A 56,201-nucleotide genomic window follows, 5' to 3' on the forward strand; every position below is an offset into this window, starting at 1 on the left:
CAAGGTCCCACCAGACTGACAGCGGCATGGCTGCCCACGCCGAGCGGTTGTACTCCGCCGGATCCTCGCTCTCCCGCAGCCGGATGAACTCCTCCACGGAGGTGATCTCAGGGAAACGGTCCGTCATGGCAGCCAGTAAGCCACGATGTCTAGGTCAGACGTCAAGCATCACCTGACGCCGAATCGTCAAGCATCACCTGAGACCCGACAGGGACTCGACACTGTGCGGTGGGGCTTAAAGCTGTGTGCGCATGCTGGGAGTTCGGCGTCTTGCCGGTGTGCGAGGGGCAGGAAGAGCACTGGTCGGATCGTCCAGGTGATGCGGACGTCGGCATGGGTGATGGTTACCGTGCAGGGCTCGGAGCGCATCAGGGCTCTGCGGGTTTCGGCGTGCTCTTCGTACAGCCACGTCCACGCTTCGTCCGACGCGTCGGAGTCGAGCGCCGGTGAGATGGTGTGGAGAGCGATGGCTACCCAGCGGTCTGCCTGGGGTGCCGAGTATGCGTCGAACGATGCAAGGCGCGCCAGCCCTCCTGTGCTGGTAACTTCCTCGGTCCAACATTCGCACCAGTAGCCGCGGGTGGGCCCGTTCATGGGGTCGCTCCCGCCGGGTAGGCCAGCAGCACGTAGCGGGTGCTCTCGTCGTAGAGAGTGAGTTGGTCACCCGTGCCGCTGGTCAGGTAGGCGAGGGCCCGTTCGTGTTCGGCGTCGTCCGTCAGCCAGTGCAGGACCGGCTGTGCGTATGCGGCGTCGAGCTGGTCGGTGATGTGCTGCGTGCGCTCGCGTAGCCAGCGCAGTGCCAGGCATGGGCTCATGGCGTCGTGTGATCCCAAGGGGATGGAACGGACCTCGCTCAACGGGTAGGCGGTGGCTCGGCATCGGACCGTCATCGTTCGCCGGGCTCAGGCCGAGTTGCAGGACGGCCGGCTCTTCGACAAGACGCCGAAATCCGCGGCCGGGGTGCGCTCCGTCTCCTTCCCCGCCGAACTGCTCGACGCGGTCACGCACCACCTGGAGCACTTCGCCGCTCCCGGCCGTGAGGGGCACGTCTTCGTCGGGCCGCAGGGCGGGCAGCTGCGGCGGAGCAACTTCCGGGACGACTGGGTCAAGGCCCGGAAAGCTGCGGGCGTCACGGCCGAGCTGCACTTCCACGATCTTCGGCACACGGGCAACACGCTGGCTTCGACGGCCGGCCAGTACGCGGGAGCTGATGACGCGGATGGGGCACAGCAGCTCCCGAGCCGCGCTGATCTATCAGCACATGACCAGCGACCGGGACCGGGCCATCGTCGACCGGCTCGGGGCCATGATCCGCGACGGCGGGGGAGGGGCCTCGGGGTAGAGGATGTGGCATCCACGTGGCATTAGTGACCCGCGTGTGGCACGGCCCCGGACACGACGAAGGGCCAGCCTGGGAGGAAACCCCTCCTGAGCTGACCCTTCTTGCTGTGCCCCCGGCAGGATTCGAACCTGCGACACCCGCTTTAGGAGAGCGGTGCTCTATCCCCTGAGCTACGAAGGCGGGGCGTGCCGCTGTGGGCGGCGGTGCCAACAGGTTAGCGGATCGGAGGCGGGGGTGGAGGGGGAGGCCGGGGTGTGGGTCACGTCGGGGGGACGTGGACGAAGCGGCCCGCCACGCGGAGGTCTGCCTCGATGGCGGCCGCCGTTCGGGACAGTTCCGGGAGGAGCTCCGTTTCGCAGGCCGTCGGTGTGCGGCGGGCCGCGTGTGTGGCGACGTTGATCGCCGCCGCCACCCTTCCCGTGCGGTCGTGCACCGGGACCGCGACGGCGCGCAGGCCGGCTTCCAGTTCCTCGTCGACCAGGGCGTAGCCCCGGGCCCGGACCTCGGGGTGGGCCAGCAGGACGCGGCCCAGGGCCGTCGCGTGGGCCGGGAGGCGGGTGCCGAGTGTGACTCGGGCGCTCAGGACGTGGGGCGCGGAGGCCTGGGCCGTGTACTGGATTTCCTCGCCCGAGTCGGACAGGACGGCCAGCGAGGCCGATTCGTGGACGCGGTCGGCCAAGGCCGTGAGGTGGGGCTGGGCGATCTCGGGGAGGGAAGTGCGGGAGAGGGGTGGGAAGCCCAGGGACAGGACCCGGGGGGTGAGGGTGAAGGTGGCGTCGGGGGCGGGGGTGACCAGGCCCGCGTGCGTGAGCGTGATCAGGGCCCTGCGTGCGGTTGCCCGGGTCAGGCCCGTCGCCTTCGCGACCTGGGTCAGGGTGAGCGCGGAGCGGCCCTCGCCGAAGGCGGTCAGGACGGTCAGGCCGCGGGCCAGGGACTCCACGAACTCCCGGCCGAGTTCCTGTTTCGACGCGCCGGTCCAAGTGGCCAGGTCTGTGCGGGGCGGTCCGGGGGTCGGGGGTGCGGCCGTGCGCAGGTCGGTCTCCATGGCCGTCACCGCCGCGCGCAGGCGGGGGAGCAGCGCCGTCCGCAGGTCCGGTGCCGTGTGGCGGCTGGTGTGGCTCACCACGCTCGCCACGCAGGCCAGGCGGCCGGTGCCGGGGCCCCGTAGGTCCCGTAGGTCCCGTAGGTCGCGTACGGGGACCGAGAGCGCCACCAGGCCCGGTTCGATCAGCTGGTCGTCCAGTGCGTAGCCGTCGCTCGCCGCCGTGGACGTACGGAGGACGAAGTCGTCGTCGGGGGTGGGGTGTTCGCGGGGCGGTACGGCGGGGAAGGTGTGGTTCGCCGGGTCCGCGGCTCGGCGTTCTCGCCAGTGGTGCCAGTCCGCGTCCGTCCATTGCGTGGCGAAGAGGGGGCCGGGGGCGGTGCGTTCGGCCGGGAGCAGGTCGCCGATGCGGAAGCTCAGGGACATGGCGCGGCGGCGGGTGGCCTGGTGGATGAAGCGGACCCCGTCCCGGTCGCCGACCGCCAGGGACACCGACTCGTCCAGTTCGTCGGCGAGGGCGTCGGCGCGGGCGGAGAGCAGGTCGGGGAGGTGGAGGGCGGCCAGGTAGGCGTTGCCCAGTTCCATCAGGCGGGGGGCCAGGGTCACGTCGCGGCCGTCCAGGCGGACGTATCCCATGCGGGCGAGGGTCGCCGTGAGGCGGTCGACCGTGGAGCGGGCCAGGCCGGTGGTCTTCTCCAGGGCGCTGAGGCTGAGGGTGCCGTCGTGCGCCTCGGTCAGCCGGCGGAGTACGGCGATGCCGCGGAGGAGTGGCGCGACCGCCTCGGCGGGCGCCACCGCGTCGGTCGGGGCGACCGCCTCGGCCGGGGGGACCGCTTCGGCCGGGGGGACGTGAGTGGTGTGGGCGGGCATCGGCTCTCCGGTCCGGCGGTCACGGCAGGGCGCCCACGGTAGCCCGCCCCGCCCGTCACTTCCGAGTGACCCGGACCCCTACGTCTCCCGTCCCGTCCTTGCCCGTCACCTTGATCGTGACGCCCTTGCGCGGGTCCTTGAAGGTCTCGCCCTCCGTGAAGGTGGCGTCGGAGAGTTCGGCGTGGACGTTGGGGCTGCGGGTGCAGCCGCCGCTGTCGCGCTCGGAGTCGTAGACGCGTACCGGACCCATTCCGGTGTCCACGTCCGCGTCGACCTTGTAGATCAGTACGCCGGGCCGGCACACCGTCTCGTCGTTGCCCTCGCGGGTGCGCAGTTCGACCGCGTACCCGGAGGTGCCGCTCAGCGGGAGGACCACCAGCTTGTCGCCGCCCTTGCGGGCCAGCGGGGTGAGTGTGTACTCGGTCGTCCCGGGCGCGGACGCGCAGTGCACCTGCGTGCGGTCGAGCCAGCCCAGCTTCCACTTGTGCCAGCCGAGGAGGTCGTTGTTGGCGCCCCAGTCCTCGCTCATGATGTCCCAGTGGCCCACGGCGCCTCCGCCCTCCTGGGTGTAGAGGTCGGGGAGGCCGAAGACGTGGCCGTTCTCGTGGGGGAGTACGCGGTAGCCGGTCTCGTCGTAGGAGCCGGAGCCGTCGTCCTGGCGGGAGTAGACGAAGGAGGCGTTGGCCACCGGGACGCCGTCGGCGACCGGGGCCTCCTGGTTCCCGGCGAAGGTCACGGACAGGACCGTGTCCAGGGCGGAGGGGCCCGCGTTCGGGGTGACCAGGACGTTCACGAGGTCGTACGAGCGGAAGTCGACCTTCGGGTCGGCCGCCGCGACCAGGTCCTGGACCAGTTTGCGGTAGCCGGGCTCGAAGGGGGCGCCGCGTTCTATGCCGTACTCCGCGAAGGACTTGGGCATCCGCAGCCAGTCGCGGATCGGGGTTTCGGGGCGGTAGTCGAGGCGGCCGTAGCTGCTGGTGCGGAACCATTCCTCGGTCTTCGGGAAGAACTCCGCGTACCGGTCGAGCGCCTTGCCCTCGCCGGGCGCGTCGGAGAAGTCGATCATAAGGGTGAGGGCGCGGACGGTGCCGGTCGAGCGGGCGTAGCCGGAAGAGGTGGGCACGCCCTCGGACATCTGGATCTCGGGGCCGCCGCTGATCATGCAGGGGCCGTGCGCGGAGGTGCGGGAGAGGGCGGCGGGGCCGGGGCCCGCGGTGGAGGTGCCGGGCGCGAGCCGGCCGGTGCCGGCCGAGGTGCTGAGCGCGAGGGTCAGGACGGCGACGGTCCCGGCCGCGGTCAGCCGGCGCGGGCGTATGCGGCGGCTCGGCGGCTGCACCTGCCCGTGCGGCTGCATGCGGACCTCCCCGTGCCACGGCAGCCGCCCGACACCGGCTGCGCCCTTGGGCTCACCCTGGGCCGACGGGAGGGCGGGCGCGCGCTGGAGAGGCCGATCGTGGGTTTCTCGCCGGTAGCCGCCGATCGGGGGACCGGCCCGGTCGGGGTGTGACCCAGGTCACGGAAAAGATCTTCGGCGCCGGGAAATAACCGGGGATCGTTTCCCCGTTTAGACCTGTGTCCGAGCGAAACGGGGATTCCCTCCCCGGATCGCGCAACCAGTGGAGCCGCGGAGCCGAACCACCCGCCTCGCGGGCCCCACACACCTCACAGACCAAAGGAGTACGCCGTGCAGACCGCGATCCCCGACCAGCGCAAGGTGGCCCGGCCCCGCGCCGATGCTCTGCGCAATCGGGAGCGGATCGTCGCCGCCGCCCGGGAGATGTTCGTCGAGCACGGGCCGGACGTGCCGCTCGACGACGTCGCCCGCCGGGCCGGCGTCGGCAACGCCACGGTGTACCGCAACTTCCCCGACCGCGACGCCCTCGTCCGCGAGGTCGTCTGCTCGGTCATGGACCGTACGGCACGGGCGGCCGAGCTGGCGCTCGAAGAGACCGGGGACGCGTTCGAGGCGCTGGAGCGCTTCGTGCACGTCTCCGTCGACGAGCGCATCAGCGCGCTGTGCCCCATGGTGTCCAGCACGTTCGACGAGCACCACCCCGACCTGGAAGCGGCGCGCCAACGGGTCGAACGACTCGTCGCCGAGGTCATGGACCGGGCGAAGGTGGCCGGTCAGCTCCGTGGCGACGTGGGCGTGGGCGATCTGATGATCGCCGCCGCCCAGCTCAGTCGGCCCCCGGCCGGTACGGGGTGCGTGAGCGCCGACCGGTTCGTCCATCGCCATCTTCAGCTGTTCCTGGACGGGCTGCGGGCTCCCGCCCGCTCCGCCCTGCCGGGTGCGGCCGTGACTCTGGAGGATCTGCGCCGGCCCTGCGACCAGTAGCTCCGCCACTTCCTCCGACCGGTCCGAATCCGGTCACGATCGTTCCGCCCTCGACGCCGGGGTCGCGTCGGCCACTGTGCCGGTAGCGCCCGTCGCCGCGGGTTCAGTCGTCCCTTTTCTCATCTTTTTCCGTCACGAAGTCCGAAGTGGGTATCCCCATGTCTCAATCAGCCGTCAAGGCCTCCGGCGTCACCGACGCCCCGGACGCCGGCCGCTGGAAAGCGCTGGTCTTCATCGCGCTCGCCCAGCTGATGGTGGTCCTCGACGCCACCATCGTGAACATCGCCCTGCCCTCCGCGCAGCAGGACCTCGGCATCTCCGACGGCAACCGGCAGTGGGTCGTCACGGCCTACGCCCTCGCCTTCGGCGGACTGCTGCTGTTCGGCGGCCGGATAGCCGACCTGTGGGGCCGCAAGCGCACCTTCGTCCTCGGCCTGGCCGGCTTCGCCGTCGCCTCCGCGCTGGGCGGCGCGGCCACCAACGAGGCGATGATGTTCGGCTCCCGCGCCCTCCAGGGCGTCTTCGGTGCCCTGCTCGCGCCCGCCGCGCTCTCCCTGCTCGCCGTGATGTTCACGGACGCCAAGGAGCGTGCCAAGGCGTTCGGCATCTACGGTGCGATCGCCGGTGGCGGTGGCGCCGTGGGTCTGATCCTCGGCGGCTTCCTCACCGAGTACCTGAACTGGCGCTGGACGTTCTTCGTCAACATCCCGTTCGCCATCGTCGCCGCGGCCGGTGCGTACCTGGTCATCCGTGAGCCCAAGGGCGGCCGCAACCGCTCGCCGCTCGACATCCCCGGCGTGATCCTGTCCACCCTCGGCCTGGTCGCGCTCGTCTACGGCTTCACCCGCGCCGAGTCCAACGGCTGGAGCGACGCCGTGACGGTCGGCATGTTCGTCGGCTCGGCCGTGCTGCTGCTGGCCTTCGTGATCGTCGAGTCCCGGGTCAAGGCCCCGCTGCTGCCGCTGCGCGTGATCACCGAGCGCAACCGGGGCGGGATCTACCTCTCGCTGGGTCTGGCCATCATCGCGATGTTCGGCCTGTTCCTCTTCCTGACCTACTACCTGCAGATCGTGAAGGGCTACACGCCGGTGAAGACCGGCTTCGCCTTCCTGCCGATGATCGCGGGCATGATCACGGGCTCCACCCAGATCGGCACCCGTCTGATGACCCGGGTCGCGCCCCGGCTGCTGATGGGCCCCGGCTTCCTGGTCGCCGCCGTCGGCATGCTGTTCCTGACCCAGCTGGAGGTCGACACCTCCTACGCCGGTGTGCTGCTGCCCGGCATGCTGCTGCTCGGCCTCGGCATGGGTACGGCGTTCATGCCGGCGATGTCCATGGCCACCATGGGCGTGGAGCCGCGGGACGCCGGTGTCGCCTCCGCGATGGTCAACACCTCGCAGCAGGTGGGCGGCGCGATCGGTACGGCGCTGCTGAACACGATCGCCGCCTCCGCCACCACGTCCTACATCGCCGACCACATCGGCGGCGCGTCCTCCCGGTCCCAGCAGCAGCTGGTCCAGCTGGAGGGGCAGGTGCAGGGCTACACCAGCGCGATCTGGTTCGCCGTCGGCATCCTGGTCGTGGCGGCCGCGCTCGCCCTGACCCTCGTCAACGCCGGCCGGCCGGGCGGCCCCGCCGTCACCGGTTCCGGTACGGGCGACGAGGCCGAGGACGAGCTGCGGGTGCCGGTCGTCGCCCACTGACGACGCCGGACCCGGTGTCGAACCACTGACGACGCCGGACCCGGTGTCGGACCACTGGCGACGCCGGACCCGGTGTCAGCACCCGCTCGGGCTCCTGTTCCACCCGTGCGGGCGGGGAGGGGACGCCCCGCACGCACGGTTCCCCCGGACCTGCCCCGGCCGCGCGCTCAGCGCAGCCAGGGCAGGTCCGCACCCGCTTCGCTCGGCTGAAGTCCCTCGGCGACGATCCGCATGATCTCGCCGAGGGACTTCTGCTGTTCCGGGGTGAGCCGGTCGAAGACCGCCTGGCGCACGGCGTTCACGTGGCCCGGTGCGGTGCGGCGCAGCACCTCGTACCCCTCGTCCGTGAGGATGGCGAACTGGCCGCGCTTGTCGGAGGGGCAGTCCTCACGGCGGACCCAGCCGTTCTTCTCCAGACGGGCGACCGCGTGCGAGAGCCGGGACCGGGTGATCTTGGCGTACTTGGCCAGCTCCGTCATCCGCAGCCGCCGGCGCGGTGACTCCGCCAGCTTGACCAGCAGGCCGTAGTAGACGTGGGGCATGCCCGCGTCGCGCTGGAGCTGCCGGTCGAGGTGGTCCTCGAGGAGGGTGGCGGCCTCGATGTAGGAGCGCCAGACGAGCTGCTCCTCGGCGGTGAGCCATCGGGGTTCGTCGTTCATGCGTCCACTGTACGAGACGGTTCCTTGAATGTTAAACAAAACGGGGGTAGATTGACGGCACGTAGAGATTGAGAGTTCAAGTATTGGAGGAGCCGTCATGACCGCCGCCGCCCCGCAGGAGCGCATGCCCGCCCTCTATCTCAGCCACGGCGCCCCGCCCCTGGCCGACGACCCCGTCTGGCCCGGCGAACTCGCCGCCTGGTCCGCCGCCCTGCCCCGTCCCAAGGCGATCCTCGTCGTCTCCGCCCACTGGGAGGAGGCCCCACTCGCCCTCGCCGCCACCCGGACCGTCCCCCTGGTCTACGACTTCTGGGGCTTCCCCGAGCACTACTACCAGGTGCGCTACGAGGCCCCCGGCGCCCCCGCGCTCGCCGAGTCCGTGCGCAAACTGCTGCGGGCTCCCGGTACGCCGGTGCAGGACGTCCCCGACCGGGGCCTCGACCACGGCGCCTACGTGCCGCTGGTCGAGATGTACCCCGGCGCCGACATCCCGGTCCTCCAGGTCTCCATGCCGACCCTCGACCCGGCGCGGCTCATGGAGATCGGCCGCCGGCTCGCGCCGCTGCGCGACGAGGGAGTGCTGATCATCGGCTCCGGCTTCTTCACCCACAACCTGGCCGCGCTGCGCCAGGGCGGCATCCCCTCCTGGTCCGCGGAGTTCGACGACTGGGGACGGCGCGCACTGGACGGCGGTGACGTGGACGGGCTGCTCGACTTCGCCCGCAAGTCCCCGGCGGGGCGGCTCGCCCACCCGCGCACCGAGCACTTCGCGCCCCTGTTCGTGACCATGGGTGCGGCGGACGCGGCCGGCGAGCTGGATCTGCGGCGGTCGGTGATCGACGGGTTCTGGATGGGGCTGGCCAAGCGCTCGGTGCAGTTCGGCTGAGCGCGGGCCGGTGACCGGGGGTCCGGTGCCGGGCGACGGGACGCTGCGCGAGGGGTGATGGGCGAGGGGCGAGGGGCGATGGACGGTGGGCTACAGCGGCTTCTCGTACCAGGCCACGTCCCAGTACCGTCCGAACTTCCGGCCCACCTCCCGGTACGTGCCCACGTGCCGGAAGCCGAAGCGCGCGTGCAGTCGCCCCGAGGCGTCGTTGGGCTGGGCGACGGCCGCGTAGGCGCGGTGCAGGTCCTCGCCGGCCAGGGCGTCGAAGAGGGACGTGTAGAGGAGTGTGCCGATGCCGCGGCCACCGGCGCCCGGGGCGACGTAGACGGTGGTCTCCACCGAGGTCCCGTAGGCGGCCTTCGCGCGGTAGGGGCTGGACGTGGCGTACCCCAGAATCTCCTGTGAGTCCGCGTCCGTGGCAACCCTCAGGCGGTACGGACCGTCTTCAGGATGGGAGAGCAGCCAAGGGCGGCGCTCTTCCGGGGTGAAGGGCGCGGTGTCGAAGGTGACGGGCGTCTCACGCACGTAGTGGTTGTAGAGGTCGGTGAGGGCCTTGAGATCCCCCTCGACTCCCGGTCTGACCTGGACCTCGGCGGTTCCTGGTGGCATCACCCCTCCTCGTGTGGCGGCACAGGGTACTGCATGATCAGAAAAATCGAGGGGCGGGTTGGGAATTCTGTCCGGATTCCAGTCGTTGTTTCCATCGGATGCAGGGCACCCGAGGAGAGTCCCGAGAACGAGCCCGAGAGGGGTCGGAGACAACGGAGACACCCCGCAAGGCGCCCGGGCGTCCACAGGACCACCCGCTGAACCACCATCGCAAGGGAGCACGCATGGCAACCCGTGCCGTCGCCCGTCGTAAGTCCGCCACCGGCGAGACCTCCGGCTCGGCAACCAGCGTCCGCGCGAACGGCGGCGAGCTCGCCGACCGCGATCTGGTCGGCATGTACCTCGACGAGATCGCCCGGACACCGCTGCTCGACGCCGCCAAGGAGGTCGAGCTGTCCCAGACCATCGAGGCGGGTGTGTTCGCGCGGCAGGTCCTCGAAGGCTACGAGGAGACCGGGGCGGACGCCACCCGCGAGGAGCTCCAGACCCTGATCGACGAGAGCGAGCGGGCGAAGGACGTCTTCATCCGTTCCAACCTCCGCCTGGTCGTCGCCGTCGCCCGCCGCTACCCGCGCAGCGGCCTGCCGCTCCTGGACCTGATCCAGGAGGGCAACGCCGGCCTGGTCCGCGCGGTCGAGAAGTTCGACTACCGCAAGGGCTTCAAGTTCTCGACGTACGCGACCTGGTGGATCCGTCAGGCCATCACCCGCTCCATCGCCGACCAGTCGCGCACCATCCGGCTGCCCGTCCACCTGGTGGAGGAGCTGGGCCGGATCCGGCGCGTGCAGCGCGAGTTCAACCGCGAGCACGGGCGTGAGCCGGAGCCCGCCGAGATCGCGGCCGAGCTGGGCTCGACCCCGGAGCGCGTCACCGACGTGCTCGACTGGGCCCGCGACCCGGTCTCGCTGAACATGTCGGTGGACGACGAGGGCGAGACCCAGTTCGGCGACCTGCTCGAGGACACCTCGGCCGTGTCCCCCGAGCAGTCGGTGCTGACCCTGCTGCGCAGCGAGGAGCTCGACGACCTCATCGGCCGCCTCGACCCGCGCACGGCCTCCATCATCAAGATGCGGTACGGCATCGACGACGGCCGCGAGCGCACGCTGACCGAGGTCGGCAAGGAGCACGGCCTCACGCGCGAGCGCATCCGCCAGATCGAGAAGCACGCGCTGCTGGAGCTGAAGAAGCTGGCCCGCGACACCGGCTTCGAGGCGGCCGCGTAAAGTCGCCGGAGACGACGGCCGGGCCGCGCGGCCCGGCCGCCTCGTGACACGGGGGCGTGACGTGGCGGGTGGGGCGTACGCCGGGTGCTGAACCCGGCGCAAACATGGCCGTACAACGCTGCTTCAACCCGCCGGGGCCGGGCAAGAGACGTTCGAGCCCGTTGTCCGGCCCGTTCCCCCGGGCCCCGGACCGGGCCCGGGACACGGCTCGGACCGCGCCCCCGGCACAGCACAACAGCACACTGGACCACGTCCCGACGCACTCCCCCCGGCGCCGGGACTTCCCGAGCCGGGCTCGGCGCCCCTCCCCCCGGGGCGCCGCAGCCCGGCTCTTTCCGTGGCTGGAGGCCGGCGGCGGGCCGGAGCAGTGCGGCAGGGGCGGGGCAGCGCGGGAGGACCGGAGCAGTGCGGCAGGGGCGGGAGGGGCGGGGCACCCCGAACCTGAACCCCGGGGTGGCCCGCCGAATGGCAAATTCTGCCACAGCGGCATAGCCTGCCGAAGTGAGCAGCACCGTTCCCGTGTTTCCCGACCCCGGACCGGGTCCGTCCGGGTCCGTCTCCCTGACCGAGCGGCGCAAGGCCGAGACCCGGATGGAGATCGCCCGGGCGGCGGCCCGCCTCTTCGCCGGCCAGGGCCTGCGGGCCACCCGCGCCGAGGACATCGCCAGGGCCGCGGGAGTCGCCCCGCGCACCTTCTACCGCTACTTCGCGGCCAAGGAGGAGGCGATCGCCCCGCTCTACGCGCTCGGCGCCGAGCGCTGGGTGCACGCGGTGCGCGAAGCCCCGGCCGAACTGTCCCCGCCCGAGGCCCTGGAGCACGCCGTGCGGCACACGCTGACCCCGGGCGCGGGTGTCTCGGCGCCCTCCTGGGAGTGGGCGGCCACCCTCATCCGCCTGGCCGGGAGCAGCCCGGCGCTGCGCAAGGTGTGGGCGGAGGTCTGCCACGCCACGGAGCGGGGGCTGGTGGAGGCGCTGGCCGCGCGGATGTCCGGCGATGACGACAACGTTGCCGCACGACTGGCCGCCGCTCCCCGGCTGCATTTCGCCGGTGCGGTGGCGGGCGCGGCCGTGCGCGTCGCCGTGGAGCACTGGGCGGCATCGTCCCCGCAGGGTGCGCGCAGCCCCCTGGAGCAGGCCCTGCTGAACCTGGAGACGCTGCGGGGGTTCACCTGGGAGACCGACCCGACGCCACCGTGACGGGGGGCGGGTGACGGGCCGGTGCCGTCCCGAGGGCCGTCGTCGGTCGCCCCTCCCGCCCGTGGCGCCCTGGAGGGGCCGCCGCCGGTCAACCGAGCCCGCGTCCCCCCAAGGGCCCGCCGGTTACTCGGCCTCCGCCGCACGGCCCAGGCGTGCTCCCAGCTCCCGTACGCACTCCACCAGTTCGGCCGGTTCCCGGACCCGGAACTCCAGTCCGGTCGTCGCCAGCCGGGCCGCGATCCAGTCCACCGAGCCGGACACGGTCGCCCGGACCACGCACGACGCCGAGCCGTCCTCCGGCTCGGGCACTCCCATCCAGTGCGGCAGCAGGGGTGCGACGGCCTCGGCCGGGGCGTGGAAGACGACGGAGATCTCGTAGGAGTCGTTCCGCCGCTGCATCGAGCGCCGCAGGTATTCGGCCGCGTCCCCGGTCGGCAGTTCCCGGGGAGCGAAGCGTGCCCCCGTGGCGAAGGGCTCGCTCACCCGGTCGACCCGGAAGGTTCGCCAGTCGTCCCGGTCGAGGTCGTAGGCGACCAGGTACCAGCGCCGCCCCGTCGACACCAGCCGGTACGGCTCCGTCACGCGTCGCGTCCCGGTCCCGTCCGCCGCGCGGTACGCGAACCGCAGCCGCTCGTGCCCGGCCACCGTCGAGGCCATCACGGTGAGCGTCTCGGGTGCGATGCTCGGCCCGTCCCCGCTGGTCAGCGGCGTGGTCGCGGACTGGAGCGTGGCGACCCGGTGGCGCAGCCGGGACGGCAGCACCTGCTCCAGTTTGGCCAGGGCCCGCACCGACGCCTCGTCCAGTCCCGCGACCGCGTGCCCGGCGCCGGCCCGCAGCCCGACCGCGATGGCCACCGCCTCCTCGTCGTCGAGCACGAGCGGCGGCATGGCCTTGCCCGCCACCAGCCGGTAGCCGCCGTCGGCGCCCATCGTCGCCTGGACCGGATAGCCCAGTTCGCGCAGGCGGTCGATGTCCCGCCGGACCGTGCGCCGGGAGACCCCGAGCCGGTCGGCCAGCTCGCCGCCGGGCCATTCGCGGGGCGTCTGGAGGAGGGAGAGGAGCGTCAGCAGCCGGGCCGGAGTGTCCGTCGTCATGCGTCCGAGGATGCCGCAGAACTAGGACACGATCCGGCCTACTGGGCCCCTACGTTCCTTCCATGACCTCCACGCACACCCCGGACCCGGCACCCGTCCCGCCGGCCGCGGCCGACACGTCCCTCTCGCCCGGCTCGACCGCCGCGCCCGCCGCAGGCGACCGGCGTCGCTGGTTCGCGCTCGCGATCGTGATGACCGCGGCGTTCATGGACCTGGTTGACGTCACCATCGTCAACATCGCCATCCCCTCGATCCAGAAGGACGAGGGCGCCACCTTCAGCCAGATCCAGTGGATCACCGCCGGGTACGCCCTGGCCTTCGCGGCCGGCCTGATCACCGGCGGGCGGCTCGGCGACATCCACGGCCGCAAGCGGGTCTTCCTCGTCGGCATCGGCGGCTTCACCCTGGCGTCGGCCCTGTGCGGCCTCGCGGCGAACCCGGAGATGCTGGTCGCCTCCCGCATCCTCCAGGGCGGCATGGCCGCGCTGATGGTGCCGCAGGTGCTGTCGATCGTGCACGCCACCTTCCCGGCGCACGAACGCGGCAAGGTCTTCGGGCTGTTCGGCGCGATCGTCGGACTCGGTGCCGTGTCGGGGCCGCTGCTGGGCGCCCTGCTCACCGAGTGGAACCTCTTCGGGCTCGAATGGCGGCCCATCTTCCTCATCAACCTGCCGGTCGGCATCGCGGGCCTCGTCCTCGGCAGCCGCTTCATCACGGAGTCCAAGGCGCCGCGCGCCCTCCGGCTCGACCTGGTCGGGGTCGCGCTGGTCACCCTCGGGCTGCTGATGCTGATCTACCCGCTCACCCGGGGCGAGGAGCTGGGCTGGCCGCTGTGGGGGTACCTCTCGATGGCCGGCTCCCTCGTGGTCCTCGCGGTCCTGGTCGCCCACGAGCGGCGCAAGAGCGCGCGGGACGGTTCGCCGCTGGTGGAGCTGTCGCTGTTCAGGGTGAAGAGCTTCGCGGCCGGCATCGCGGTGCAGACCGTCTTCGGGGTGGGACTCGGCGTCTTCTTCCTGGTGTGGACGCTGTACATGCAGGTGGGTCTCGGCTGGACACCGCTGCGGGCCGGCCTGACCGGCGTACCGTTCTCGATCGCCGTGTCCACGGCCGCCGGGATCTCGGTGCAGAAGCTGGTGCCGCGCTTCGGGCGCAAGGTGCTCCAGGCGGGCGCGCTGGTGATGGCGGCCGGAGTGCTCCTCTACGTCTGGGAGGCCGGGCGCTACGGGCTCGCCATCACGTCCTGGCAGATGGCGCTTCCGCTGGCCGTCATGGGCCTCGGCATGGGTCTGATCGTCGCGCCGCTGACCGACGCGGTGCTCTCCCAGGTGCCGCGCGAGCACGCCGGGTCGGCGTCGGGGCTCATCAACACCGTGCAGCAGATGGGCAACGCGCTCGGGCTCGGACTGGTGTCGGTGGTCTTCTTCGGGACGATGAGCGACCGTCTCACCCCCGACCGCATCGGCCCCGCCTACGTGGACGCCTTCCAGAACGCGCTGGGCTGGGTGGCCGCGGTGCTGGTCGTCATCTTCCTGCTGATGTTCGCGCTGCCCGCACGGCCCGCCCAGCACGTGGAAGGGAGCGGGGCGGAGGACCGGGTGGAGGAGGAGAAGGAGCCGGCTCTGGTCTGAGACCGGTCACAGGCACGCGGAAGCGGGCACGGTCACGCGGAAGCGGACAGGGACGGGCGGGTCCGGTGCGAAGGCGCCGGGCGGCCCGCCTTCGTCGTGCCGATGCCCGTTCATGCCTGATTGTGTCCGAGTGTTTCTGAACCCTGTTTACATTTCGGACAACCGGACGTAGCCTCCGAGTGAAACCACAGGTTCGGGCACAGGTCGGAGGTGAACGGTCATGTACGCACCGGAGCGGCAGCAGGAGATCCTCCGGCTCGCCCGGGACAGCGGCCGGGTGGACGTGGTGTCGTTGGCCGAGGAGTTCCAGGTGACGGCGGAGACCATCCGCCGCGACCTCAAGGCCCTCGACCGCGCGGGTCTGCTCCGCCGGGTGCACGGCGGCGCCATCCCGGCCGGGCGGCTCGACTTCGAACCGGGCCTCGCCGAGCGCGAGTCCACGGCCGCCGACGAGAAGGACCGCATCGCCAAGGCGGCCCTGGCGGAGCTGCCGGCCGAGGGCACGCTGATCCTCGACGCCGGCTCCACGGTGGCCCGCATGGCCGCGGCGATCCCGCCGGAGAGTTCGCTGACCGTGGTCACCCACAGCCTGCCCATCGCCGCCCGCCTCGCCGACCACCCCGGCATCCAGCTCCACCTCGTCGGCGGGCGCGTGCGGCACCGTACGCACGCCGCCGTGGACGCCTGGGCGCTGCGCGCGTACGGCGAGATCCGCGCCGACGTGGCCGTGCTGGCGGCCAACGGGTTCTCCGTGGAGCACGGCCTGACCACCCCCGACCTCGCCGAGGCCGCCGTCAAGCGGGCCGCCCTGACCGCCGCCCGGCGCGTGGTGCTGCTCGCCGACTCCTCCAAGTACGCCCAGGAGCACTTCGCCCGCTTCGGCGCCCTGGACGACGTGGACCTGCTGATCACCGACAACGGACTGACCCCCGAGGACGCCGGCGACCTCGAGCGCGCCGGCACGGAAGTAGTACGCGCATGATCCTGACCGTCACCCCCAACCCGTCGCTGGACCGCACCTACGAGGTGCCCTCCCTCGACCGCGGCGGGGTCGTCCGCGCCACCGGCGAACGGGTCGACCCCGGCGGCAAGGGCGTGAACGTCTCGCGCGCGGTGACCGCCGCCGGGCAGCGCACCGTCGCGGTGCTGCCGCTGGGCGGGGCACCGGGCGCCCTCGTCGCCGACCTGCTCGACGCGCAGGGCATCGAGGTCGCGCCGGTCCCGATCACCGGGCCCACCCGCTCCAACATCGCGCTCGCCGAGGCCGACGGCGTCCTCACGAAGATCAACGCGCCGGGCCCCGAACTCACCACCGCGGAACGCGAACTGCTCCTGGAGACCGTACGGCGCCAGTCGCCGGGCGCGGCCTGGATCGCCTGCTGCGGCAGTCTGCCCCGCGGACTCGCCCCCTCCTGGTACGCGGACCTGGTCGCCCGCGCGCACGCCGCCGGGGTCCGCATCGCCCTGGACACCTCGGGACCGGCGCTGCTGCGGGCGCTGCGCGAGCGGCCCGACGTGGTCAAGCCGAACGCCGAGGAGCTGGCCGAGGCCGTCGGGCGTCCGCTGGCCACGGTCGGCGACGCCGTGAAGGCCGCCGAGGAGCTGCGGGAGCTGGGCGCCCGCGCCGTGCTCGCCAGCCTGGGCGCCGACGGCCAGCTGCTCGTGGACGACGCGGGCACCTGGTTCGGCACCGCCCGCGTGGACGCCGTACGCAGCAACGTCGGCGCCGGGGACTCCTCCCTCGCCGGGTTCCTCGTGGCCGGCGGGACGGGCCCCGGCGCCCTCGCCTCCGCCGTCGCGCACGGCGCCGCCGCCGTCCGGCTGCCCGGCAGCGTGATGCCGACGCCGCACGACCTGGACCCGGCCGCCGTGACCGTCACGGCCGAGGTGCCCGTGGACCGCGTACTGGGCGAGCCGGCGCCATGACTCCCCGCCCCGCTCCCCGCCCCCTTCCCCGGGGACGCCCCCAGCCCCCACCGCTGTGCCCCCGTCCCCCTCCCCGCCCCCGCCCCTCACCCCACGTACCGGGCGATACGCGAGCTAAGGAGCCCGCGATGAGCGACATGATCACCGCGGACCTGGTCGACCTCGACCTGTCCGCCGACACCAAGGAAGCGGCGGCGCGCGCCCTCGCGGAGCGGATGGTCGCCCTGGGCCGGGTGACCGACCTGGACGGCTTCCTCGCCGACGTGGCCGCCCGTGAGGCGCAGATGCCGACCGGCCTCGACGGCGGCATCGGCATCCCGCACTGCCGCAGCGAGCACGTCACCGAGCCGACGCTCGCCTTCGGGCGCAGCACGGCCGGCGTCGACTTCGGGGCGGCGGACGGACCGGCCGACCTGATCTTCCTCATCGCCGCTCCGGCGGGCGCCGACGACGCCCACCTGACGATCCTCTCCTCGTTGGCCCGGCAGCTGATGAACGCCGAGTTCACCGCCGCGCTGCGCTCGGCGGGCGACGCGGCGGGCGCCGCCGCGCTGATCCGCGGGGAGGAACCGGCCCCGGCCACGGGCACCACCACGGGTGCCACCGAGGGGACTTCCGAGGACGCCACCGAAGAGACCAGGGACACCGGGGCGGTCTCGGCGGCGGCCTCCGCCGAGGCCGCCCCGGGCAGTACCGGCGAGGACCCCGCCGAGGCCGCTGCGGGCGGCACGGGCGAGGACCCCGCCGGGGCCGCTGCGGGCGGCACGGGCGAAAACCCCGACGAGCGCGGGCGCCCCTTCCGTATCGTCGCCGTCACCTCCTGCCCCACCGGCATCGCGCACACCTACATGGCCGCCGAGTCGCTGGAGAACGCGGGCCGCGAGGCCGGCGTCGACCTCGTCGTCGAGACCCAGGGCTCGGCCGGCTTCACCCGCCTCGACCCGGCCGTGATCGCGGCGGCGGACGGCGTGATCTTCGCCCACGACGTGCCCGTGCGCGACAAGGAACGCTTCGCCGGGAAGGCCACCGTCGACACCGACGTCAAGGCCGCCATCAACCGGCCCGGCGAGCTGATCGGCGAGGTCCGCGACAGGGCGGCCCGCGGCGAGGTCACCTCCGCGTCCCCGGGCACGACGCCCGTCGAGCGCGGCGGGGAGACCGGCGAGGGCTACGGCACCAAGCTCCGCAAGTGGCTGATGTCCGGCGTCAGTTACATGGTGCCGTTCGTCGCCGCGGGCGGCCTGCTGATCGCCCTGGGCTTCGCCATCGGCGGCTACGAGATCAACAAGGCGCCCTCCGTGATGGACCACTTCGTGTGGACCCAGGCCGACAGCTGGGGCGCGCTGCTGTTCCAGATCGGCGGCGTGGCCTTCGCCTTCCTCGTCCCGGTGCTGGCCGGCTACATCGCCTACGGGATGGCCGACCGGCCGGGCCTGGTCCCCGGCTTCGTCGGCGGCTCGATCGCGCTGACCGTCAACGCCGGCTTCCTCGGCGGTCTGGCGGCCGGTCTGCTCTCCGGCGGGGTGGTGCTGGCGATCCAGCGGGTGCCGATACCGAAGGCGCTGCGCGGCATCATGCCGGTGGTGGTGATCCCGCTGATCTCGGCGGCGGTCGTCGGGTTCCTGATGTTCGTCGTGATCGGCAAGCCCATCGCTTCCGCGCAGTCGGGCATGACCGACTGGCTGAACGGCCTGTCCGGCGCCAACGCGATCCTGCTCGGCGCGCTGCTCGGCCTCATGATGTGCTTCGACCTCGGCGGCCCGGTCAACAAGGTCGCCTACACCTTCGCCACCGCGGGCATCGCGGTCGCCAGTCCCAGCGACTCGGCCATGAAGATCATGGCGGCGGTCATGGCGGCCGGCATGGTCCCGCCGCTGGCGATGGCCCTGGCCACCACCGTGCGCGGCCGGCTCTTCAACGCCGCCGAGCGCGAGAACGGCAAGGCCGCCTGGGTGCTGGGCGCCTCCTTCATCTCCGAGGGCGCGATCCCGTTCGCCGCCGCAGACCCGCTGCGCGTCATCCCGTCGTCCATGGTGGGCGGCGCGGTCACCGGCGCCCTGTCGATGGCCTTCGGCGCGACGCTGCGCGCGCCGCACGGCGGCATCTTCGTGGTGCCGCTCATCGGCAACCCGCTGCTCTACCTGGTCGCCATCGCGGCCGGAGTCTGTGTCACCACCGCCCTGGTGATCGTCCTCAAGGGGCTGCGCAAGCCGGTGACGGGAGCGGCGGCCCAGGGTCCGGGCGGCGCGGACCCGGCGGCCCCGACGCCGGGCGCGAAGCAGCCGGTGGCCGCGTAGGGCGCACCGGGCGGGCCCAGCGGGGCCGAACCCCCGCCCCGCGCCATCCGGGCCGGTCCCTCCTTCCGGGAGGGGCCGGCCGTTGCCCTACGGGGACACCTGCTCCGCGCGCCGCTCCATCGCCCGGCGGGCCGTGTCCTCACTGTCGTACACCTCGCACATGTGCCGCCCGTCCGGCGTGGCCGTGTGCTCGACCTCCCAGAGGGAGACCTCCACGCCGTCGCGCAGCAGGAACGCGTGCTCGTAGAGCGAGAAGCCGACCCGCGCGCGGCTCGCCCGGCCGGGACCGCCGAAGGCCTGGGTGATCTGGTGTCCGCACGCCGTCGACAGCCGGTCGGCGAGGTCGGTGCCCGGCCGGTCCGCGTTCTCCGCGCGGCGCAGCAGCCGGCGGGCGTGGTCCGCCGAGGCGTCGGGGACGTACGCGTGACGCGGCGTGGGGACGGGCGACAGCTGCACCTGCACCGGCAGTTCGAAATCCGGGGTGTCGGGCGGCAGCGCCAGCCGGGAGCCCGCGGTGCGCAGCTCCTCCTCGTCCACATAGACCTCGTGCTGCGGCTCGCTGCCCGGGGCGGTGTTGTGGACCAGCTCCCAGAGCGTGAGCGCCGAGCCGTCGGCGAGCAGCCAGGTGTGGCGGTACGTCTCCCGGTGCAGCCCCGCGCTGTGGTGCGCGGAGTGCAGTGAACCGTCGTGCGCCAGCGCGCAGTCCAGCCGCCGCAGGACCTCGTCGGGCAGCTCGAAAGAGTTCAGGGCGCGTCCGAGCAGCCGCATGAGGTGCTCCTCCGGAGACTCGGGCGACTCGGGTGGTTCGTACGCTGCCGTCTCGTACGGAACGCTCAAGGTTTCTCCCGGCGTTGCTGCATGTCACCTTGTGGGTGCATACCGTAGCCCCTCGGTCGGACATCATGTCCGGGAACCGAGAAAACGTACGCACGAAAAACGCGGGGGCCGCGCGAAAAGTTTCCGCGCGGCCCGACGAACCGTCAAAACTTGCTGCTCACAGCCCCATCAGGCGGTGTTTTGGGTGGTTCGGGCGGTCCACTCGCTCCACGGCATGTTCCAGCCGTTGAGGCCGTTGTCCGGCGCGATGGTGTCGTCGGGGGAGTTCTTGACGATCACGACGTCCCCGACGAGCGAGTTGTCGAAGAACCACTTGCCCGGGGTGTCGCCCTGTGCGCCCTGGGCGTCCGCCAGCCCGACGCAGCCGTGGCTGGTGCCCTGGGCGCCGAACGGCGGGTTGCCGCGGTTGTACCAGTAGTTGCCGTGGATGAAGGTGCCCGACTGGCTCAGCCGCATCGCGTGGGGCACGTCCGGGATGTCGTACTCGCCGCCGAACCCGACCGTCGACCCGTTCATGCGCGTCTGCTCGGACTTCTCCGAGATCACCATCTGCCCGTTGTACGTCGGGTTCGCGGCGCTGCCCGCGGAGATCGGGACCGACTTGAGCGTCTTGCCGTCCCGCACGACCGTCATGGTCTGTGTGTTCGCGTCCACCGTGGAGACCTGCGCGCGGCCCACGGTGAAGGTGACGGTCTTCTTCTGCACGCCGTAGAGGCCGTTCGCGCCCTCCACCCCGTCCAGGTCGATCTTCATGGTGACCTTGGAACCGGCCTTCCAGTACTCCTCGGGCCGGAAGTCGAGCCGCTGCGCGCCGAACCAGTGCCCGGCCACCTCCTGCCCGCTGCTGGAGGTGACGGTGATGTGCGACTGCACGCTCTTCCTGTCGGTGATCGCCTTGTCGAACGTGAACGACACCGGCATCCCCACCCCGACCGTGCTGCCGCCGTCCGGGGTGTACGTGCCGACGAAGCTGTTGTCCGAGGAGACGGTGGTGAAGACCGAGTCGGCGGCGGCCGTGCGGCCGTTCGCGTCCTTAGCGCGGGCCGTGATCCGGTACTTCGTGCCCCGCTCCAGCTGCTCCTTCGGCTTCCAGCTGCCGCCGTCGCCGGACACCGCGCCCGGTACGGCGGCACCGCTCTCCGCCACGGTCATCCGCACGTCGGTCAGCGTGCCGTCGCTGACCTTCACCCCGGTCGAGTTGATCGAGGCGCCGGTCGACCCGTCCTTGGCCGAGATCACGAGCTTCGCGACCGAGGTGTCGGCGGACCCGGTGCCGCCCTTGCCGTCCTTCTTGTCGTCGGCACTGGCGCTTCCGCCGCAGGCGGTGAGGGTGAGGGCGCCGACCACCAGGGCGGCACAGGCCCCCAGTACGCGCCGCGTGGCTATGTCCGGCGTTGTCACGGGCTGCTCCAGGTTCGGGTGTTGTGCGCTGTTCGCTTCAGACCTGTAGAGGGCCCCGGCGGCCGGTGGGGTTCCCGCCGGCCGCCCGGAACGGCGACGCGTGACAAAACCCGGACAATCGCAACGCGGACGGGTCAACCGGCCCTGGACGCAGGCCCGTACAGCTCCGCGTACGACGGCCAGGCCCCGCCCGGACCGTCCACCGGCTCGGCGGCCAGGACCGCGCGCACGATCGCGCGCGTCACCACGTCCGCGCCCGCCGCCAGCACCTCGTTCAGCGCGAGCGGCTCCCCGGCGTCGAGCGGACGTTCCCCGGTCGCCAGGGCGAACACCGTGTCGCCGTCGCTGAGCAGGTGCACCGGCCGTACGGCACGCGCGATGCCGTCGTGCGCGGTGCCGGCCAGCTTCTGGGCCTGCGCCTTCGACAGGTCGGCGTCGGTGGCGACCACGGCGAGCGTGGTGTTCAGCGGGGGCGGCGCGTTCCTCGCCGCGACCCCGGCCAGCCGTCGCCCGGCGGCCTCGTGGACGTCCGGCGCCGGGTACTCCACCCGCCCGCCCCGGAACAACTCCCCGTACAGCACCCCCGTTTCCGGATCCGTCACCGACCCCGCCGCGTTGGCCACCACCAGCGCCGCCACCGTGATCCCCGAGCCGAGCACGGTGCTCGCGGTGCCCACCCCGCCCTTCAGGGTGCCGACAACGGCTCCCGTGCCGGCCCCGACGCACCCCTCGGCCACCTCCGCGCCCGGCGCGCCCGCGTGGGCCGCCTCCGCGGCCGTGTACCCGGTCGCCGCGTCCGGCCTGGCCCGGAAGTCGCCCCCGCGCCCCAGGTCGAAGACGCAGGCCGCGGGTACCACCGGCACCACGTGCGCCGGGTCCGGGCCGACCCGCACCCCGCGTCCCCGCTCCTCCAGCCAGGTCATCACCCCCGAGGCCGCGTCGAGCCCGTAGGCGCTGCCGCCCGTCAGCACCACCGCCTGGACCTTCCGCACCAGGTTGCGCGGGTCGAGGGCGTCGGTCTCCTTGGTGCCGGGGCCGCCGCCGCGCACATCCACACCGGCGACCGCCCCGCCCTCCGGAGCGAGCACCACCGTCGTCCCCGTCAGCCACCCGTCTCCGGTACGCGTCGCGTGCCCCACCAGCAGACCGGCGACGTCCGTCAATGCGTCAACTGTCATACGGTCAGTCTCGTCCAGCCGCCGGCGACGGTACGGGACCCGGCGGCGACCGGGGCGGCGGTCGGTGAGGTGTGGTGCGGCAGCCGTCGGCGCCGTGGCGGGTACGGAGCGTGGTGGGACCGGAGCCGCGGCTCAGGCGGCCGGTGCCGCCGTCCGGCGCCGCTCCCGTCCGGTCCGCCGCGCGGTCAGCGTCACCCCGGCGGACACGGCCAGCGCCAGCACGATCCCCGCCACGAGCACCGCCTCGCCGCCCAGGAAGGTGCAGGCGAGCACCAGCAGCGCGGCCGTCGGCAGCACGAGCTGCTCGGCGACGCCCACCTTGAAGTGCCGGGCGTGCAGCGCCCACACCGTGAGCAGGAAGACCGCCGTCGGCAGGGTCACCGCGAAGGACGCCGCGAGCGTCGAGACGTGCGCCTTGCCCACGGCCTGCTCCACCGCCACCTCCAGTCCCGCCCCGATCGCCGCCGCCGAGGCGAACACCACGTAGTGGCCGTAACCCCAGAGGAAGGACTGCCTGTTGGACCGCAGGTGACTGTGGACGGGGACCACGAAGTAGATCCACCAGGCCGCGAAGACGATCAGCAGCCCGCCCGCGGCGATCGGCAGCACCTCGCCCAGCGCGTCGTTCTCCTCGATGCCCGACTTCACCGCGACCGTGGCCGCGGCGATGGTCTCGCCCAGGACGATGATCGTGAGCAGCCCGTACCGCTCCGAGATGTGGTGCGGATGCCAGGCAGACGGATGCGCGCGCTCGGCGAACGCGGGCACGCACAGCTCCAGCACCACCATCACCAGGAACAGCCAGCCCCGGCCGCCGTCCGGCACGAACAGCAGCCCCAGCCAGCCGACCTGGCAGAGCAGCACCCCACCGGCGTACCGCAGCGCCATCGCCCGTTCCGCACCGCCGGCCGAACGCGCCGCCCGCAGCCACTGCGCGGACATGGCGACCCGCATGATCGCGTAGCCGATGATCACGGCCAGCCAGTCGTGGTCCTCGAAGGCCCGGGAGACCCCGGCCGCCAGGACCAGCACCCCGGCGATCTGCACCAGGGTGACGACCCGGTAGAGCACGTCGTCGTTGTCGTAGGCCGACGCGAACCACGCGAAGTTCATCCACGCCCACCAGATGGCGAAGAAGACCATCGCGTAGTTGAGGACACCCTCGCCGGCGTGCCCCCCGGCGACCGAGTGCACCAGCTGGACGCCGGCCTGGGCGATGGCGACGACGAAGCACAGGTCGAAGAAGAGCTCCAGCGGCGTGGCGGTGCGGTGTGCCTCGTGCCGGTGGCGGGCCTTCAGCCGGCGCACCGGAGGGTGGGCGTCGGGCGGCGGGACGGAGGGCTCGGTCGGAGAGGAGGGACTGGACATCATGGCTCCCAGCACAGCAGAGACGGCGCGAATGCGCTTGCGGACCCACCCGCCCGCCGGACGGGCCCTGCGGGCGGGATGCCTCATCGGGGCCGGCCGGACGGACCGGACCGGGTCCGGGGTGGGAGCCGTACCCTGGAGCCATGAGTACGACCCCCGAACCCGAGCCGCCCGCGCCCAGGCCCGCGCTGGTCTTCGACGACCCCCTGGACCAGCAGACCTCGGACGACACCGACCGCGGCTGGGGCGAGCGGCCCGACGGCGACAGCGCGGCCGACCTGAAGCGCTTCCTCGACGAGAAGCCGCCCCACCACCTCTGAATCGCGTGCCCGGAGGACGCTACGAGCGGTCGTGCCCCGTGCCGCGCTGGGCGATCAGCGTGTCGCGGATCTCCTTGAGCACCTCCAGCTCGGAGACCTCGATGACCTCCTCGGCGCTCTCCTTCGCCTTGCGGCGGGCCTCCTGCCGGGCCAGGTACTTCGCCATGGGCAGCACCATCAGGAAGTAGACGACGGCCGCCGTGATCAGGAACGTCAGGGTGGCACCCAGCACCGAGCCCCAGAGGATCCGCACGCCCGTCGCGCTGTCGCCGGTCCCGGTGCACGGGCCCTTCAGGCAGGAGCTGTAACTGTCCAGGCTCTGTGTGCCGAACGCCCCGACCAGAGGGTTGATGACCCCCTCCACCACCGAGTTGACGATCTTGGTGAAGGCGGCGCCGATGACGACGGCCACCGCCAGGTCGATGACGTTGCCGCGCATCAGGAAGGCTTTGAAGCCCTGCAAGAGGCTCGGCTCGTTCTTCTCGCTCACGGTGGGAGCACTCCTCGCTTGAACAGGTGTAGGAACCAAACGTTCCGAAACCTACGGCAGCGCTGGGCCGTCCTGTCCAATCCGATCCCTCGAACGAGGGACTTGACGGGCTCAGCACACGGTCACCGCCAGCCGTGCCGTGGTAGCCGCGCCGACCAGCCGGTGGGCGGTGGCGCGCGGCACCGAGACCACGACCAGCGCCCCACCCGCCGCGGAGTCCTCCACGGGCTCGGGCACCTTCGCCACGCGCACACCGCGCGCGAGCACGGAGGCGTCGCCCGCACCGCCGTCCCCGGCCGCGACGACGTCGACGCGGTCGCCCGGCCGGAGCAGCCGCACCGTGGCCGCGTCGGCGATCCGCACCGGCGCCGCCACGAGCCGGGCACCGTGCCGCTCGCCCGCCGGCTCGGTCACCGGATGTCCGCGTGACCGCCGCGTCTCCTGCCCGCCGGTGACCGGATGCGGGCCCGCCGCCACCACCGCCGCGGCGGTGACGGCCAGTCCGACGGCGAGGGCACGTCGCCGGTGGCGCACGAGCCGGTGCAGCCCGCCGCGCACCCGCACCGGGGCGAAGTGCGGCACCTCGCAGGTCGGCGGCGCGTCGGTGCCGCCGGGCGGAATCGACGTAGGGAACGAGGAGGCGAGGGGGGAGCGGGAGGGCGAGGGCGAGGGCAGGGCGGGACGGAACACGGGGACCACCACCTGTGACGAGGGACCGGCTTGCGCTCCCACGATGCGGCTTTTCGCCGGGCCCCGCCGGAGCCCGTGGATCACCTACCGGTTGTGGACAACTCCCTCACCGGAACGTGGCGTTCCCCCGTCCTCGAGCCCAGCCCCGCCCTTGTCCCCGCCCTTGTCCCCGTCCTCGTCCCCGGCCGTCCACACCCCTACGGCAGCGCGATCCCCGGATCCATCCCGCCCAGCGCCGACCCGCACGGGCAGTCCCGCTCCCCGGTCGCCGGCAGCGCGGCCACCGCGTCGAACAGAACGCCCCGCAGCCGGTCCACGTTCGCCGCGAACACCCGCAGCACCTCCTCGTGCGAGACGCCCTCACCGCTCTCCGCACCGGCGTCGAGGTCGGTCACGAGGGTCAGCGAGGTGTAGCAGAGCTCCAGCTCACGGGCGAGTGCCGCCTCCGGGTGGCCGGTCATGCCCACCACCGACCAGCCCTGCGCCCGGTGCCACAGGGACTCCGCCCGGGTCCCGAAGCGGGGCCCCTCGACCACGACCAGGGTGCCGCCGTCCACCGGCTCCCAGTCCTGCCCCCGGGCCGCCTTCAGCGCGGCGGCCCGCCCGGTGGGGCAGTACGGGTCGGCGAGCGACACGTGCACCACGTGGGGCACGGTGCCGTCGGGCATCGGGAGCCCGTCGAAGTAGGTGGAGGGGCGGGACTTCGTACGGTCGACGAACTGGTCCGGCACCAGCAGCGTGCCCGGCCCGTACTCAGGGCGCAGGCCGCCGACCGCACAGGGGCCGAAGACCTGGCGGGCGCCCACCGAGCGCAGCGCCCACAGGTTGGCGCGGTAGTTGATCCGGTGCGGAGGCAGGTGGTGGCCGCGGCCGTGCCGGGGGAGGAAGGCGACCCGGCGGCCGGCGACCTCGCCGAGGAAGAGGGAGTCGCTGGGCGGCCCGTACGGGGTGTCCACGCGGACCTCGGTCACGTCGTCGAGGAACGAGTAGAACCCCGAGCCCCCGATCACACCGATCTCGGCCTGCCCGTTGTCGGCCCGCACGTTCCGGGCCTGCCCGTTGTCGGCCTTCGCCTTGTTCGCCATGCCCGCACCCTAACCGCCTCGCACAACGCCGAGGACCCCGTCGTCGGGCGACGACAGGGTCTCGTAAGAAGCGGGTGCTACGCGGCGGTGGAGCCCGCGGAGGAGCTGCCGGAACCCGAGGACGACGAAGAGGACGACGACGAAGACGACGAACCCGAGTCCGAGGACGACGAGGACGACGAAGAAGCCGAGGACGAGGCCGCCTTCGAGGACGACGACGCCGGCGAGCTGCTCGAGGAGCTGCCGCGGCTGTCGTTGCGGTAGAAGCCGGAGCCCTTGAAGACGATGCCGACGGCCGAGAACACCTTCTTCAGGCGGCCCTGGCAGTTCGGGCACTCGGTAAGAGCGTCGTCGGTGAACTTCTGCACCGCCTCGAGGCCCTCGCCGCACTCGGTGCACTGGTACTGGTACGTCGGCACTGTCTTCCTCCTGGCACTCTCACTCGATGAGTGCTAACGACGGTCCATAGTGACCTATTCCGCGGGATCAGTCCACTGTGGCGGGCGCGCGGTGACCGACACCACGTGCCACCGTACGGCCGGGGGACCGGGTCGCCAGCCGCGAGCGCAGCGTCACCAGGACCGCCAGCGCGAGCACCGTGCCGCCCATCGGCACCAGGAAACCGGCGCCGTCCCGGACGCGGTCCTCGAGCTGCCCCGAGACGGTCACGGCCGCCGCCTGGCCCAGCGCTACGGCACCGGTCAGCCAGGTGAAGGCCTCGGTGCGGGTGCCCGCCGGGACCAGGTCCTCGACCAGGGTGTAGCCGGTGACGATGGCGGGTGCGATGCACATGCCGACGAGCAGTCCGAGGCCGGCCAGCACGAGCACCGAGTGGGCGGCCCACAGCCCGGACGCGGTCACCGCGAGGGCGGTGTAGCCGACCAGGAGGCGCTGTTGCGGGGCCGCCTTCCAGGCGATGGCGCCGCAGGCCAGGCCGGAGATCATGTTGCCCGCCGCGAAGACGCCGTACAGGACGCCGTTCAGACCGGGCTCGCCGATCGACTCCGTGAACGCGGCCAGCGAAACCTGCATGCCGCCGAAGACGGAACCGATGCCCAGGAAGACGACGATCAGGACCCGCACACCGGGGACACGCAGCGCGGAAACGTGCTCCACGCGCGCGTGCCCGCCGTCGGCACCATGGACGCCACCGGCGCCGCCCACAAGGGGCTGGGTGCTCTTCTGCGCGGCGAACAGCAGACCGCCCGCCAGGGTGAGCGCGGCCTCCGTGACCAGGCCCGCGGCGGGGTCGACGGCCGTGCACAGGGCGGTCGCCACCAGGGGGCCGAGGACGAAGGTCAGCTCGTCGGTGACGGACTCGAAGGCGGCCGCCGTGCTCAGCAGGGGCGAGTCCTTGAGCTTCACGGCCCAGCGGGCCCGCACCATGGGCCCGACCTGCGGCACCGAGGCGCCGGTGGGCACGGCCGCCAGGAACAGCGCCCACAGGGGTGCGTCCGCGAGCGCGAGGACGGTGAGGGTGAGTCCGGACGCCGCGTGCACGAGCACGCCGGGCAGCAGGACGGCGCGCTGCCCGTAGCGGTCGGCGAGCCGTCCGCTGTAGGGGGCGAACAGGGCCATGGCGACGCCGGTGACGGCCGCGACGGCGCCGGCGACGCCGTAGGAGCCGGTGGTGTGCTGCACCAGCAGCACGATGGAGAGGGTCAGCATCGCGAACGGCTGGCGTGCCGCGAAGCCGGGGAGAAGGAACGTCCAGGCGCCGCGGGTGCGCAGCAGCTGCCCGTATCCCGGACGGGTGACCGTGGATGCCACGGCCCGTGCCTTTCTGCCGCCTGGTAGCGCGGTCCCGACCCGTGTGGATGATCGTGCGGGAGCGCCGAGAGCTGTCCACTCGCGCGGACTGCGGTAGATGCCGGAGCCCGCGGGATGTGGGGGCGATCCGACCGCCATACGGTCGCGCCAGCTCTGCTTCAGGCAGAGGTGGTTCGATCAGGTGCGGCCTTCATCGTACAGGGGACGGGAGGGGGAGCGGCCTGTGAAAGGGGGCACTCCCTCCGTGCTCACCTGCGATTGCGGCGGGCGTTCTCGGTCCCCCCGGTGCCCAGCCAGCCGGCCAGCTTGCCGCCGTGGCCGACCGCGCGCAGCCGCGCCTCGGCGGCGTCCCGGACGGGGTCGGTCGCGACCACCAGGAGTTCGTCCCCGCGGCGCAGTCCCGTGGTCGGCAGCGGTACGAACGACGTCCCGTCGCGGACGATCAGCGTGACGGCGGACCCGGTGGGCAGCCGCAGTTCGTTGACCTCGACGCCGTGCATCCTCGAGCCCTCGGGGATCGTCACGGACAGCAGGTGTCCGCGCAGCCGCTCCAGGGGCGCCGACTCGATGCCGAGGTCGGCGGCCTCGTCGCCCTTGCCCAGGCGCAGCACGCGGGCCAGCCAGGGCAGCGTCGGCCCCTGGACCAGGGTGTAGACGACGACCAGCACGAAGACGATGTTGAAGATCCGGTGACTGCCCGCGACGCCCTCCACCATGGGAATGGTCGCCAGGATGATGGGCACCGCGCCGCGCAGCCCGGCCCACGACATCAGGGCCTGCTCCTGCCACGGCACCCGGAAGGGCACCAGGCACAGCACGACGCTCAGCGGTCGCGCGACCATGGTGAGCACCAGGCCGATGACGAGGGCGGGCAGGATGTCGTCGCCCAGCTCGTGCGGGGTGACCAGCAGGCCGAGCAGCACGAACATGCCGATCTGGGCGAGCCAGCCGAGCCCGTCGGCGAACCCGCGGGTGGCGGGCCAGTGCGGCAGCCGCGCGTTGCCCATCACCATGGAGGCCAGGTAGACGGCCAGGAAGCCGCTGCCGTGGACCATCGCGCCGGCCGCGTAGGCCGCGATGGCGATGGACATGACGGCGATGGGGTAGAGGCCGGAGGCGGGCAGCGCGACGTGCTTCAGTCCCCAGGACCCCAGCCAGCCCACCGCGAGTCCGATGGCCGCGCCGATGGCCAGCTCCAGGGCGATCTCGCCGATCAGCACGTACCAGTGCTCGATCGGTCCCGCCGTGGAGAAGGCGACCACGAGGATGACCACCGGGGCGTCGTTGAAGCCGGACTCGGCCTCCAGCGTGCCCGTTATCCGTTTGGGCAGCGGAATCCGGCGCAGCACGGAGAACACGGCCGCGGCGTCCGTGGAGGAGACCACGGCCCCGATGATGAGCGCCTGCCGCCACTCCAGCCCCGTCAGGTAGTGCGCACCCGTCGCGGTCACGCCGACGCTCACCGCGACCCCTAGCAGGGCGAGCGCGGAGGCGGCCGGCAGGGCCGGTTTCGCCTCCTTCCACTTCGTGCCGAGGCCGCCCTCGGCCAGGATCACGACGAGGGCCCCGTACCCGATGACCTGGACCAGTTCGGCGTCGTCGAACTTGATGTCGCCGATGCCGTCCTGGCCGATGGCGATGCCGATGGCCAGGTAGACGAGCAGGCTGGGGAGCCCGCTGCGCGAGGAGATCCGGACCGCCGCCACGGCGATGAGCAGGACGAGCGAGCAGACGAGCAGAAGCTGGTTGAGGTGGTGGACAGTCAGCGGCCGTTCCCTTCCCTGGCGCACAGCACGGATCACAGCGTGGGCGAACGCGCCCGCGTTGTGCGCGAGGCGCACCTTCATGGCACACGAATCCGCCGTACTGCGCGGGCAACTACTTCGTTACCTTACCTAACTCTTGACGCTTTCTTGACGCTCGGCTTGGCAAGATCGAACGCCCGTGCGTCCTGGTACCCGACTCCGCGTCAAGGCGGTGCCGGGTCTGCGCCTACAGTTGCTCCAGCGCTCTGCGCTCAGCCTCGGTACGAAGCACAGCCCGCCCCTGCCGCTCGTGTTAGGACAGCAAGGACAGCGATGCCCCCCACCACCACCGCCACCCCGGGTCAGCAGTCCGGCACGTCCGGCAGGAAGAAGCGGAAGGGGCGCAAGGGGCGGCTGCTCGTCCTCGTGCTGGTCCTGGCCCTCATAGGCGGCCTCGCCTACGGGGCGTACTGGTCGATCAGCACCGTGCGCGCGTCCTTCCCGCAGACCAAGGGCTCGATCACGCTGGACGGCCTGTCGGGCCCGGTCGACGTCAAGCGCGACGGGTACGGCATCCCGCAGGTCTACGCCTCCAGCGAGGAGGACCTGTTCATGGCGCAGGGCTACGTCCAGGCGCAGGACCGGTTCTACGAGATGGACGTCCGCCGGCACATGACCGCCGGGCGCCTGTCGGAGATGTTCGGCAAGGGCCAGATCGAGAACGACGAGTTCCTGCGCACCCTGGGCTGGCACCGGGTGGCGAAGAAGGAGTACGACGAGAAGCTGTCGGACTCCACGAAGAAGTACCTCCAGGCGTACGCCAAGGGCGTCAACGCCTACCTGAAGGGCAAGGACGGCGCGGACATCTCCCTGGAGTACGCCGCCCTCGGCTTCACCAACGACTACAAGCCCCAGGAGTGGACCCCGGTCGACTCCGTGGCCTGGCTGAAGGCGATGGCCTGGGACCTGCGCGGCAACATGCAGGACGAGGTCGACCGCGCCCTGATGACCAGCCGCCTCGGCCCCAAGCAGATCGCCGACCTCTACCCGGCCTACCCGTACGACCGCAACAAGGCGATCGTCCAGGAGGGCCAGTACGACGAGCTGACCCAGACGTTCGACGGCGGCGACGGCGGTTCGTCGGGCAGCGGCGACGGCACGGGCACCGGAACGGGTACGGGAACCGGCACAGGTACGGGAACCGGCACGGGCACCGGCTCCGGCAACGCCCTCCAGGGGCAACTGGCGGGCCTCCAGGAGGTCCTGGACGACCTCCCCACCGCCGTCGGCGTGAACGGCAACGGCATCGGCTCCAACTCCTGGGTCGTCTCCGGCAAGCACACCATCACCGGCAAGCCGCTGCTGGCCAACGACCCGCACCTGTCGCCGTCCCTGCCGTCCGTCTGGTACCAGATGGGCCTGCACTGCCGCACCGTCTCCGCCAAGTGCCAGTACGACGTGGCCGGCTACACCTTCGCGGGCATGCCCGGCGTCGTCATCGGCCACAACCAGGAGATCGCCTGGGGCCTGACCAACTCCGGCGCCGACGTCACCGACCTCTACCTCGAGAAGATCACCGGCGAGGGCTACCAGTACGGCGGCAAGGTGCTCCCCTTCGAGACGCGCGAGGAGACCATCAAGGTCGCCGGCGGCGACTCCAAGAAGATCGTCGTCCGCGAGACCAACAACGGCCCGCTCCTCTCCGACCGCGACGACGAGCTGGTGAAGACCGGCAAGAAGGCGACCGTCGACAGCTCCGCCCCCGACCGCGGCGACGGCTACGGCGTCGCCCTGCGCTGGACGGCGCTGGAGGCGGGCACCACCATGGACGCCGTCTTCGCGATCGACCGGGCGCAGAACTGGGACGACTTCCGTGAGGCCGCCTCCCTCTTCGACGTGCCCTCGCAGAACCTGGTCTACGCCGACAGCGAGCACATCGGCTACACGCTGCCCGGCCGCATCCCGGTGCGCGCCGAGGGCCACGACGGCTCGGTCCCGGCGCCGGGCTGGAGCCCCGAGTACCGCTGGACCGGCGAGTACATCGACCAGGACGAGCTGCCCTACGAGTACGACCCGGAGCGCGGCTACATCGTGACCGCCAACCAGGCCGTCGTCGACGAGGACGACTACCCGTACACGCTCACCACGGACTGGGGCTACGGCGCCCGCAGCCAGCGCATCACCTCCCTGATCGAGCAGAAGATCAAGGACGGCGGCAAGATCTCCACGGACGACATGCGCCAGATGCAGCTGGACAACAGCAGCGAGATGGCCAAGCTGCTCGTGCCCCAGCTGCTGAAGATCGACATCGCCGACAAGGACGTCCGCGAGGCGCAGAAGCTGCTGGAGGGCTGGGACTACACCCAGGACGCCGACTCGGCGGCCGCCGCCTACTTCAACGCGGTCTGGCGCAACATCCTCAAGCTCGCCTTCGGCAACAAGCTGCCCAAGGAGCTGCGGGTCGAGGGCCAGTGCCTGTGGGTCGACCCGGTCAACACCACGGGCCCGGCGGACGAGACGAACAAGGTCCGCGAGTGCGGCCAGCGCGACGCCGGCCAGGCGCAGCCGGACGGCGGCGACCGCTGGTTCGAGGTGGTCCGCACGCTGATGGACAAGCCCAAGAGCGACTGGTGGACGACGCCCGCCAACGGCACCCGCAAGGGCGCCGACCACAACCGCGACGACCTGTTCAAGCGCGCCATGATCGACGCCCGCTGGGAGCTGACCGCCAAGCTCGGCAAGGACATCGACACCTGGAACTGGGGCCGGCTGCACCGCCTGTTCCTGAAGAACCAGACCCTGGGCACCGAGGGCCCCGGCTTCCTGAAGTACGCCCTCAACCGCGGCCCCTGGAAGCTCAGCGGCGGCGAGGCGGCGGTCAACGCCTCCGGCTGGAACGCGGCCGGCGGCTACGGGGTGATCTGGGTGCCGTCCATGCGGATGGTGGTCAACCTCGGTGACCTCGACAAGTCCCGCTGGATCAACCTCACCGGTGCCTCCGGACACGCCTACAGCGCCCACTACACCGACCAGACCGACAAGTGGGCCAACGGCGAACTGCTGCCGTGGTCCTTCTCGAAGAAGGCGGTCGACGAGAGCACGAGCGACACGCTGGTGCTCAAGCCGTAGCAGGCACCCGCTGACGGAAAACGGCCTCCACGCGTGCGTGGAGGCCGTTTTCCGTGCGGCACCCGGGTGCGTCCGTGGGCACCCGGGTGCCGCTGCGTCAGCGGAACCTGCGCACCCCCGAGGGCGTCACCACCGCGTCCACCGGCCGGTCGTGCGGCTCCGCGGGGACGCGCGCGACGACCTCCCGGTCGTACAGCAGCACCAGCAGCGCGGGCCGCGCGCCGGCGGCCTCCAGACGCGCGAGCACCCGGTCGTAGGAGCCTCCGCCGCGCCCGAGCCTCAGGCCCCGGCCGTCCACCGCCACCCCCGGCAGCAGCACGACGTCCGCCCGGGTCACCGCCTCCGGCCCCAGGCGCTCGCCGGCGGGCTCGGACAGCTCCATCCGCCCGCCGTGGCGCACGCGCGCGAGGGAGCCCTCCCCGGTGTACTCGCCCCAGTCCAGGTCGTTGTCCGGCAGCAGCGCGGGCAGCAGGACCCGCACACCCCGCGCGCGCAGCGCGTCGAGGAGCGCGAGGGTGCCCGGCTCGGCGCCCACGGACACGTACGCGGCCACGGTGCGCGCCCCCGCGACCTCCGGCAGCGCGAGCGCCCGCACGGCCAGCGCGTCCCCGGCTTCGCGCACGTCGTCCGGGGTCAACCTGTTCCTCGCCGCGAGGAAACCCCGTCGCAACGTCCGCTTGTCAGGTTCGTCCGCAGGGTCGATGTGAGGCATGGGTTACTCCTGAACCGCATTCATGCGCTCATATGAGCGCCAAGGATCTCGAGTCACAGATTCTCCCCATAGGCACCGGATAGGGTGGCGCGCATGACTCAGTCCCACCCCAGGATCAGCAAGGCTGTCATCCCAGCAGCCGGTCTCGGTACCCGGTTCCTGCCGGCCACCAAGGCCACTCCCAAGGAGATGCTGCCGGTCGTCGACAAGCCGGCGATCCAGTACGTGGTCGAAGAGGCCGTGGCCGCCGGCCTCGGCGACGTCCTCATGGTCACGGGCCGCAACAAGCGCCCCCTGGAAGACCACTTCGACCGCAACTACGAACTGGAGTCCGCCCTCCAGAAGAAGGGCGACGCGGGCCGTCTGGCCAAGGTCCAGGAGTCCAGCGACCTCGCGATGATGCACTACGTCCGCCAGGGCGACCCCAAGGGACTCGGCCACGCCGTGCTGTGCGCCGCACCGCACGTCGGCCACGAGCCCTTCGCGGTCCTGCTCGGCGACGACCTGATCGACCCGCGCGACCCGCTGCTCCAGCGCATGATCGACGTCCAGGAGCAGTACGGCGGCAGCGTGATCGCCCTCATGGAGGTCGCGCCGGAGCAGATCCACCTCTACGGCTGCGCCTCCGTCGCCCCGACCGGCGACGGCGACGTCGTCAAGGTCACCGGGCTGGTCGAGAAGCCCGACCCGGCCGACGCGCCGTCCAACTACGCCATCATCGGCCGCTACGTGCTCGACCCGCGCATCTTCGACATACTCCGCAAGACCGAGCCCGGCCGCGGCGGCGAGATCCAGATCACCGACGCCCTCCAGCAGTTGGCGGCGGACGAGAAGGCCGGCGGCCCGGTGCACGGCGTCGTCTTCAAGGGCCGCCGCTATGACACCGGCGACCGCGGCGACTACCTGCGTGCCATTGTCAGACTCGCATGCGAACGTGAAGACCTGGGCCCGGACTTCCGGACCTGGCTCCGCAGTTACGTAGCCGAGGAGATGTAAGGCCGTTGAGCAGCAGCGCGCACCGGGACACCGGTCACGACCACGCCACCGCGGGCCCCGGTCCGGACCGGCTGTGGTCGGTCCAGGAGCACCTGGACGACGTCCTCGCCACCGTCCGCCCCCTGGAGCCCATCGAGCTGAACCTGCTCGACGCCCAGGGCTGCGTCCTGGTCGACGACATCACGGTGCCGCTGTCCCTGCCGCCGTTCGACAACAGCTCCATGGACGGGTACGCGGTGCGGGTCACCGATGTCGCGGGGGCCAGCGAGGAGTTCCCCGCCGTCCTGGAGGTCGTCGGCGACGTCGCCGCCGGCCAGGCCGACCCGGTCACCGTGGGTCCCGGCCAGGCCGCCCGCATCATGACCGGCGCCCCGCTGCCGCCCGGTGCCGAGGCCGTCGTCCCCGTCGAGTGGACCGACGGCGGGCTCGGCGAGGGCCCCGTGGCGGGCATGCGCGCCCGCAGCCTGGCCCCCGAGGGTGCCCAGGGCCACGTCCACGTGTACCGGCCGGCCGAGGAGCGCGCCCACGTCCGCGCCAAGGGCAGCGACGTCCGCTCCGGCGACCGCGCCCTGACGGCCGGCACCGTGCTCGGCCCGCCGCAGATCGGCCTGCTCGCCGCGATCGGCCGGGGCACGGTACGCGTGCGCCCGCGCCCGCGCGTGGTGGTGCTCTCCACCGGCAGCGAACTCGTCCAGCCCGACGAGCAGCTGGCGTCCGGTCAGATCTACGACTCCAACAGCTTCGCGCTCACCGCGGCCGCCCGCGACGCCGGCGCCATCGCCTACCGGGTCGGCGCCGTCACCGACGACGCCGACACCCTGCGGGCCACCATCGAGGACCAACTGGTGCGCGCCGACCTGATGGTCACCACCGGCGGCGTGAGCGTCGGGGCGTACGACGTGGTCAAGGAGGCGCTGGCGCACGTCGGTGACGAGGACGAGCCGGGCGCCGGCGTGGACTTCCGCAAGCTCGCCATGCAGCCCGGCAAACCCCAGGGCTTCGGCTCGATCGGCCCCGACCACACCCCGCTGCTCGCGCTGCCGGGCAACCCGGTGTCGTCGTACGTCTCCTTCGAGCTGTTCGTGCGGCCCGCGATTCGCACCCTCATGGGCCTGCCCGACGTGCACCGTCCGGTGGTCACCGCGTCCCTGGCCGCGGACAAGGCGCTCACCTCGCCGAAGGGTCGCCGGCAGTTCCTGCGGGGCAGCCACGCCGACGGTTCGGTCACCCCGGTCGGCGGCTCCGGCTCCCACCTCGTCGCCGCCCTCGCGCAGGCGAACGCGCTGATCGTCGTGCCCGAGGACACCGCGTCCGTCGAGCCCGGCGCCGAGGTCGAGGTGGTCCTGCTCGGCTGACCGGTGCCCGATGGCGGTACCGTGTCGCGCACAGCAGGCCCACGCGCCGCACCGCGCCGGGCCAGGACCGGGAGCGCCACACGAGCATGAGTACGCAGGACCGACCGCCGAGCAGTGGACAGGACCCGCAGGGCCGGCTGACGCACATCGACGAGGCGGGCGCCGCCCGGATGGTCGACGTGTCCGGCAAGGACGTGACCGCCCGCACCGCCCGCGCCAGTGGACGCGTTCTCGTCGCGCCCCGCGTGGTCGAGCTGCTGCGCGGCGAGGGAGTACCGAAGGGCGACGCCCTGGCCACCGCGCGGATCGCGGGCATCATGGGCGCCAAGCGCACCCCCGACCTGATCCCCTTGTGCCACCCGTTGTCCGTCTCCGGTGTGAAACTGGACCTGTCGGTCGCGGACGACGCCGTGGAGATCACCGCCACGGTGCGGACGACGGATCGCACGGGTGTCGAGATGGAGGCGCTCACGGCGGTCTCCGTCGCCGCGCTCACCGTGGTCGACATGGTCAAGGCGGTCGACAAGGGAGCGGTCATCACGGACGTGCGGGTGGAGCAGAAGACGGGCGGCAAGTCCGGCGACTGGAACCGGTCATGACGCCGGACGCCGGCGGGGGAGGAGCCCTCCTCGGGCCGTACGCCGCCCTGGTCGTCACGGCGTCCAACCGGGCCGCCGCCGGTGTCTACGAGGACAAGGGCGGACCCCTGATCGCCGAGGGGCTGCGCCGCTTCGGCTTCGACGTCGACGGCCCCCGGGTCGTCCCCGACGGCGACCCCGTGGAGGCCGCCCTCCGCGCGGGCGTCGAAGCGGGCTACGACGTGATCGTCACCACCGGCGGCACCGGCATCTCGCCCACCGACCGCACCCCCGAGGCGACCCGCGCGGTGCTCGACCACGAGGTCCCGGGCATCGCGGAGGCGATCCGGGCGTACGGCCGCGACAAAGTGCCGACCGCCGCGCTCTCCAGGGGACTGGCCGGAGTGGCGCGGGAGACGCTGATCGTCAACCTGCCGGGCTCCTCCGGCGGGGTGAAGGACGGTCTCGCGGTGCTGGAGCCGCTGCTGAAGCACGCCGTGGACCAGCTCCGCGGCGGCGACCACCCGAGACCCGCCAGTGGTGGGGGTGCGAGCTGAACGGCCCGTCCTGGCCCGCGGAGCTGACGGACGGCGACATCGTCCTGAGGCCGATAAGACTGCGCGACCAGCGGACCTGGCGCGAGGTCAACCGGCGCAACCGGGACTGGCTGCGCCCGTGGGAAGCCACCATCCCGCCGCCCGGACCCGGCGGCCCGATCGCGCACCGGCCGACCTACCGCCAGATGGTGCGGCACCTGCGCTCCGAGGCCCACGCGGGCCGGATGCTGCCCTTCGTCATCGAGTACCGGGGGCGGCTGGTCGGCCAGTTGACGGTGGCCGGCATCACCTGGGGCTCGATGTGCTCCGGACACGTCGGCTACTGGGTGGACGAGGCGGTGGCCGGCCGCGGGGTGATGCCGACGGCCGTGGCGATGGCGGTGGACCACTGTTTCCGCACCGTCGGACTGCACCGCGTCGAGGTCTGCATTCGCCCCGAGAACGCGCCCAGCCGCCGGGTCGTGGAGAAACTCGGATTCCGCGAGGAGGGCCTCAGGCCGCGTTATCTGCACATCGACGGAGCCTGGCGGGACCATCTGGTCTTCGCGCTCACCGCGGACGAGGTCCCGGAGGGTCTGCTGCGGCGCTGGCACCGGTCACGGCAGCGCGGTGCGCCGAACGCGGGCGACACCGGAAACGTCGGGAATCCCGGGATCCCCAGGAACACAGGGAACACAGGGAACGCGGGTAATTGAATAAACGTTCGAATTCGATCGCGGCGCGACCGCCTCGAATCGGATAATTTCCCTGTCCTGACAGTCGGCTGATCGGATCGGTCACAAGAAAAGTTCGAAATATCAGCCAGATCGTGCGACACACCGGCTCAATTGGCGGATGGCCTCACGCAAACCCCTCTACCGTGTGAGGCGTGAGCAGCAGCGGCCTCATCTACGCAGTCATCGTCGGGGCCTGGGCCGCCTACTTGGTGCCGATGTGGCTCCGTAGGCAGGACGAACTGAACGAGGCCCGTCCGACGGAACGCTTCAGCACCGCCATCCGGCTGCTGTCCGGACGGGCGGGCATGGAGCGCCGGTACGCCAAGGACCTGCGGTCGCGCTCCGCCGACGAGGTGGAGCCCGACGCCGACGCCCCGGACGCCGTCACCGACTCGGTGGACGTCCGGGCCTTCGCCGTGTCCAGAACCCGACGGCACACCCGGCCGGTCCCGCCGCGGCAGACGGCGGAGCGGCCCGAAGCGGCACGCCCGCAGCCGGACGGACCCGCGCACGACCCGAGAGCCGGGCAGTCCCGGGAGCCCGGCCAATCGGCCGGACCCGGCGCGGCCCCGGGGCGGGGACGGGTGCCGCAGGCCCGGCGCGCACCGCTCTCACCGGCGGCGGCCGCGGCACGTGCCCGGCGCACGAAGGCCCTCGCGCGCCGTCGGCGTACGACCGTGATGCTCTTCCTGGCCTTCACGCTGGGCGCGGTCGTCGCGGCGGTCGGCGGACTCGCCTTCCTGTGGGCGCCCGGGGTGCCCGCGGTGCTGCTCAGCGCCTACATCGCCCACCTGCGCGCGCAGGAGCGCCGCCGCTTCGCGTTCCAGATGGACCGGCGTCAGGCCGAGGTCGCCGCCCAGCGACTGCGCGACCGCGACCCCCGGCCGCGCCGGCGCGGCCCCGCCGACCCCGGCGGACCCGTCGGCGACCTCGACGCCGAGGAACCGGACGACGGGCCCGACGTGGAGCCCGACGCCGGAATGTCGGCGCTCGCCGCGGACCGGCGGGCGCTGGTCGAGCAGACCGACCACGCCGAGTGGGTCGACCAGCAGCGGGAACGCCGGGGGCGTCCGCAGGGCGACAGCTGGGACCCAGTCCCGGTGCCCCTGCCCACCTACGTGACCGCCCCGGTCGCCCCCCGTGCCACGCCCGACGTGGACCTCGCGGCCCCGGACGCGTGGAGCTCGGCACGCTCCAGCGCCGTGGCGCCCGACGCCGAGGACGCCGCCCGGGCGCCCGCGCCGGACCGGGACCGCCCGGCGGACCGCGGGGAGACGCGTCCGGCCGAGGAGGAGCGTCCGGCCGCGCACGCCGACGAGCGCCCGGAGACCGCGGGCCGCAGCGACGCCCGCCGCGCCGCGTCCGCCCGCCGGGCCAGGGAGCGGGGCCGCACGCCGCTCTTCGACCAGTACGAGGACGGCGACCGTCCCCGCGCGGCCAACGAGTAGCCGTAAGCGATTTTTGAGCAGGCCGGGCAGGGTGCTAGAGTTTCACTCGTTGCAAGGGCCTGTGGCGCAGTCCGGTAGCGCACCTCGTTCGCATCGAGGGGGCCAGGGGTTCAAATCCCCTCAGGTCCACGCACGACTGTTCTTGAGTTGACTCGGGAGCGGTTGACGAGATCCCGCCGATCTTCATGATCGGTCGGGATCTTCGTCGTTTCAGGGGTCTGCTCGAGCCTGTTCGGCGTGGTGGGTCGGTGGGGCACGAACCTCTGCCGCACAGACAGGTGCCGGCGCGCCGAACAACCTCGACTCAGTCCCGCTGCCCGGTCTGTCCTGGGGCCTTTCACCGATGCCGTCGTGAAGTGCCGGGCGCAGTGGCATGGGCGTCCGACTCGGGCGGCTGGTGAGCGACTTGAGCCGGACGGACCGAAGCGAAGGCCGTGGCGAGCTGGTCCAGCAGGGGCACTGCGCGGGGGTGGGGGGCGCGGCGCGGTGTGATCGCGTAGATCCCACGGGTCGGGGGATCGACGAGGGGCATGGTGGTGACGTCGGCCCGCAGCGCGCACGTCAGCACACCGGGTATGAGCGCGATGGCGTGACCGGTGGCGACCAGGGCCAGTTTGCCGGGCAGATCGGCCGCGGCGAGGTCGATGCGGGCGCTGAATCCGGCGCGGGCGGCGTGCTGGCGCAGGAGTGCCGCCGAGCCGTCGTTGTCCTCGACCCAGGTCTCGTCGGCCAGCGCCTCGATGCGCACCGGCCGGCGCCCGGCCCGCGGATGGCCGACGGGCAGCACGACGACCATCTCGTCCAGCCCGAGGAACCGGCGTTCGACCCGCGGGTCGACGGCCAGCCCCGGCGGAGCGTCAGTGACGACGGCGACATTGAGATCGCCGGCGACGACGCGGTCGTGCAGCTGTGCGCTCAGGCCGGGAAGCAGGCTCCACCGAACCGGTCCGGCCTGCTCCAGCAGGCCCCGGACAGCCTCAGGGACGATCCCCGCGGAAAGAGACGGCGTCGCTCCGATGGCCAGGGGCCGATCACACACCCCGTCGCGAACATCTCGTACCGCGCGAACAGCGCGGTCGGCTTCGTTGAGCGTGGCCAGGGCATGAAGCCGGAACACCTCACCGGCCGGTGTCGGACGCACACCGCGCGCATGGCGCTCCACCAGAGGCACGCCGAGTTGCCGCTCCAGCCCGGCGATCTGCCGGGAGACGGCCGACTGCGTGTGATTGAGGTCGGCTGCCGCCGCCGACAGCGATCCGACCCGGCACACGGTCACGAAAGTCCGCCACACAGTCAAGTCCACGGCGGCAGTATGCCCAGTCGGTATGCGGGCCCCGCAGGGCGGGCATGCGAAATCTGCGCTTGTCGCATCCCTTTGAGGTGCACCACTGTGGCGAGCATGACCACATCGCACACGATCGCCGTCCTCGGTCTGGTGCGCATGGGCGGCGCGATCGCGACACGCCTGGCTGCCCAGGACTGGGACGTCGTCGGCTGGACACGCTCAGGGCGTACATCAGGCACCGTCAAGACGACCGGCGACCCGAACGAGGCCGTGGCCCGGGCGGACCTCGTCCTCCTGGCGTTGTTCGACGGCCCGGCCTGCGAACAAGTCCTCGACGATGTCCGTGGCTCACTGCGACCCGACACGATCGTGCTCAATACCAGCACCATCGCCCCCGCCGAAGCATCGAGGCTGGCCCTGAAACTCGGCCCGTCCTACGTCCATGCGCCTCTGCTCGGCTCGGTGCCGTCTGCTGCCGCCGGAGCCCTGCAGATCCTCGCCGCCGCCGACCAGGAGGCACTTGACCGAGTTCGACCGGTTCTGGAATCACTGGGCACCGTCCGGCGCGTGGACGACGCCTCCAGTGCCGCCGCACTCAAATTGGTCGCCAACAACAGCCTCGCCGGAGCCGTCCTCGCGCTGCGCGACTCACTGCGGCAAGCCGACGCCCTCGCCCTGCCTCGTACCCAGACGCTGGACGTCCTCGAACTCGGCCAGCTCGGCGGGCTCGTGGCCCGCAAGCGACACTTCCTCCTCGATGAGCCGACAGCCGCCACGGCCGAATTCACGATCGGTGCGCTGGCCAAGGACGTGGCTCTGCTGGCCGCCGCGTCCAACACCCCCTTGCGCAGCGCAACGGGCCTGGCCGACAACCCTGCTGGTCTTGAGGCCGACATCGCTGTCGCCGCCACGGTCCCCGCCGTGGAGGACGCCGTACTCGAACCGCTCCGCGCCTACATCCGCGGACACGCCACCGGCGACCCCACCCACTTCCGCGGCGCGTTCCTGCCCACCGCCCACATCGAAGGGATCCGAGACGGCGCATTCGTCTCCTGGCCCCTGGACGAATACTGCACCCTCTTCCAGGGCCGGCCGGCCCCGGACGAACCCACCCGCTCCCGCCGCATCGACGCCATCGATGTCCACGGGACCGTCGCGACCGCCACCATGACGCTCTCGCACGGGGCAGACACGTTCACCGACATCTTCCTGCTGGTCCGTGCAGCTGACGGCTGGCGCATTGCCAACAAGGCTTATCACCGCCACTCCTGAGAGAGCGGCAACCGACCCTTGCCCGTCACGTGTACTCGTGAACACCCCACGCACATTGGCGAAGGCCCCGCCCCCGCCCGCGTCGCCGAGACGCACCCGTGATCATGTACAGCGCAACCTTGGGCGTTTCCCGTGGGTCATCTGTGCGCGGTGTCACGCAGTGGCACCTTCTCGTCGTCTGGGGAACGGAAGAAGCGCACCATGAGACCTAGCTCCCTGTACTCGCCGTGGGCCCGTGCGGCGGTGGCCGGCGCGGCCGCCGCCGGGCTCGCCGCGGCCGGACTGGCCGGCGTCGCCCACGCGGCGGACGGGCAGGCGCCGCTGCCCGTCACGATCACCGGCACGGACCGGGTGGACCTGGCGCTCGACGGGGCCGAGGGCGAGCCCGGGGAGCCGCAGATCCAGCTCGGGCTCACCGGCCCGGGGGAGTACGACCCGGACAGCGACACGGACCCGGAGCCGATCCCGAACAGCGGCTACGAGGTCACCATCGACGCCACCGCGCTCAAGGGCTTCGCCAAGGTCGGCCTGCCGCGGTCCTGCGACGTGGACGGCCTGGTGGCGGTCTGCCGGTCGAGCAGCCTCTACCCGGGCGCGAGCTACAACCCGTACTGGAGCGTCCGGCTCGATCTGCTGGACTCCGCCGAGGCCGGCGACCACGGCACGGTCAAGGTCACCGGCGAGGGCGAGGGGCTGGCGTTCAACGAGCACACCGTCGACGTGCTGGTCGGCGGCCCGGAGCTGCTCCAGAAGAAGCTCCCCGCCCAGCCCGCGGGCTTCGAGGCCGGCGACACCTACCGGGCCCCGCTCGGCTTCCGCAACGTCGGCGCCATGTCCGCCCGCGGCGTCGTCCTCCGCCTCGCCGGCAGCCGCGGCCTGTCCTTCCCCGACTCGTACGACAACTGCTCGTACGCGGAGGAGAACAAGGACAACCTGATCCGCTACCGTCAGGTCGCCCTGTGCACCTTCGAGGGGGACTTCGAGCCCGGCACGGCCTACGAGCTGAGCGAGCCGATCGGCGTGAAGACCGCCGACTTCGCGCTCGGCGACATCTTCAGCTACGGCTTCGACGCGATCGGCGCCGAGGGAGCCGACACGCTGCGGGCGAGCGGCGGTCACCGGCAGGGATCCGGCGAAACGCTCACCCTGAAGCCGGTCGGGAGCGGCCAGAGCGGCGACTACACCAAGTACGCCGAGATCGACCTGGCCACCGGGAACACCTACGACCTCGACCTCACCGGGGCACGCGTCGCGGGCGGGCAGGGCGAGACCGTCACCGTCGACGTCGGCCTGAGCAACCACGGGCCCGCCTGGCTCGGTTCGCTGCGCGCGGGCGGTGAACCGATCGGCTTCACCGTGCAGATCCCCGAGGGCGCCAGTGTCGTGGAGAGCCCCTGCCGGCCCATGAACGACGAGACGCCGGACGAGTACCTGTGCTTCGCCGACACCCCGTTCCTCGAGGACGACGCGCGCACCTTCCCCTTCAAGCTGCGCATCGACGAGGTCGTCCCGGGCGCCAAGGGCAAGATCTTCCTGCCCGACTTCGACAACCCGAGGGAGGGCGACCCGTCCAACGACACCGGCTGGATCGTGCTGAACGGCACCGGTGACGAGGAGACGCCGGGCGACAGCGGCGGCAGCACCGGCGGTACGGACTCCACGGGCGGTACGGGCACCGACGGCGGTTCGGACTCGGCGGGCTCCACGGGCGGCGGTTCGCAGACCACGGGCGGTACCGGGACGGCCGGCGGCTCGGACACGGCCGGGGGCACCACCGGCGGGACCGGCGGCCAGTCGCCCCAGGGCGGCGGGGGCGACGGACTGCTCGCCTCCACCGGCACCACCGCGCTGCTCGCCTCCGCCGGAGCGGCCCTCGCCCTCGCCGCGGGCGGCGTCCTGTTCGTCGTCGCGCGCCGTCACAGGGCGGGCGGCGCGGCCTGACGACGGTCGCGGCGTCCTACGGGACCCGGAGGGCCTTCGCGTAGCAGAGGCTGTCCTCGTAGAAGCGGTAGTAGCCGAACTTCGTGCAGGGCTCGTAGCCGCTGGACGTGTACAGCGCCACGGCCTCCGGCTGCTTGGTACCGGTCTCCAGGACCATGCGGGTACGGCCCGCCGCACGGGCGTCCTCCTCCAGGGCGGCCAGAATGCGGCGGGCCAGCCCGCGTCCGCGCACCTGCTCGATCACGAACATCCGCTTGAGTTCGGCGTCCCCGTCGAGATTGCCCTCGTCGTTGGCGTCCTGGCGGCGCCAGCCGCCGGAGGCGACCGGGACGTCGTTCTCGTCGTACGCGATCAGGTACTGGCCGTTCGGCGGCGCGAAGTCCGACGGGTCCAGGTGCGTGGCGTCGCCGCCGTCGCCGTAGCGGACGTCGTACTCGGCCTGGACCTCGTCGTTGAGCTTCACGGCGTCGGGGTGGTCGAAGGGGACCCGGCGTATATTCATGCTTCCTACCGTATATCGATGCGTATCCGGAGCGGGACACCGTCCAGTGTGCCGGTATCGTGCCGGGATGCTCACCGTGACCTCCGTCAACGTCAATGGCCTGCGCGCCGCCGCGAAGAAGGGCTTCGTGGAGTGGCTCGCCGGTACCTCCGCCGACGTGCTGTGCCTCCAGGAGGTACGGGCCGAACCCCAGCAACTGCCCGAACACGTCCGCACGCCCGACGGCTGGCACGTGACGCACGCCCCCGCCGCCGCCAAGGGCCGGGCCGGGGTCTCCCTCTACACCCGCCGCGAGCCAGACGCCGTCCGCGTCGGCTTCGGCTCCACGGAGTTCGACGCGAGCGGCCGCTACGTCGAGGCCGACCTGCCCGGTGTGACGGTCGCCTCCCTCTACCTGCCCTCCGGCGAGGTCGGCACCGAGCGCCAGGACGAGAAGGTCCGCTTCATGGGCGAGTTCCTCGCGTACCTCAAGGAGCTGCGCGAGCGCGCCGCCGCCGAGGGGCGCGAGGTCGTCGTCTGCGGCGACTGGAACATCGCCCACCGCGAGGCCGACCTGAAGAACTGGCGCGCCAACAAGAAGAACTCCGGGTTCCTGCCGGAGGAGCGGGAGTGGCTCGGCCGCGTCCTCGACCCGGCGGAGGGCGGGTACGTGGACGTGGTGCGCGCGCTGCATCCGGACGTCGAGGGGCCGTACTCGTGGTGGTCGTACCGGGGGCGGGCCTTCGACAACGACAGCGGATGGCGGATCGACCTCGCGGTGGCGACCCCCGGCCTGGCCGCGCGGGCGGTCAAGGGTCTCGTCGAGCGGGCCGCCAGCCATGAGGAGCGGTGGTCCGACCACGCACCGGTGACGGTCGTCTTCGAGCACTGACCGGCCCACCGTGCGGCCACTGACCGGCCCTTGACCGGCCCACCGAGCGGGGCCGTCCGGCGGGCTCCCGGCCGGCCCGTCGAGGGGCCCGTCGAGTGGGCCGTCGCGTGGCCGGCCGCGGCCTCGAACGCTTGTCGCGGGCCGTTTTCGGTCAAACCCTTGAATGCGCCAAATGGCGTGGACCGGCTGTCCCCCCGTGCCGTCTACTGAGGGAGCTGATCGGCCGGCGGTCGTGCTCGGGGAGGCAGGCGCATGGGGGAAGAGGCCACGCACCACTGGATCGTGGTGCTGGACGTGGAGAACTTCAGCTCGCGCCGCGACCCCGTGCAGCGGCGCGTGCGGGCGGCTATGTACCGGGCCCTCGCCGAGGCCCTGCGGCGGGCCGGGATCACCGACGCGGACACCGTCTCCGAGGACCGGGGCGACGGCGTACTGATGCTGGTGGCGCCCTCCGTCTCCCCGCTCCTGCTCGCCGGCCCCTTCGTGCGGGAGCTGGACGAGGCCCTGGGCGAGTACGCGCAGGAGGCCAACGCGGACCACGCGCTGCGGCTGCGGGTGGCCCTGCACCAAGGGCTCGCGGCCCGGGACGCGCACGGCTGGTCCGGCGACGCGGTGAACACGGCGTGCCGCCTCGTGGACGCCCAGCCGCTGCGGGACGTGCTGGCCGAGGCCCTGTCCGCGCGGCTGGTCCTCGCCGTCTCCGACGAGGTGCACCGGGGCGTCGTCCGGCACGGGCACCGCGGGATCGACCCCGCGGCCTACCTGCGGTGCGACTTCACCACCAAGCACGGCGAGACGATCACCAGCTGGATCACCGTGCCCGGCTACCCGGCGCCCCCGGGCCTGCCGGCGCCCGGCGACCCGGCGGCGGCCGCTCCGCCCGCGCCGGGCGCCGCAAGCTCCGGGCCCGGCACGACGAGCACGTCGCCCGGTGCCACAGGCTCCGGGTCCGCCGCGGCCGGGCGGCCCCCGGTCGCCCTGCACGCCCAGACGGTCCAGGGCGACCAGGTCGCGGGCGACAAGCACGTGACCGTGCACAACACCGGAAGCGTGCGGCCGTGACGGCCACCGCGGCCGGGCAGTCTCCGGCCGCCGGCGATCCTGGGGGGAGCCCGCCGGCGGCCGGTGCGGGGGGACCCGCGGCGGGCGGACCCGGCGACAAGGCGGAACCGCCCGCCGCGGGGGGCGGCGGCCCGGACCAGTCGTCCGACTCCTCCGGCGGCAACACCGCGGAGCAGCCCACGTCCGGGCCCGGTGCCGAGTCCTACCTGGCGACGGCCGCGCTCGGCGTGGGCACACAGCGGCGCGGGCTCCTGCGCGACGCCGTCGCCAACGTCGAGGGCGACATGGTCGGCGGCGACAAGTTCGTGGTGCTGCTGGGCGGCCAGAAGCGCAAGCTGCGCGTGTTGTCCCCGCTGATCGTCGAACGTGTCCGGTTCGCGTACTGCGTTCCGGCCGACCTGCCCGACGTCCGGGACGCGCTCACCCGGCAGCGGTTCCTGATCCTGCGCGGAGCCGAGGGACACGGCAAGTCCGCCATGGCCGTACGCCTGCTGCTCGGCGCCTGCGACGGCACCCTCTACCACCTGGACAGCGACGTCGACCTCGCCTCCCTCGCCGAGCAGCTGGAGAACGAGGGCGGGACCGTCGAGCCGGGCGCCGGGTTCCTGCTGGACAGCCCCGACGACATCGCCCGGCTCGGGCGGGAGACCTACGACAAGGTCCAGGGCGCCCTGTCGCAGGCGGGCGCCTGGCTGGTCGTCACGGTGCCGGAGGGCGAACTCGCCGACGGCGAACTGCTCACCGGCGTGCGCGACCTCACCACCGCCCCGCCTCCGGCCGACGTCGTGCGCGCGCATCTGCGGTGGCGGCTCGGGGAGCGCGCGGCCGAGCGGCTCCTCGGCCGCGACGACGTGCGTGACGTCGTCGACGAGCTGCTGGGCGCCGCCCCGGCCTGCCGGCAGGCGGGGGACCTCGCCGCGGCGCTGTGCGAGCAGTACGACCTCGACGGCAGGATCGACCCGGACCGGCTGCGGGAGCACCGGGCCCGGTGGGAGGCGGAGGACTTCGAGATCTGGGCCGAGAGCCTGCCGGACGCCGCCACCCGCAGCTTCGCCCTCGCGCTGGCCGTGCTCAACGGCTGCCCGCAGGAGGACATCGCCCAGGCGGCCCGCTCCCTGCGCGGCCGGCTGGAGGACGACGGCCCCTATGTGCGGGCCCCCGGACCCGACGGGCGCGTCACCCGCTCCAAGGACCTCTTCGAGATGCCCCGGCGCCGGCTGCTGCGCCGGCTGCGGGCCCAGGAGCAGGACAGGCCCGGCGGCGAACCGGGCCGCGTCCTGGAGTACCGGGACCCCGACTACGCGCGCCGGGTCGTCCTGCACGCCTGGACCCAGTACGAGATCCAGGGCGAGATCCTCGACTGGCTCGAGGAGCTGGTGGTCCACCCCGCCGAGCAGGTGCGGGTCTACGCCGCGGTCTCCGGGCTCGGCGTGCTCGCCACCGCCTCCTACGGCTACGTCGAGCGGCGGGTGCTGAAGCCGTGGGCGCGCGGCGAGAGCGCGTGGCGCCGCATGGCCGTCGCCTACGCCCTGACCGTGGCCGGCGAGGACGCGTGGGTCCGGGAGAAGGCCGCCGAGCTGGTGAACGGCTGGTACGCCGACGAGAGCCCCTGGGGCCGGGCGACGGCGGCCCGCGTGCTCGGCCTGGGACTGTGGCCGGAAAGGGCGGTCGAGGAGATCGCCCGTCTCTTCAAGGTCGTCGACGCGACGGTGGCGGTGGCCGCCGGATGCGCCCTGGCCGACCTGGTGGCCTTCGAACCCGACCGGGCCGGTTCCGTGCTGGCGATGCTGCGGGCCAGGGCCGGCGAGCACCGCTCCGGCCGGGCCGCGGTGCTCGCCTTCCTGATCGTCGCCGCCCAGGTGGTGGTGGAGACCAAGGACCTGGAGGACGTGGACCAGGGGGCCCGGGTGCCGGAGTGGCCGACGCTGCTGCACCTCGCCCACCGGCGGCACGAACTGCGCGACCCCTTCGTCCGGTTGTGGCGCGCCGCGCTGCACGAGCCGGACTTCCACGACGAGGCGGAACAGGTCGTCGGCAACTGGGCGAAGCTCGCCGAGCGGGACTCCGAACTCAGGGAGATGTTCCGGCTGATGGTCGGCGCCATCGCCGACGGCGACGTCCGCGCGGGCCGCGTGCTGCGGATGTGCGCGGACTCCTGGATCCACCCCGACCGCATCGTCCCCCTGCCCCTGACGGCGGGGATCGTGCACGCGACGCTCGACGCGATCGACCTGGAAAGAGTGTGAAGATGCCCCTCTCCCTCATCCTCAACGACCGTGCCGTCCCCCGCAGCAAGGTGGGGGACATCTCGCCGTTGCCGCCCGCGGTCGCGGTCGTCTACCCGGTCGAGGGCCGCCCCTTCGAGGTCGAGACGGTCCGTACGTTCGGGCAGCGCGTGTTCGGCGGGAGCCGGCCCTGCTACGTCGTCGACCTCAGCGACCACCGCCGCCAGGCGGCCGTCACCAGGACGCCGCTGACGTGCCGGGACGGCGGGCACCGGTTCCGGGCGACGATCGACGTCGGCTTCCGGGTGCACGATCCGGCGCTGGTGGTCTCGCGGAACGTGCGGGACGCGCTGGCCGTGGTGTACGGGTACCTCACCGACCGCATCCGGATCACCGCCGCCCAGTTCGACATCACGCAGGCCCTGGCGGCGCAGCTGCGGATCAACCAGGAACTGGACCGGGAGATACCGCTCCCCGAGGGCGTCACCATCTACTACTGCAAGATCCAGATGGAGCCCGACGAGGCGGCCGCCCGGCACATCCAGGAGCTGGCGGAGGCCGAGCGGCGGGCCAGCCTGGGCGTGCACGCCCATGAACGCCGGATCGGCGAGGTCCGTTCCGACGAGCAGGTCAAGGACATCGTGGAGGACGGCCGCCGACGCCGGCAGGCCGACGAGCGCAAGGTGCTGGACGGCCGCCGGATCGACATCGAGGAACTCATCCGCGAACACCTGGTCCGCCATCCCGAGGAGACCGGACAGGCCCTGGAGATGCTGGCCAGGGTGCGGGACGCCGAGGTCGCCCGGCACGAACTGCGCGACGAGCGGCACGCCGACATGGTCAAGTACCTCATCGAGCGGGGCGTGGTCCGCGAGGTGGACCTGCCCGGACTGCGCGCGGGTGTCCTCGGCGCCGACGGTCCCGGCACGGGGGTGAGCGGCGTGCTCGAACGCCCCGACGCCGGGCGGCAGCCGGGGCTTCCCGCGGGTGGGCCGGTGGTCGCGGACGCGCACGGGGGCGCCCCCGCCGCGGCCCAGGGCGCGGGGCCGGTGCGGTGGGGCGGCGCCGGCCCGGCGCCCGCGTCGGCGCCCGCCACCGGCCTGGTCCCGGTCTACGTCGTCCTGGACACCTCGCCGGCCGCGGCCGGATGCGTCGTCGACCTCGGGAACGCGCTGCGCTCCCTGCAGACCCTGCTCGCCAACAGCCCCGACGTGGCCTCGGCCGTCCGGCTTTCGGTGATCACCTACGCCGACGGCGCCGACGTGGTGCTGCCGCTGACCGAGGTCTCCTGGCGCACCGGCGTGCCCGGGCTCACCACCAGCCCCGGCTGCCGCTACCGCCCGGTCCTGCGGCGGCTGAAGGACCTCATTCCGCTGGAGACGGAGCGGCTCAAGGAACAGGTGCCGCGCGTACTGCGGCCCGTGGTGTTCTTCCTCTCCGTCGGACAGCCCGAGGACGACGCGGAGTGGCCCGCGGCGCACGCCGAGCTGATGGCGCACACGTACTTCCCGAACATCGTGGCCTGCGCCATCGGCGCGGACCGGGCCCGGGTGGCGCAGCGGATCGCGTCGCGGCCGGCGCTGGCGGTCGCCGCCGTCGAGGGGGCGGACCCGGCCCAGTCCGCGGTGCAGTTCTCCGTCCTGCTCCAGCGCACGCTGCTGCACCTGGGCCGGAGTGCGATCGCCGGGCAGATGGAGCTGGTACTGGAGTGCCCGCAGGGGCTGGCGCCCGTCGCGGCGGACGAATAGCGAAGCAGAGAGATGAGGGGTAACGGGGATGGCTGAGACTCTGGGGCAGTTGCTGCCGGTGTACGTCCTGGCCGACGAGTCGGGTTCGATGTCGGACTACGTCGGTGATCTGAACGAAGGGATGAAGTCCCTCCACGTCGCGCTGCTCGGGGAACCGATGGCCGCGGCCAAGGTGCGCTTCTCCGTGCTCGGCTTCGCCAACCGGGTCACGGAGAGACTGATCCTGGCGGACCTGAGGAGCGAGGCCGAGTTGCCGCGGCTGTCGGCGGGCGGCGGCACCAACTACGACGCGGCGTTCCAGGCCCTTCTGGACCGCATCCCGCAGGACGTCCGGGACCTGAAGGCACAGGGGTACCGGGTGCACCGGCCCGCGGTGTTCCTCCTCAGCGACGGCCAGCCCAACAGCGGAGGGGACTGGCGCGAGACGCACCGGCGGCTCACCGACCGCTCCGTCACCGGAGCCGCGCCGAACATCATCGCCTTCGGGATCGGCGAGGCCCGCGCCGAGACCATCCTGTCCGTCGCCACCCGCCAGGACTTCGCGTTCGTGTCCATCCCGGGGGCGCAACTGGGCGACTCCATCGCCAGGTTCTTCACCGCGCTCACCAAGAGCGTGGTCGAGTCCGGCAACGCGGTCGCGTCGGGGCAGCCCGAGCTCGTGGTGGAGAAGCCCGAGGGCTTCCGGCTCGCGATCGACGAGGTCTGACGTGGAGAAACGCTCGTCGTGGTGGCGCTCCCGTTCCGGCCGGCCCCAGCCGCCGGACAGCGATACCCCCGAGGCGCCGACGGCACCACCTCGGCCCGACAGCGGGCAACCGGGACCGCCCGGCGGGGGCGCGGGGCCGGACGACGGGAGCTCCGGGCCTTACGGCACCGGCGCGGGGCCTGACGACGGGGAAGCGGAGGCATACGGCGGCGGGCCGGGGGCGTACGGCTGGGAACCGGGCCCGTACGGAGGGGATGTGAGGCGCGGCGGCCTGGAACGGGGGTCGCATGGCGAGGGCTTGGGGCCGTACGGCCGGGAGCCGGGTTCGTACGACGGCGACTCGGGGCCGCGGGGCCGGGGCCCGGGACCCTCCGGCCGGGACGCCGGGCCGCACTCGGCGGGGAGGCCGGAAGCCGCGTCCCCCGGGGCGGCCGGCGTGCCTGGTCAGGGGCCGGGCCCGCTGCCGGCCCCGTACGCCGTGGACGGACCGGGGCCGGGCGGCGCGCCCCGGAGCGGTGCCGACGGCACGGTGCACGGGGCGCCGCCCCGTGATGCCCTGCGCGGCGCCGACGCGTTGCCGCTTGGCGGTCCTGGCGGTCCTGGCGGCTCCGGGGAGTCGCGGTCGTCGTCCGTCGGCCTCCCTGGGGCCCCGGGGGCCGGTGGTGAGCCGGCGGATGCCGGCCGGGGCGGGCCGTACGGTGTCGGGTCGGGCGGGGACGCCGGGCCGGCCGGCGAGGCCGGGCCCCGGCATGCGGCGCCGCGGCCGTCGGGGCAGGAGCGCTACGCGCCCGCGCCGGGCGCCCGCCGCTGGGAGCGGGTCGTGCTGGGCACACCGGCCGCGCACGTGGAGCCGAAGCCGCCCCCGGCCGACCCCTACCGGCCCGACACCATCTTCGACGGCTGGTCGTCCCCGGGGCTGACCGTGCGGCTCGCCTCGGTCCGCGGCGACCAGCACCGGTTCGGCGGACCGCCCCGGCAGGACGACGTGGTCGTCGCCTGGCACGAGCCGACCGACCGGGTCGTCTTCGCCGTGGCCGACGGCGTCTCCTCCGCCCCGCACTCCCACATCGGCGCCGCGCTGGCCTGCCGCACCGCCGTCAACGACGTACTGGCACAGCTGGCGCAGGAACGGTCGGAACCGGACTGGACCCGTGTGCTCCAGGCCGCCGCCTACCAACTGGTGATGCGCGTCGCGGGCGGCCGGGAGCCCGGCGAGCGGGACCGGGCCGAAGCGGCCAGGCAGCTGGCGACGACGCTGGTCACGGGCACCGTGGCGGCGCGGGACGACGGCCGGATGGACGTCACCGTGGTGCGCGCCGGGGACTCGTCGGCCTGGTGTCTGCACGGCGGCGGCTACCACGCCCTGCTGCACGACGGGAGCGCGGAGGACGGCGACATCTCCAGCACCGCCGTGGTGGCCCTGCCGAGGCTGCTGCCGCGGACCCGGCCGATCACCTACACGCTGCCCGCGGACAGCGTCGTGCTGGTGGGGACGGACGGGTTCGGGGTTCCCCTCGGGGACGGCAGCGGCCCGGTCGGCGAGATCTTCGCCGGGGCCCTCCAGAACGGCCCGCCCGAGCCGAGGATGCTGGCCCACCTGCTCGACTTCTCCCGGGAGACCTTCGACGACGACCGCACCCTGCTCGCCGTGTGGTCCCGCCGTGCCCCGAGAGGCGGACCCCGGTGACCGGTGCCGGCACCGGTGCGGGTGCGGCACGGATCGCCCGCTCGGACCTGGTCCTGGGACGGCCGCTGGGCGACGGCGGGCAGGGCCGGGTGTGGGCGGTCGAGAAGCGGCTGGTGAACCGCACCTGGCCGGTGGCGTTCAAGGAGTACCACCCGAAGGCACTCGGCGAACTGCGGGTCGACGTGCTGGAGCGCATGGTCGCGCACCTGCCCTCCCGGCCCGCGTCCGAGGGGCGGTGGCTCGCCGGGAACACCGCCTGGCCGGCCGCGCTCGTGACGGACGGCCAGGGCGTCCGGGGCTTCCTGATGCGGCAGATCCCCGACGAGTACTTCCTCACGCTGCGGGGCGGTGCCCGCAAGCCCGCCGGTTTCGAGTTCCTGCTCAACCCCGAGGCGTACCTGCGCAACGTCGTGGGCGTGGTCCCCTCCCCGCGGCAGCTCTTCGGCCTGCTGCTCGCGCTGGCCGAGATGCTGGACCGGCTGCACGGCCTCGGCGTGGTCGCGGGGGACCTGTCCCCGAAGAACCTGCTGTTCTCGCTGTCCGGACCGCGTCCGGGCTGCTTCCTCATCGACTGCGACGCGATGGGGCTGCACGGCGCGTGGGCGCTGGAGCCGGTGCAGACGCCGGCCTGGCAACTGCCCGGCGGCGAGCGGGCCGAGACCCGGCAGGGCGACGCCTACAAGTTCGCGCTGCTGGCGGTGCGGCTGTTCATGCACGAGCAGCAGGGGCAGGACCCGGCTCCGCTGCGCGCACTGGATCCGGCCGTGGGCGAGCTGGCCGCGCGCGGCCTGGGCGCGGACCCGGCCCGGCGGCCCGCGCCCGGCGACTGGCTGGACGCGCTGAGCCGGGCGGCGGAGTCCGCGCCGAAGACGTGGCCCCGCCCGGCACCGCCGTCGCCGGCCCACGCACCGACGACCGTCATGCCACCGGTCGGGGCGCCGCGCGGGGCTGCGTCCGCGGCTGCATCCGGGGCGGCGCCCGCGGCGCCGCCGACGGGCGTCCCCGGCCCCGGCGGACCCGTGCCCGCCGGTGTGCACACGGGCCGTACTCCGGCTGCGGGCGGCGCGCCGCCGTACGGGCCCGGGCAACGTCCGGGCACCACCCGGAAGGGGTCGGGCAGGTCGGCGGGGTGCGTGGTCGTCCTGCTGCTCGTCGTCGCGTTCCTGGTCTGGCGCGGGCTGGGCGACAGCGGCTCCGACAGCGGCGGATCGGCCGTCGAGCCGGGCGGCGGCACCGGCACCGGAGCGAGCACGCCGACCACGTCGGCCCGCCAGGAGCGGGCGCGGGACCAGGCGGAGGGACTGGACAAGCTGCTGACCGACAACAGCGGCCACCGCAGCGGCGTCGCCGACGCGGTGCAGTCGCTGCTGCGCTGCACCGGACTGCGGGACGCCGAGAGCGTGTTCGGGGAGGCGGCCGAGGCGCGGGCCACGCTGGTCGAGCGTCTCGACGCGCTCGACCTCGACCGGCTGCCGACGGGCCTCGCCGGCGATCTGCGCACGGCCTGGCGGAGTTCGGAGGACGCCGACCGGGCCTATGCGCGACTGGCGGACGACGCCTCGGGCTCCTGCTCGTCGGACTCGATCGTTTCCTCGGCCGACTGGCGGGAGGCGGCGGAGGCCAACAAGCGGGCGACGGCGGCGAAGAAGGACTTCGTCGCGGGGTGGAACCCGGTCGCCGGGGAGTACGGACTGACCACGCTGGCCTGGACCGACCTGTGACGGCACGGCGGGCGGCCACCGTCACCGGGCCCGTAGGGTGTCAGGTCCGCCCGCTGCCCTCCCGCACCCGCTTCAGGGCGTCCGGGTTGTCGACGGTCACATGGGTGCGCCCGGTGGTCACCCAGCCGTCGGCACGCCACTGCTCGAGGATGCGGCTGACGGTCCTGCGCGAACCCAGGACCAGCCCGGCGAAGTCGTCCTGGGACAGGGGGAGCGCTATCTCGACGGCCCCGGAGGCGCCGCGCCGGCCGTACCCGGCGGCGAGATCGAGCAGCAGGTCGGCGAGGCGGGTGCTGAGGGTGTCGGCGCCGGCCGCGGTGCGCTGCCGGTCGGCGTCCCGGAGCCGGGCGGAGAGCATCTGGTGGACGGCGCCGGTGATGGCCGGGTGGTCGCGTGCCGCCGCCTTGAAGGCGGACGGGGGTATGCGCAGGGCGCGCACCGGGGTGAGGGCGGTGAGGGTGGCGGACCGGGCCCCGCCGTCCAGTCCCGCCTGTTCCCCGACCAGGTCTCCCGGGCCGCGCAGCGCGAGCACCGCCTGGTAGCCGGCGGCGGACGCGGCACTCACCTTGACGCAGCCGCTGCCCAGCACCAGAAGGTGGTCGGTGAGGTCGTTCTGCCGGAGCAACTCGTCCCGCGGCGCGTACGACGCCGGCCGGCCCGCGCCCCGCAGCGCCGCCCGCGCGGGCGCGTCCAGCAGGTCCCAGAACGGGGTGCCCCGCCCGTGCCCGATCGGCCCGGTGCTCCACAACTCCGAGGTCATCGGCGTCCTCCCCGCTGGGTTCCGGTCCGGGCCGGCCCTTCACGCGGTGCGCGGTACGGCAGGTGGTGCGGACGGTGCACAGGACGTTACCCGTGCCGGGGCCTCTGCAACCGCCGGTCCAGCGCCAGCGACAGTTCCGCCTCCACCACGCTGCGGGCCAGCGGGCGCAGGCGGTGGAGCTCCGGTTCGGGGGCGTGACGCAGGATCAGGTCGGCGAAGAGTCCGGCGAGGGCGTCGGCGTGTTCGCGGACGCGGGCGCCGGCCTGGAGGACCTCGCCGAGCGGGATGCCTTCGCGGACCAGGGCGGAGGAGACCTCGAGGAGGCGGTGGCTGATGTGGACCAGTTCGTCGCCGTCGGTGCCGAGGTAGCCCAGCTCCATCGCGGCGGCCAGGTTCTCGGCGCTGACCTCGCCCTCGAAGCGGGCGGCGAGCTCCTCGGGGGTGAGGCGGACCGGGGTCTCCTCGGTGGGCTCGCCGACGCCGAGCAGGTCGCCGACGTCGCGGCCGTGGTCGAAGGCGTCGGCGAGTTCCGCGATGCCGTTCAGGGTGTGGCCGCGCTCCAGCAGCGCCGCGATGGTGCGCAGGCGGGCCAGGTGGTGGTCGTCGTACCAGGCGATGCGGCCCTCGCGGCGGGGCGGCGGGATCAGTTTGCGTTCGCGGTAGAAGCGCAGGGTGCGCACCGTGATGCCGGCCAGGCGGGCCAGTTCCTCCATGCGGTATTCGCGCTTCTCGGTCACGGCACCGACCTTATGGCGTACCCCCGGTAACTTTCCTGCGTCCGACCCCTACCCATGAGTACGGAGCTGCTCTACGCTCCCATTGCGCCAGTATTCACTGGCACGGTTCCGAACGGTTCCAGACGGTCCAGGCAAGCGTGGAGGCTCCGGGATGGCCGAGCACGAGCAGGTTCACGAACACGTACGGGTGGCGGTGATCGGGTCCGGCTTCGGCGGCCTGGGGGCCGCCGTGCGGCTGCGGCGCGAAGGGATCACCGACTTCGTCGTACTGGAGCGGGCCGGCAGCGTCGGCGGCACCTGGCGGGACAACAGCTACCCCGGCTGCGCCTGCGACGTGCCGTCCCACCTGTACTCCTTCTCCTTCGCGCCCAACCCCGAGTGGCCGCGCACCTTCTCCGGGCAGGAGCACATCCGCGCCTACCTGGAGCACGTCACCGACACCTTCGGGCTGCGCCCCCACCTCCGCCTCGACTCGGAGGTGAAGCGGATGGCGT

At 72.8% G+C, this 56,201-nt stretch carries 49 protein-coding genes, 2 tRNA genes and 2 pseudogenes (1 of these 53 running past the window's edge); 30 read left to right on the top strand and 23 right to left on the bottom strand.

Translation table 11 applies throughout. The features are described from left to right. Positions 1–186 precede the first annotated feature (186 nt). Positions 187–594 (bottom strand): hypothetical protein, encoded by a 408-nt coding sequence (locus Sco07f_RS40995; RefSeq protein WP_108990635.1) that lies wholly within the window; start codon positions 592–594, stop codon positions 187–189. Continuing rightward, entirely contained in the window at positions 591–815 is a 225-nt protein-coding gene (locus tag Sco07f_RS38155; protein ID WP_244942254.1) for a hypothetical protein, read from the bottom strand. The genes Sco07f_RS40995 and Sco07f_RS38155 overlap by 4 nt, the downstream gene beginning before the upstream one ends. Positions 816–882: 67 nt before the next feature. Between Sco07f_RS38155 and Sco07f_RS41440 the strand changes: the two are divergent. Further along, positions 883–1,342: pseudogene (locus tag Sco07f_RS41440) on the top strand (tyrosine-type recombinase/integrase); the annotation flags it as partial. Positions 1,343–1,449: 107 nt separating this feature from the next. Here Sco07f_RS41440 and Sco07f_RS38165 read toward each other — a convergent pair. The 3 genes from Sco07f_RS38165 to Sco07f_RS38175 all read right to left on the bottom strand — a co-directional run bounded on the left by Sco07f_RS38165 (position 1,450) and on the right by Sco07f_RS38175 (position 4,608). Then, positions 1,450–1,522 (bottom strand) — tRNA-Arg (locus Sco07f_RS38165). A 79-nt stretch (positions 1,523–1,601) separates the two neighbouring features. Further along, on the bottom strand, positions 1,602–3,254 hold the full coding sequence (locus Sco07f_RS38170) for an IclR family transcriptional regulator domain-containing protein (protein ID WP_174855480.1): 1,653 nt from the start codon (positions 3,252–3,254) through the stop codon (positions 1,602–1,604). Positions 3,255–3,309: 55 nt separating this feature from the next. Next, positions 3,310–4,608: a M6 family metalloprotease domain-containing protein gene (locus tag Sco07f_RS38175; RefSeq protein ID WP_054103685.1), complete on the bottom strand. Its 1,299-nt coding sequence runs from the start codon at positions 4,606–4,608 to the stop codon at positions 3,310–3,312. A 330-nt stretch (positions 4,609–4,938) separates the two neighbouring features. Here Sco07f_RS38175 and Sco07f_RS38180 point away from each other — a divergent pair, with 330 nt between their 5' ends. Both Sco07f_RS38180 and Sco07f_RS38185 read left to right on the top strand, forming a co-directional pair. After that, the gene (locus Sco07f_RS38180; RefSeq protein ID WP_108990636.1) at positions 4,939–5,592 is read left to right on the top strand and encodes a TetR/AcrR family transcriptional regulator; all 654 of its coding nucleotides are present in this window, start codon (positions 4,939–4,941) and stop codon (positions 5,590–5,592) included. Positions 5,593–5,750: 158 nt separating this feature from the next. Continuing rightward, positions 5,751–7,295, top strand: coding sequence for an MFS transporter (locus tag Sco07f_RS38185; protein WP_007388796.1), 1,545 nt, complete (start codon positions 5,751–5,753; stop codon positions 7,293–7,295). 167 nt (positions 7,296–7,462) lie between these two features. On the opposite strand, the gene Sco07f_RS38190 is transcribed toward Sco07f_RS38185, so the two are convergent. Beyond that, positions 7,463–7,954, bottom strand: coding sequence for a MarR family winged helix-turn-helix transcriptional regulator (locus Sco07f_RS38190; RefSeq protein ID WP_007388762.1), 492 nt, complete (start codon positions 7,952–7,954; stop codon positions 7,463–7,465). A gap of 124 nt (positions 7,955–8,078) precedes the next feature. Here Sco07f_RS38190 and Sco07f_RS38195 point away from each other — a divergent pair, with 124 nt between their 5' ends. After that, positions 8,079–8,840, top strand: a complete 762-nt coding sequence (locus Sco07f_RS38195) for a dioxygenase family protein (RefSeq protein WP_042822456.1) — start codon at positions 8,079–8,081, stop codon at positions 8,838–8,840. 90 nt (positions 8,841–8,930) lie between these two features. On the opposite strand, the gene Sco07f_RS38200 is transcribed toward Sco07f_RS38195, so the two are convergent. Then, positions 8,931–9,449 (bottom strand): GNAT family N-acetyltransferase, encoded by a 519-nt coding sequence (locus tag Sco07f_RS38200; RefSeq protein ID WP_108990637.1) that lies wholly within the window; start codon positions 9,447–9,449, stop codon positions 8,931–8,933. A gap of 224 nt (positions 9,450–9,673) precedes the next feature. Between Sco07f_RS38200 and Sco07f_RS38205 the strand changes: the two genes are divergently transcribed. Beyond that, positions 9,674–10,672 carry a sigma-70 family RNA polymerase sigma factor gene (locus tag Sco07f_RS38205; protein WP_007388798.1) on the top strand — a complete coding sequence of 333 codons (999 nt, stop codon included), beginning with the start codon at positions 9,674–9,676 and terminating at the stop codon, positions 10,670–10,672. Between the two features lie 501 nt (positions 10,673–11,173). Then, positions 11,174–11,869 (top strand): TetR/AcrR family transcriptional regulator, encoded by a 696-nt coding sequence (locus Sco07f_RS38210; protein WP_108990638.1) that lies wholly within the window; start codon positions 11,174–11,176, stop codon positions 11,867–11,869. Positions 11,870–11,992: 123 nt separating this feature from the next. Here Sco07f_RS38210 and Sco07f_RS38215 read toward each other — a convergent pair whose 3' ends face one another. Next, complete coding sequence (locus Sco07f_RS38215; RefSeq protein ID WP_087790595.1) at positions 11,993–12,964, bottom strand: helix-turn-helix transcriptional regulator; 972 nt, start codon at positions 12,962–12,964, stop codon at positions 11,993–11,995. A 62-nt stretch (positions 12,965–13,026) separates the two neighbouring features. Here Sco07f_RS38215 and Sco07f_RS38220 point away from each other — a divergent pair, with 62 nt between their 5' ends. From Sco07f_RS38220 to Sco07f_RS38235, 4 genes are all read left to right on the top strand, one after another. After that, the gene (locus Sco07f_RS38220) at positions 13,027–14,592 is read left to right on the top strand and encodes an MFS transporter (protein ID WP_108990639.1); all 1,566 of its coding nucleotides are present in this window, start codon (positions 13,027–13,029) and stop codon (positions 14,590–14,592) included. Between the two features lie 220 nt (positions 14,593–14,812). Next, positions 14,813–15,574, top strand: a complete 762-nt coding sequence (locus tag Sco07f_RS38225; RefSeq protein WP_007388801.1) for a DeoR/GlpR family DNA-binding transcription regulator — start codon at positions 14,813–14,815, stop codon at positions 15,572–15,574. Further along, entirely contained in the window at positions 15,571–16,518 is a 948-nt protein-coding gene (gene pfkB / locus Sco07f_RS38230; protein ID WP_054103692.1) for a 1-phosphofructokinase, read from the top strand. The genes Sco07f_RS38225 and pfkB overlap by 4 nt, the downstream gene beginning before the upstream one ends. Positions 16,519–16,646: 128 nt before the next feature. After that, a complete protein-coding gene (locus tag Sco07f_RS38235) occupies positions 16,647–18,815 on the top strand; it encodes a PTS fructose transporter subunit IIABC (protein WP_108990640.1) in 2,169 nt (722 codons plus the stop codon). A gap of 87 nt (positions 18,816–18,902) precedes the next feature. On the opposite strand, the gene Sco07f_RS38240 is transcribed toward Sco07f_RS38235, so the two are convergent. From Sco07f_RS38240 to Sco07f_RS38255, 4 genes are all read right to left on the bottom strand, one after another. Further along, positions 18,903–19,652, bottom strand: a complete 750-nt coding sequence (locus Sco07f_RS38240) for a DUF6227 family protein (RefSeq protein WP_167468345.1) — start codon at positions 19,650–19,652, stop codon at positions 18,903–18,905. Between the two features lie 168 nt (positions 19,653–19,820). Continuing rightward, the gene (locus Sco07f_RS38245; RefSeq protein ID WP_087790599.1) at positions 19,821–21,053 is read right to left on the bottom strand and encodes a L,D-transpeptidase; all 1,233 of its coding nucleotides are present in this window, start codon (positions 21,051–21,053) and stop codon (positions 19,821–19,823) included. 134 nt (positions 21,054–21,187) lie between these two features. Continuing rightward, positions 21,188–22,231 carry a P1 family peptidase gene (locus Sco07f_RS38250; RefSeq protein WP_108990642.1) on the bottom strand — a complete coding sequence of 348 codons (1,044 nt, stop codon included), beginning with the start codon at positions 22,229–22,231 and terminating at the stop codon, positions 21,188–21,190. 132 nt (positions 22,232–22,363) lie between these two features. Further along, positions 22,364–23,599 carry a low temperature requirement protein A gene (locus Sco07f_RS38255; RefSeq protein ID WP_164140278.1) on the bottom strand — a complete coding sequence of 412 codons (1,236 nt, stop codon included), beginning with the start codon at positions 23,597–23,599 and terminating at the stop codon, positions 22,364–22,366. A 143-nt stretch (positions 23,600–23,742) separates the two neighbouring features. On the opposite strand from Sco07f_RS38255, the gene Sco07f_RS38260 reads away from it, so the two are divergent. After that, entirely contained in the window at positions 23,743–23,919 is a 177-nt protein-coding gene (locus tag Sco07f_RS38260; protein ID WP_087790602.1) for a hypothetical protein, read from the top strand. Between the two features lie 19 nt (positions 23,920–23,938). Here Sco07f_RS38260 and mscL read toward each other — a convergent pair whose 3' ends face one another. The 3 genes from mscL to Sco07f_RS38275 all read right to left on the bottom strand — a co-directional run bounded on the left by mscL (position 23,939) and on the right by Sco07f_RS38275 (position 26,184). Then, on the bottom strand, positions 23,939–24,409 hold the full coding sequence (gene mscL, locus Sco07f_RS38265) for a large conductance mechanosensitive channel protein MscL (RefSeq protein ID WP_007452305.1): 471 nt from the start codon (positions 24,407–24,409) through the stop codon (positions 23,939–23,941). A gap of 111 nt (positions 24,410–24,520) precedes the next feature. Next, positions 24,521–24,991 carry a hypothetical protein gene (locus tag Sco07f_RS38270; RefSeq protein ID WP_054103545.1) on the bottom strand — a complete coding sequence of 157 codons (471 nt, stop codon included), beginning with the start codon at positions 24,989–24,991 and terminating at the stop codon, positions 24,521–24,523. Positions 24,992–25,296: 305 nt separating this feature from the next. Further along, complete coding sequence (locus Sco07f_RS38275; protein ID WP_054103531.1) at positions 25,297–26,184, bottom strand: S-methyl-5'-thioadenosine phosphorylase; 888 nt, start codon at positions 26,182–26,184, stop codon at positions 25,297–25,299. A gap of 87 nt (positions 26,185–26,271) precedes the next feature. On the opposite strand from Sco07f_RS38275, the gene Sco07f_RS41395 reads away from it, so the two are divergent. Beyond that, the gene (locus tag Sco07f_RS41395; protein ID WP_007388640.1) at positions 26,272–26,448 is read left to right on the top strand and encodes a hypothetical protein; all 177 of its coding nucleotides are present in this window, start codon (positions 26,272–26,274) and stop codon (positions 26,446–26,448) included. Between the two features lie 14 nt (positions 26,449–26,462). Here the strand turns inward: Sco07f_RS41395 and Sco07f_RS41400 are convergent. The 3 genes and pseudogenes from Sco07f_RS41400 to Sco07f_RS38290 all read right to left on the bottom strand — a co-directional run. Further along, positions 26,463–26,603: pseudogene (locus Sco07f_RS41400) on the bottom strand (FmdB family zinc ribbon protein); the annotation flags it as partial. 67 nt (positions 26,604–26,670) lie between these two features. Beyond that, positions 26,671–27,954 carry an MFS transporter gene (locus Sco07f_RS38285; protein ID WP_087790603.1) on the bottom strand — a complete coding sequence of 428 codons (1,284 nt, stop codon included), beginning with the start codon at positions 27,952–27,954 and terminating at the stop codon, positions 26,671–26,673. 248 nt (positions 27,955–28,202) lie between these two features. After that, on the bottom strand, positions 28,203–29,801 hold the full coding sequence (locus tag Sco07f_RS38290) for a potassium/proton antiporter (protein ID WP_244942255.1): 1,599 nt from the start codon (positions 29,799–29,801) through the stop codon (positions 28,203–28,205). Positions 29,802–30,032: 231 nt separating this feature from the next. On the opposite strand from Sco07f_RS38290, the gene Sco07f_RS38295 reads away from it, so the two are divergent. Next, a complete protein-coding gene (locus Sco07f_RS38295; protein WP_108990644.1) occupies positions 30,033–32,828 on the top strand; it encodes a penicillin acylase family protein in 2,796 nt (931 codons plus the stop codon). Positions 32,829–32,925: 97 nt separating this feature from the next. Here the strand turns inward: Sco07f_RS38295 and Sco07f_RS38300 are convergent, their stop codons facing one another. Continuing rightward, positions 32,926–33,540, bottom strand: coding sequence for a 5-formyltetrahydrofolate cyclo-ligase (locus Sco07f_RS38300; RefSeq protein ID WP_108990645.1), 615 nt, complete (start codon positions 33,538–33,540; stop codon positions 32,926–32,928). A gap of 93 nt (positions 33,541–33,633) precedes the next feature. Here Sco07f_RS38300 and galU point away from each other — a divergent pair, with 93 nt between their 5' ends. The 7 genes from galU (at position 33,634) to Sco07f_RS38335 (ending at position 39,319) form a co-directional block, all read left to right on the top strand. Then, positions 33,634–34,536, top strand: coding sequence for a UTP--glucose-1-phosphate uridylyltransferase GalU (galU, locus tag Sco07f_RS38305; RefSeq protein WP_007388643.1), 903 nt, complete (start codon positions 33,634–33,636; stop codon positions 34,534–34,536). Between the two features lie 5 nt (positions 34,537–34,541). Beyond that, positions 34,542–35,891 carry a molybdotransferase-like divisome protein Glp gene (gene glp / locus Sco07f_RS38310; RefSeq protein WP_054103529.1) on the top strand — a complete coding sequence of 450 codons (1,350 nt, stop codon included), beginning with the start codon at positions 34,542–34,544 and terminating at the stop codon, positions 35,889–35,891. Positions 35,892–35,977: 86 nt separating this feature from the next. Beyond that, complete coding sequence (gene moaC, locus Sco07f_RS38315; RefSeq protein WP_108990646.1) at positions 35,978–36,490, top strand: cyclic pyranopterin monophosphate synthase MoaC; 513 nt, start codon at positions 35,978–35,980, stop codon at positions 36,488–36,490. Then, positions 36,487–37,026, top strand: a complete 540-nt coding sequence (locus tag Sco07f_RS38320) for a MogA/MoaB family molybdenum cofactor biosynthesis protein (protein WP_108990647.1) — start codon at positions 36,487–36,489, stop codon at positions 37,024–37,026. The genes moaC and Sco07f_RS38320 overlap by 4 nt, the downstream gene beginning before the upstream one ends. Beyond that, the gene (locus Sco07f_RS38325; RefSeq protein ID WP_218030764.1) at positions 37,023–37,721 is read left to right on the top strand and encodes a GNAT family N-acetyltransferase; all 699 of its coding nucleotides are present in this window, start codon (positions 37,023–37,025) and stop codon (positions 37,719–37,721) included. The genes Sco07f_RS38320 and Sco07f_RS38325 overlap by 4 nt, the downstream gene beginning before the upstream one ends. A 173-nt stretch (positions 37,722–37,894) precedes the next feature. Next, positions 37,895–39,190, top strand: coding sequence for a divisome protein SepX/GlpR (gene sepX / locus Sco07f_RS38330; protein WP_108990648.1), 1,296 nt, complete (start codon positions 37,895–37,897; stop codon positions 39,188–39,190). Positions 39,191–39,245: 55 nt separating this feature from the next. Further along, a tRNA-Ala gene (locus tag Sco07f_RS38335) sits at positions 39,246–39,319 on the top strand. A 208-nt stretch (positions 39,320–39,527) separates the two neighbouring features. Here Sco07f_RS38335 and Sco07f_RS38340 read toward each other — a convergent pair. Then, positions 39,528–40,493 (bottom strand): LysR family transcriptional regulator, encoded by a 966-nt coding sequence (locus Sco07f_RS38340; protein WP_108990649.1) that lies wholly within the window; start codon positions 40,491–40,493, stop codon positions 39,528–39,530. A gap of 96 nt (positions 40,494–40,589) precedes the next feature. Between Sco07f_RS38340 and Sco07f_RS38345 the strand changes: the two genes are divergently transcribed. Both Sco07f_RS38345 and Sco07f_RS38350 read left to right on the top strand, forming a co-directional pair. Continuing rightward, positions 40,590–41,747 (top strand): nuclear transport factor 2 family protein, encoded by a 1,158-nt coding sequence (locus Sco07f_RS38345; protein ID WP_108990650.1) that lies wholly within the window; start codon positions 40,590–40,592, stop codon positions 41,745–41,747. Positions 41,748–41,948: 201 nt separating this feature from the next. Then, entirely contained in the window at positions 41,949–43,688 is a 1,740-nt protein-coding gene (locus Sco07f_RS38350; RefSeq protein WP_108990651.1) for a hypothetical protein, read from the top strand. Positions 43,689–43,704: 16 nt separating this feature from the next. Here Sco07f_RS38350 and Sco07f_RS38355 read toward each other — a convergent pair whose 3' ends face one another. Continuing rightward, positions 43,705–44,190: a GNAT family N-acetyltransferase gene (locus tag Sco07f_RS38355; protein ID WP_007390146.1), complete on the bottom strand. Its 486-nt coding sequence runs from the start codon at positions 44,188–44,190 to the stop codon at positions 43,705–43,707. A 67-nt stretch (positions 44,191–44,257) separates the two neighbouring features. On the opposite strand from Sco07f_RS38355, the gene Sco07f_RS38360 reads away from it, so the two are divergent. The 7 genes from Sco07f_RS38360 to Sco07f_RS38390 all read left to right on the top strand — a co-directional run bounded on the left by Sco07f_RS38360 (position 44,258) and on the right by Sco07f_RS38390 (position 54,210). Then, positions 44,258–45,061 carry an exodeoxyribonuclease III gene (locus Sco07f_RS38360; protein ID WP_108990652.1) on the top strand — a complete coding sequence of 268 codons (804 nt, stop codon included), beginning with the start codon at positions 44,258–44,260 and terminating at the stop codon, positions 45,059–45,061. A gap of 252 nt (positions 45,062–45,313) precedes the next feature. Continuing rightward, on the top strand, positions 45,314–46,123 hold the full coding sequence (locus tag Sco07f_RS38365; protein WP_108990653.1) for a nucleotidyl cyclase domain-containing protein: 810 nt from the start codon (positions 45,314–45,316) through the stop codon (positions 46,121–46,123). Beyond that, positions 46,120–48,369 (top strand): hypothetical protein, encoded by a 2,250-nt coding sequence (locus Sco07f_RS38370; protein WP_108990654.1) that lies wholly within the window; start codon positions 46,120–46,122, stop codon positions 48,367–48,369. The genes Sco07f_RS38365 and Sco07f_RS38370 overlap by 4 nt, the downstream gene beginning before the upstream one ends. Before the next feature lie 2 nt (positions 48,370–48,371). After that, positions 48,372–50,096: a vWA domain-containing protein gene (locus Sco07f_RS38375; protein ID WP_159107051.1), complete on the top strand. Its 1,725-nt coding sequence runs from the start codon at positions 48,372–48,374 to the stop codon at positions 50,094–50,096. 28 nt (positions 50,097–50,124) lie between these two features. Beyond that, positions 50,125–50,802: a vWA domain-containing protein gene (locus Sco07f_RS38380; protein WP_007390006.1), complete on the top strand. Its 678-nt coding sequence runs from the start codon at positions 50,125–50,127 to the stop codon at positions 50,800–50,802. An 820-nt stretch (positions 50,803–51,622) separates the two neighbouring features. Next, complete coding sequence (locus tag Sco07f_RS39950; protein WP_087790613.1) at positions 51,623–52,489, top strand: protein phosphatase 2C domain-containing protein; 867 nt, start codon at positions 51,623–51,625, stop codon at positions 52,487–52,489. Next, entirely contained in the window at positions 52,486–54,210 is a 1,725-nt protein-coding gene (locus Sco07f_RS38390) for a protein kinase family protein (RefSeq protein WP_159107052.1), read from the top strand. The genes Sco07f_RS39950 and Sco07f_RS38390 overlap by 4 nt, the downstream gene beginning before the upstream one ends. A gap of 40 nt (positions 54,211–54,250) precedes the next feature. Here the strand turns inward: Sco07f_RS38390 and Sco07f_RS38395 are convergent, their stop codons facing one another. Further along, positions 54,251–54,970 (bottom strand): Crp/Fnr family transcriptional regulator, encoded by a 720-nt coding sequence (locus Sco07f_RS38395; RefSeq protein WP_007450509.1) that lies wholly within the window; start codon positions 54,968–54,970, stop codon positions 54,251–54,253. An 86-nt stretch (positions 54,971–55,056) separates the two neighbouring features. After that, positions 55,057–55,707, bottom strand: a complete 651-nt coding sequence (locus tag Sco07f_RS38400) for a MerR family transcriptional regulator (protein ID WP_087790615.1) — start codon at positions 55,705–55,707, stop codon at positions 55,057–55,059. A 151-nt stretch (positions 55,708–55,858) separates the two neighbouring features. Between Sco07f_RS38400 and Sco07f_RS38405 the strand changes: the two genes are divergently transcribed. Continuing rightward, positions 55,859–56,201 carry the beginning of a flavin-containing monooxygenase gene (locus tag Sco07f_RS38405; protein WP_108990658.1) on the top strand. The gene runs 1,199 nt beyond the window's last position, so 343 of the gene's 1,542 nt are visible here — the first part of the coding sequence; the start codon lies at positions 55,859–55,861; its stop codon lies off the right edge, out of view.

It is taken from the genome of Streptomyces coelicoflavus (assembly GCF_003112555.1).
Lineage (GTDB): Bacteria > Actinomycetota > Actinomycetes > Streptomycetales > Streptomycetaceae > Streptomyces > Streptomyces coelicoflavus.

Excerpts from the sequence above, each read along its gene's own strand:
- Sco07f_RS38275 (WP_054103531.1), bottom strand. The coding sequence starts at position 26,184 with ATGGCGAACAAGGCGAAGGCCGACAACGGGCAGGCCCGGAACGTGCGG.
- pfkB (WP_054103692.1), top strand. The coding sequence starts at position 15,571 with ATGATCCTGACCGTCACCCCCAACCCGTCGCTGGACCGCACCTACGAG.
- Sco07f_RS38250 (WP_108990642.1), bottom strand. The coding sequence starts at position 22,231 with ATGACAGTTGACGCATTGACGGACGTCGCCGGTCTGCTGGTGGGGCAC.
- Sco07f_RS38175 (WP_054103685.1), bottom strand. The coding sequence starts at position 4,608 with ATGCAGCCGCACGGGCAGGTGCAGCCGCCGAGCCGCCGCATACGCCCG.
- Sco07f_RS38355 (WP_007390146.1), bottom strand. The coding sequence starts at position 44,190 with ATGAATATACGCCGGGTCCCCTTCGACCACCCCGACGCCGTGAAGCTC.
- Sco07f_RS38260 (WP_087790602.1), top strand. The coding sequence starts at position 23,743 with ATGAGTACGACCCCCGAACCCGAGCCGCCCGCGCCCAGGCCCGCGCTG.
- Sco07f_RS38290 (WP_244942255.1), bottom strand. The coding sequence starts at position 29,801 with ATGAAGGTGCGCCTCGCGCACAACGCGGGCGCGTTCGCCCACGCTGTG.
- Sco07f_RS38345 (WP_108990650.1), top strand. The coding sequence starts at position 40,590 with ATGACCACATCGCACACGATCGCCGTCCTCGGTCTGGTGCGCATGGGC.
- Sco07f_RS38220 (WP_108990639.1), top strand. The coding sequence starts at position 13,027 with ATGACCTCCACGCACACCCCGGACCCGGCACCCGTCCCGCCGGCCGCG.
- Sco07f_RS38205 (WP_007388798.1), top strand. The coding sequence starts at position 9,674 with ATGGCAACCCGTGCCGTCGCCCGTCGTAAGTCCGCCACCGGCGAGACC.
- Sco07f_RS38190 (WP_007388762.1), bottom strand. The coding sequence starts at position 7,954 with ATGAACGACGAACCCCGATGGCTCACCGCCGAGGAGCAGCTCGTCTGG.
- Sco07f_RS40995 (WP_108990635.1), bottom strand. The coding sequence starts at position 594 with ATGAACGGGCCCACCCGCGGCTACTGGTGCGAATGTTGGACCGAGGAA.
- Sco07f_RS38215 (WP_087790595.1), bottom strand. The coding sequence starts at position 12,964 with ATGACGACGGACACTCCGGCCCGGCTGCTGACGCTCCTCTCCCTCCTC.
- Sco07f_RS38255 (WP_164140278.1), bottom strand. The coding sequence starts at position 23,599 with ATGTCCAGTCCCTCCTCTCCGACCGAGCCCTCCGTCCCGCCGCCCGAC.
- Sco07f_RS38155 (WP_244942254.1), bottom strand. The coding sequence starts at position 815 with ATGAGCCCATGCCTGGCACTGCGCTGGCTACGCGAGCGCACGCAGCAC.
- Sco07f_RS38225 (WP_007388801.1), top strand. The coding sequence starts at position 14,813 with ATGTACGCACCGGAGCGGCAGCAGGAGATCCTCCGGCTCGCCCGGGAC.
- Sco07f_RS38320 (WP_108990647.1), top strand. The coding sequence starts at position 36,487 with ATGACGCCGGACGCCGGCGGGGGAGGAGCCCTCCTCGGGCCGTACGCC.
- Sco07f_RS38360 (WP_108990652.1), top strand. The coding sequence starts at position 44,258 with ATGCTCACCGTGACCTCCGTCAACGTCAATGGCCTGCGCGCCGCCGCG.
- Sco07f_RS38380 (WP_007390006.1), top strand. The coding sequence starts at position 50,125 with ATGGCTGAGACTCTGGGGCAGTTGCTGCCGGTGTACGTCCTGGCCGAC.
- Sco07f_RS38300 (WP_108990645.1), bottom strand. The coding sequence starts at position 33,540 with ATGCCTCACATCGACCCTGCGGACGAACCTGACAAGCGGACGTTGCGA.
- Sco07f_RS38365 (WP_108990653.1), top strand. The coding sequence starts at position 45,314 with ATGGGGGAAGAGGCCACGCACCACTGGATCGTGGTGCTGGACGTGGAG.
- Sco07f_RS38375 (WP_159107051.1), top strand. The coding sequence starts at position 48,372 with ATGCCCCTCTCCCTCATCCTCAACGACCGTGCCGTCCCCCGCAGCAAG.
- moaC (WP_108990646.1), top strand. The coding sequence starts at position 35,978 with ATGAGTACGCAGGACCGACCGCCGAGCAGTGGACAGGACCCGCAGGGC.
- Sco07f_RS38170 (WP_174855480.1), bottom strand. The coding sequence starts at position 3,254 with ATGCCCGCCCACACCACTCACGTCCCCCCGGCCGAAGCGGTCCCCCCG.
- Sco07f_RS38200 (WP_108990637.1), bottom strand. The coding sequence starts at position 9,449 with ATGCCACCAGGAACCGCCGAGGTCCAGGTCAGACCGGGAGTCGAGGGG.
- Sco07f_RS38395 (WP_007450509.1), bottom strand. The coding sequence starts at position 54,970 with ATGACCTCGGAGTTGTGGAGCACCGGGCCGATCGGGCACGGGCGGGGC.
- Sco07f_RS38295 (WP_108990644.1), top strand. The coding sequence starts at position 30,033 with ATGCCCCCCACCACCACCGCCACCCCGGGTCAGCAGTCCGGCACGTCC.
- Sco07f_RS38350 (WP_108990651.1), top strand. The coding sequence starts at position 41,949 with ATGAGACCTAGCTCCCTGTACTCGCCGTGGGCCCGTGCGGCGGTGGCC.
- galU (WP_007388643.1), top strand. The coding sequence starts at position 33,634 with ATGACTCAGTCCCACCCCAGGATCAGCAAGGCTGTCATCCCAGCAGCC.
- Sco07f_RS38235 (WP_108990640.1), top strand. The coding sequence starts at position 16,647 with ATGAGCGACATGATCACCGCGGACCTGGTCGACCTCGACCTGTCCGCC.
- Sco07f_RS38195 (WP_042822456.1), top strand. The coding sequence starts at position 8,079 with ATGCCCGCCCTCTATCTCAGCCACGGCGCCCCGCCCCTGGCCGACGAC.
- Sco07f_RS38185 (WP_007388796.1), top strand. The coding sequence starts at position 5,751 with ATGTCTCAATCAGCCGTCAAGGCCTCCGGCGTCACCGACGCCCCGGAC.